This window comes from Mycoplasmopsis fermentans PG18 (assembly GCF_000209735.1).
GTDB classification, from domain to species: Bacteria; Bacillota_I; Bacilli_A; order Mycoplasmatales; family Metamycoplasmataceae; genus Mycoplasmopsis; species Mycoplasmopsis fermentans.
The window spans coordinates 77,159-120,341 of the sequence record NC_021002.1 but is presented as its reverse complement, the minus strand read 5'-3'; the positions used below and the strand labels follow the sequence as shown (position 1 = coordinate 120,341).

The 43,183-nt window shown below is 26.3% G+C and carries 37 protein-coding genes, 3 pseudogenes and 1 other annotated feature; of the genes and pseudogenes, 24 read left to right on the top strand and 16 right to left on the bottom strand.

Features of this window, described 5'->3' with window-relative positions:
* Window positions 1-126: 126 nt before the first annotated feature.
* Window positions 127-402: an MAGa4850 family ICE element protein gene (locus MBIO_RS00620; protein ID WP_258408915.1), complete on the bottom strand. Its 276-nt coding sequence runs from the start codon at window positions 400-402 to the stop codon at window positions 127-129.
* Window positions 403-975: 573 nt separating this feature from the next.
* Here MBIO_RS00620 and MBIO_RS00615 point away from each other — a divergent pair.
* The 5 genes from MBIO_RS00615 to MBIO_RS00595 all read left to right on the top strand — a co-directional run bounded on the left by MBIO_RS00615 (window position 976) and on the right by MBIO_RS00595 (window position 6,790).
* A complete protein-coding gene (locus MBIO_RS00615; protein WP_013527066.1) occupies window positions 976-2,397 on the top strand; it encodes an RNA-binding domain-containing protein in 1,422 nt (473 codons plus the stop codon).
* Between the two features lie 414 nt (window positions 2,398-2,811).
* Window positions 2,812-3,858: a Fic family protein gene (locus tag MBIO_RS00610; RefSeq protein ID WP_013527065.1), complete on the top strand. Its 1,047-nt coding sequence runs from the start codon at window positions 2,812-2,814 to the stop codon at window positions 3,856-3,858.
* A 376-nt stretch (window positions 3,859-4,234) separates the two neighbouring features.
* On the top strand, window positions 4,235-4,645 hold the full coding sequence (locus MBIO_RS00605; protein ID WP_041594174.1) for a hypothetical protein: 411 nt from the start codon (window positions 4,235-4,237) through the stop codon (window positions 4,643-4,645).
* 257 nt (window positions 4,646-4,902) lie between these two features.
* Window positions 4,903-6,162, top strand: a complete 1,260-nt coding sequence (locus MBIO_RS00600) for an ATP-binding protein (RefSeq protein ID WP_041594173.1) — start codon at window positions 4,903-4,905, stop codon at window positions 6,160-6,162.
* Between the two features lie 121 nt (window positions 6,163-6,283).
* The gene (locus MBIO_RS00595; protein WP_013354883.1) at window positions 6,284-6,790 is read left to right on the top strand and encodes a hypothetical protein; all 507 of its coding nucleotides are present in this window, start codon (window positions 6,284-6,286) and stop codon (window positions 6,788-6,790) included.
* Between the two features lie 69 nt (window positions 6,791-6,859).
* Here MBIO_RS00595 and MBIO_RS04860 read toward each other — a convergent pair whose 3' ends face one another.
* From MBIO_RS04860 to MBIO_RS05205, 8 genes and pseudogenes are all read right to left on the bottom strand, one after another.
* The gene (locus MBIO_RS04860) at window positions 6,860-7,027 is read right to left on the bottom strand and encodes a hypothetical protein (RefSeq protein ID WP_013527062.1); all 168 of its coding nucleotides are present in this window, start codon (window positions 7,025-7,027) and stop codon (window positions 6,860-6,862) included.
* Window positions 7,028-7,205: 178 nt separating this feature from the next.
* Window positions 7,206-8,030: pseudogene (locus MBIO_RS00590) on the bottom strand (glycoside hydrolase family 1 protein).
* Between the two features lie 77 nt (window positions 8,031-8,107).
* Window positions 8,108-9,831, bottom strand: a pseudogene (gene uvrC / locus MBIO_RS00585) (excinuclease ABC subunit UvrC).
* A 3-nt stretch (window positions 9,832-9,834) separates the two neighbouring features.
* Window positions 9,835-10,176: a thioredoxin family protein gene (locus tag MBIO_RS00580; RefSeq protein ID WP_013354880.1), complete on the bottom strand. Its 342-nt coding sequence runs from the start codon at window positions 10,174-10,176 to the stop codon at window positions 9,835-9,837.
* Window positions 10,177-10,184: 8 nt separating this feature from the next.
* The gene (locus MBIO_RS00575; RefSeq protein ID WP_013527060.1) at window positions 10,185-12,251 is read right to left on the bottom strand and encodes a hypothetical protein; all 2,067 of its coding nucleotides are present in this window, start codon (window positions 12,249-12,251) and stop codon (window positions 10,185-10,187) included.
* Window positions 12,252-12,816: 565 nt separating this feature from the next.
* Entirely contained in the window at window positions 12,817-13,656 is an 840-nt protein-coding gene (locus MBIO_RS00570; RefSeq protein WP_013527058.1) for a deoxyribonuclease IV, read from the bottom strand.
* Window positions 13,649-14,488: an HAD-IIB family hydrolase gene (locus MBIO_RS00565; RefSeq protein WP_041594172.1), complete on the bottom strand. Its 840-nt coding sequence runs from the start codon at window positions 14,486-14,488 to the stop codon at window positions 13,649-13,651. The genes MBIO_RS00570 and MBIO_RS00565 overlap by 8 nt, the downstream gene beginning before the upstream one ends.
* 190 nt (window positions 14,489-14,678) lie before the next feature.
* Entirely contained in the window at window positions 14,679-14,984 is a 306-nt protein-coding gene (locus MBIO_RS05205) for an AAA family ATPase (protein WP_081451056.1), read from the bottom strand.
* Window positions 14,985-15,082: 98 nt separating this feature from the next.
* On the opposite strand from MBIO_RS05205, the pseudogene MBIO_RS05200 reads away from it, so the two are divergent.
* From MBIO_RS05200 to rplL, 8 genes and pseudogenes are all read left to right on the top strand, one after another.
* Window positions 15,083-16,122, top strand: a pseudogene (locus MBIO_RS05200) (IS3 family transposase); the annotation flags it as partial.
* Between the two features lie 82 nt (window positions 16,123-16,204).
* On the top strand, window positions 16,205-17,104 hold the full coding sequence (locus tag MBIO_RS00550; protein ID WP_013527052.1) for a hypothetical protein: 900 nt from the start codon (window positions 16,205-16,207) through the stop codon (window positions 17,102-17,104).
* A 252-nt stretch (window positions 17,105-17,356) separates the two neighbouring features.
* On the top strand, window positions 17,357-19,327 hold the full coding sequence (locus tag MBIO_RS00545) for a GGDEF domain-containing protein (protein WP_013527050.1): 1,971 nt from the start codon (window positions 17,357-17,359) through the stop codon (window positions 19,325-19,327).
* Entirely contained in the window at window positions 19,308-19,763 is a 456-nt protein-coding gene (rplI, locus tag MBIO_RS00540; protein ID WP_013527049.1) for a 50S ribosomal protein L9, read from the top strand. Before MBIO_RS00545 ends, rplI begins: the two co-directional genes overlap by 20 nt.
* Window positions 19,753-21,177, top strand: a complete 1,425-nt coding sequence (gene dnaB / locus MBIO_RS00535) for a replicative DNA helicase (RefSeq protein WP_013527048.1) — start codon at window positions 19,753-19,755, stop codon at window positions 21,175-21,177. Before rplI ends, dnaB begins: the two co-directional genes overlap by 11 nt.
* A gap of 2 nt (window positions 21,178-21,179) precedes the next feature.
* Window positions 21,180-22,472, top strand: coding sequence for a CNNM domain-containing protein (locus MBIO_RS00530; RefSeq protein ID WP_013354869.1), 1,293 nt, complete (start codon window positions 21,180-21,182; stop codon window positions 22,470-22,472).
* Between the two features lie 223 nt (window positions 22,473-22,695).
* On the top strand, window positions 22,696-23,205 hold the full coding sequence (gene rplJ / locus MBIO_RS00525; protein WP_013527046.1) for a 50S ribosomal protein L10: 510 nt from the start codon (window positions 22,696-22,698) through the stop codon (window positions 23,203-23,205).
* A 21-nt stretch (window positions 23,206-23,226) separates the two neighbouring features.
* Window positions 23,227-23,598 (top strand): 50S ribosomal protein L7/L12, encoded by a 372-nt coding sequence (gene rplL, locus MBIO_RS00520; RefSeq protein ID WP_013354867.1) that lies wholly within the window; start codon window positions 23,227-23,229, stop codon window positions 23,596-23,598.
* 504 nt (window positions 23,599-24,102) lie between these two features.
* Here the strand turns inward: rplL and metK are convergent.
* Window positions 24,103-25,242, bottom strand: coding sequence for a methionine adenosyltransferase (gene metK, locus MBIO_RS00505; RefSeq protein ID WP_013527043.1), 1,140 nt, complete (start codon window positions 25,240-25,242; stop codon window positions 24,103-24,105).
* Between the two features lie 268 nt (window positions 25,243-25,510).
* Between metK and MBIO_RS00500 the strand changes: the two genes are divergently transcribed.
* Window positions 25,511-26,197, top strand: a complete 687-nt coding sequence (locus MBIO_RS00500; RefSeq protein WP_013527042.1) for a hypothetical protein — start codon at window positions 25,511-25,513, stop codon at window positions 26,195-26,197.
* A gap of 45 nt (window positions 26,198-26,242) precedes the next feature.
* On the opposite strand, the gene MBIO_RS00495 is transcribed toward MBIO_RS00500, so the two are convergent.
* The 6 genes from MBIO_RS00495 to rpsL form a co-directional block, all read right to left on the bottom strand.
* Window positions 26,243-26,911 carry a DUF4143 domain-containing protein gene (locus tag MBIO_RS00495; RefSeq protein WP_015510688.1) on the bottom strand — a complete coding sequence of 223 codons (669 nt, stop codon included), beginning with the start codon at window positions 26,909-26,911 and terminating at the stop codon, window positions 26,243-26,245.
* A gap of 18 nt (window positions 26,912-26,929) precedes the next feature.
* Complete coding sequence (locus MBIO_RS00490) at window positions 26,930-27,265, bottom strand: ATP-binding protein (protein ID WP_015510687.1); 336 nt, start codon at window positions 27,263-27,265, stop codon at window positions 26,930-26,932.
* Entirely contained in the window at window positions 27,216-27,506 is a 291-nt protein-coding gene (locus MBIO_RS00485; protein WP_013527040.1) for an ATPase AAA, read from the bottom strand. The genes MBIO_RS00490 and MBIO_RS00485 overlap by 50 nt, the downstream gene beginning before the upstream one ends.
* A gap of 167 nt (window positions 27,507-27,673) precedes the next feature.
* A complete protein-coding gene (gene fusA, locus MBIO_RS00480) occupies window positions 27,674-29,764 on the bottom strand; it encodes an elongation factor G (RefSeq protein WP_013527039.1) in 2,091 nt (696 codons plus the stop codon).
* Window positions 29,765-29,775: 11 nt separating this feature from the next.
* Window positions 29,776-30,246, bottom strand: a complete 471-nt coding sequence (rpsG, locus tag MBIO_RS00475; RefSeq protein ID WP_013354859.1) for a 30S ribosomal protein S7 — start codon at window positions 30,244-30,246, stop codon at window positions 29,776-29,778.
* Between the two features lie 25 nt (window positions 30,247-30,271).
* On the bottom strand, window positions 30,272-30,691 hold the full coding sequence (gene rpsL / locus MBIO_RS00470; protein ID WP_013354858.1) for a 30S ribosomal protein S12: 420 nt from the start codon (window positions 30,689-30,691) through the stop codon (window positions 30,272-30,274).
* Between the two features lie 321 nt (window positions 30,692-31,012).
* Here rpsL and rpsO point away from each other — a divergent pair, with 321 nt between their 5' ends.
* The 10 genes from rpsO (at window position 31,013) to thiI (ending at window position 42,334) form a co-directional block, all read left to right on the top strand.
* Window positions 31,013-31,279 carry a 30S ribosomal protein S15 gene (gene rpsO / locus MBIO_RS00465; RefSeq protein ID WP_013354857.1) on the top strand — a complete coding sequence of 89 codons (267 nt, stop codon included), beginning with the start codon at window positions 31,013-31,015 and terminating at the stop codon, window positions 31,277-31,279.
* A 136-nt stretch (window positions 31,280-31,415) separates the two neighbouring features.
* Window positions 31,416-33,221: an ABC transporter permease gene (locus MBIO_RS00460; RefSeq protein WP_041594171.1), complete on the top strand. Its 1,806-nt coding sequence runs from the start codon at window positions 31,416-31,418 to the stop codon at window positions 33,219-33,221.
* 9 nt (window positions 33,222-33,230) lie between these two features.
* Window positions 33,231-34,151 (top strand): ABC transporter ATP-binding protein, encoded by a 921-nt coding sequence (locus tag MBIO_RS00455; RefSeq protein WP_013527038.1) that lies wholly within the window; start codon window positions 33,231-33,233, stop codon window positions 34,149-34,151.
* Between the two features lie 202 nt (window positions 34,152-34,353).
* Complete coding sequence (locus MBIO_RS00450; protein ID WP_013354854.1) at window positions 34,354-34,623, top strand: HPr family phosphocarrier protein; 270 nt, start codon at window positions 34,354-34,356, stop codon at window positions 34,621-34,623.
* A gap of 53 nt (window positions 34,624-34,676) precedes the next feature.
* Window positions 34,677-35,642, top strand: coding sequence for an ABC transporter permease subunit (locus MBIO_RS00445; RefSeq protein WP_041594170.1), 966 nt, complete (start codon window positions 34,677-34,679; stop codon window positions 35,640-35,642).
* Window positions 35,632-36,780 carry an ABC transporter permease subunit gene (locus MBIO_RS00440; protein ID WP_013527037.1) on the top strand — a complete coding sequence of 383 codons (1,149 nt, stop codon included), beginning with the start codon at window positions 35,632-35,634 and terminating at the stop codon, window positions 36,778-36,780. Before MBIO_RS00445 ends, MBIO_RS00440 begins: the two co-directional genes overlap by 11 nt.
* Before the next feature lie 8 nt (window positions 36,781-36,788).
* On the top strand, window positions 36,789-39,143 hold the full coding sequence (locus tag MBIO_RS00435) for an OppA family ABC transporter substrate-binding lipoprotein (RefSeq protein WP_013527036.1): 2,355 nt from the start codon (window positions 36,789-36,791) through the stop codon (window positions 39,141-39,143).
* Window positions 39,144-39,305: 162 nt separating this feature from the next.
* On the top strand, window positions 39,306-39,506 hold the full coding sequence (gene rpmF / locus MBIO_RS00430) for a 50S ribosomal protein L32 (RefSeq protein WP_013354850.1): 201 nt from the start codon (window positions 39,306-39,308) through the stop codon (window positions 39,504-39,506).
* Window positions 39,507-39,609: 103 nt separating this feature from the next.
* Window positions 39,610-41,211, top strand: coding sequence for a hypothetical protein (locus tag MBIO_RS00425; protein ID WP_015510683.1), 1,602 nt, complete (start codon window positions 39,610-39,612; stop codon window positions 41,209-41,211).
* Entirely contained in the window at window positions 41,201-42,334 is a 1,134-nt protein-coding gene (thiI, locus tag MBIO_RS00420) for a tRNA uracil 4-sulfurtransferase ThiI (RefSeq protein WP_015510682.1), read from the top strand. Before MBIO_RS00425 ends, thiI begins: the two co-directional genes overlap by 11 nt.
* 250 nt (window positions 42,335-42,584) lie before the next feature.
* Window positions 42,585-43,183: a sequence feature (16S ribosomal RNA rRNA prediction is too short), on the top strand.

The following is a 43,183-nucleotide window of genomic DNA, read 5'->3' as shown; positions in this document are numbered from 1 at the left end:
CAGAATTCAGTCTATACATATACATGACTCATGTCATAGTAGCTAACTCTATTCACAGCGTTCTACTTTAAATAGCCTAATCTGTAAAACTTACGCTCTTGCAACTGTTTTCTGAAGCCAAAGCCACTATTCATAAAAATTTACATAGCGTTTTTTAGCCCCAAGAAACCTTAAACAGACATACACTTCAAAAGCAACTTTTTCAGTTCTCAAAATCTTATAGTAGCTTTCACCGAGTACTATCTTTGTTTTTAAAATTTCACTAACTGTATCTTGGCTTAACTTGTCATAAACCTTCTTGCCAAAATAATTTTTTCTCCATTCCAAGTTAGCTTCAAACTTTCTAACTTCGTTTTCGCTTCCTTCATTTGCAATTAACCTTAGTTCGCCGTATACACTCATAATTTCTCCTTTTTTTTGAACATATAACAGCGACTGTGGTATAATATATACAACAGGTCGAACGATTGGTGGTGTTCTAGGCGCTGTTATTTTTTTATACTTTTGATCATTTTTTTGAAAGGTATATTAATTTAGCAGAATACGAAACTAAATAAAAATATGAATTAATGTTTATGAGTACTTTTATAAATAATCAAAAGTGAAATAAAAAAAGTGTTCAACACACTTCTTTCTATCACTTCCAGAAAAAGTTACGATGTTAATGCTGGTGTAATCGAAAACTTGAACTAAAGACAAAAAATAGAAAAATTAGAAATTGATTTTGTAGTGACAAATTCAATAACTAAAGTCTATATTCAATGTTGTTATGACATTAATAATCCTGGTGTATTAGAAAGAAAAATAAGACCATTAGAAAAAAGTTGAAAAAGGTACTTTACAATCACTAATTGTTAAGAACTTTAGAGGAAAATCTTTTATTAAAGATAATATTTTAGTAATAGGTTTATATGATTTTCTTTTAGATGATAGATTTGTATAAATAATATAAAATATTTAATATAAGGAGATATTATGAATAAAGAAGAATTGAAAAAACTTTTAATCCAAGGTGAAGGCGAAGAAATAGAATTCAAAACATGCAAAGATGCCTTATCTAAAAGTGTTTTTGATACCGTTTCAGCTTTTAGCAATAAAAATGGAGGTCATCTAATTTTAGGTATTGGAGACAATGGTGAAGTTTTAGGTGTAGACAAAACTAAAGTTAAAAAAATAGTAAATGACTTCTTGAATTCAATTCATGATTCAACTAAAATTAATCCTCCTTTATTTATTGAACCTGAAGTAATAGATTTTGATGATAAAAAAATAATTTATATTTATGTTCCAGTTGGAGTAAATGTTTGTTGACATAATGGTAGAATCTTTGAAAGATCTTTTGAAGGTGATGTTGATATCACTAATAAAGATGAATTAGTTTGAAAACTATTTCAAAAGAAAAAAAGTATTTGTTTTGTAAACAAAGTTTATCCTAATTTAAGTATTAATGATTTAGACAAAAAAGTTATTAATAAAGCAAGAAAAATGGCAATTATTAGAAATCAAAATCATTTGTGAAAAAACTTAAATGATGAGGAAATGCTTAAAAGCGCAGGTTTAATTCTAAAAGATCCTGAAACCAATAAAGAAGGAATAACTATAGCAGCTATTTTGCTTTTTGGAAAAGATCAAACTATTATGTCTGTTCTTCCTCAATATCGTACAGATGCTATTTTTAGAGTTAAAAATAAAGATAGATATGATGATAGAGAAATAGTAGCAACCAATTTAATCGATAGCTATGAGAAATTAATTAATTTTGGTGAAAAACACTTAAGCGATATTTTTGTTTTAGATGGTATTGTAAGTGTTAGTGCTCGTAATTTGATACTTAGAGAAATCATTTCTAATACACTAGCTCATAGAAAATATGCAAGCAATATGACAGCTACTATTGTCATTGATGAAAACAATATAACTGTTGAAAATGATAATAGTTCAAGCAGTAAAGAGGAATTAGATCCTAAAACCTTTAGACCAAATCCAAAAAATCCACCAATTTCAAAAGTTTTTAGAGAAATTGGTTTAGCTGATGAATTAGGTTCAGGAATTAGAAAAACTTATAAATATACAAAACTTTATTCAAATAATAAACCTACATTTTTGGATAGTAACATATTTAAAACGATTATTCCTATTCCAAAAATTGCTACATTAAAAGTTGGAAAAATGACCTCTAATATAGATACAGATAATAAAAATATTACAAACAAAAAACAATTAAATATTGAAAGAATTTTCAATTTAGTTAAAGAAAATTCTACAATAAAAAGAAGTGAAATTGCAGCAATTTTAAATTTAACTGAAAAAACTATTTCAAGATATATTAGAGAAATAAAAAACATAAAATATGTTGGAAAAGGTAAAAATGGTTATTGGGAAATTATTGATAAATAGGCCCTTATAATACCTAACAAAAGAATGTCCCTCGAAAATGTCCCTCGAAAATATCCCTCGAAAATGTCCCTCGAAAAAGTGACTTTTTTAGGACATTTTTTATTGATAAAATTTGGATTTTTTTAAAAACATAAAATCATTTGTTTAATTAAAATGTAATATATCGTAATATAAAACCACAAATTTGTTTGTTTTTTACATAACATTAATAAAAAAGTGCTTCATTTTGGTATTTAATACCATTTATTTACAAAATTATTTATTGTTTGGCAAGAATTAGAAACACGTTTTTTGAAAAATGCCCCTCGAAAATGTTTTTCAAAGTCATTTTAGACTTCTACGACAACATTATTAACTTTAGCGACAAAATTTAAAAAATGTCGTAAAAAATATTTTAGTTTATAATTAATTATTATGGTTAAAAAAGAAAAAAGGTTTTTTGATTATTCATTTTTAAAGAACATTATTAATAATGAAATTAACAAAAAATTAAAACAAATTTATGAGTTAAATGGACTTATAAATGATTTTTCTAATATTCCAGAACAAACTAAAAATACTTTAATTAAAAATAGTATTTTTCAAAGTGTTACTTCTTCAAACAAAATTGAAAATATTGTTTCAACTACAAACAAAATTGAAAATATTATTTTTAATAATAAAAAATATACAGGCGAAAACGAATTAGAAATTCAAGGTTATAATGATGTATTAAATATTATTTTAAATAATTTTGATAATATAGATATTACTAAATCAAACATCTTAAATTTACATAATCAATTATATAAATATAGTAATAAAACTTATTTAAAAGGAAAGTTTAAAGAAATGAACAATTATATTTTTTCAATTGACCAAAACAACTATAAAACTGTTATATTTGAACCGGTTGATCATTCTTTGGTTGATGATTACATAACAAAAATATGTGATGAATACAATAAAAGAAATGATGAAAAAATAATTGATCCTTTAATACTAATTCCAACATTTATTTTGGATTTTTTATGTATTCACCCTTTTAGTGATGGCAATGGTAGAATTTCAAGATTATTAACTAACTGTTTATTATTTCAAAATGATTTTATGATTAATAAATACATTAGTTTTGAAAAAATCATAGAAGAAAATTTAAATCAATATTATTTCACTTTAAGAAAAAGCTCAACTAATTGACAGTATAGCCAAAACGATTATTTGCCTTTTATTGATTATTTTTTAGATTGCTTAATTATTTCCTACAATAAATTAATAGATGTAAATAAAAAAGATTATTTAGAAAATCAAATAATCGAAATTTTAACTACTAGCTTAATTCCTTTATCAACTAAAGAAATAAGTGAACGACTTGTTTCAATTTCAAGAAGAACATTAGAAAGAAAACTTAAAGTCTTATTAGAACAAAATAAAATCAAAAAAGTTGGTCAATATAAAAATGCTAAATATAAATTAACATAATTCAATATATGTAAAAAATATCATTTTAATTTTATAAGTATAAATTCTAAAATTGATTGTCATACCTTCGATACAAAACAATTTAGCATTTATAATTGTAAAATATGAGCTATTTATCAATTTAGTATTTAGTTTTTGTTCTAATCCAACAAAATCGGAAAAACAAAAAAACTATCAATTAATTGCATCCTGAATGAATTTGAGTAATTAACAAATTGCTAAAAAAGTTGATTTATCAATTAGATCTATTCAAAGATACAAAAACAATATTAGAGATTTTTTAAATAGAAAAACCGATGCTATTCAAATTGTTTCTAAAAATAGATTAAATAAAAATGCAATCAAGAAAAATTTAAATTATGCAGTTAATGATTTTATGGAAGAATACACAGAATATATTAAAAACAAAATTAACGGAATCAAAAATGTTAATGATGCAACAATCAAATCTTTTTGAAAAGAAATAAGAATTGTAGATTATTCTCATGTAGGCTATGAAAAACAAATTAGTTATCAAACTCTAGTTAACAGATTAACAAGCTTAGGATTTTTAACCATTTTTAGTCATAAAAAAACTAGAAGAAAAGTAAGAAAAATGATTAAAATTGCTGAATTGTTAAAAGTTCAAATAGAAGAAGTTAGAAACAATTATCAAAACTTTTTATGTTTGTTTAGCGAAGCGAGACTAAGAGTTAGATTGTGTAGAAAAGAAAACATGCATTTTGGCGATGAATTACAAATAGACGCTTGTATATATGAATCATTTGATAGGACTATGAGTGCATAATATCATTAACTATTATTCTTCTACAATTTTTGTATTTATTTAAAACTGGAATTTTATTTTTTATACTCAAAATTGTAACTAAGGGCTTATAAGCCCCACAATGCGGACATGTCAAATCTTTAAAAATTTATCACTTAGCATTTCCACCTATATGTGAAATAGAATATCACTAATAAACAAGTAAGTAATTTTTTTAAAACATTGGCAATATTGCTAACTTTTTAAGAAAATAGTATAATTTTTATAAGGAGTTAGAAATGAATAAAGTTATTAAAAGAGACAATTATTTAAATATGCTAATTAATAAAATCAATAACAAAAAAATTAAAATAATTACAGGTATAAGAAGAGTAGGCAAAAGTTTTTTACTCTTCAATTTATTCTATAGTTATTTATTAGCTAATAAGGTGGAAGCTGACCAAATAATAACAATAAAACTTGACCGAGTTGAAAATGAAGAACTTTGAGATCGTCAAAAGTTATACAAATACATTAAAGATAGAATTGTTAACGATAAACAATATTTTCTTTTAATTGATGAGATTCAAAATGTCAAAAAGTTTGAATTGGTTTTAAATTCATTTCAAGATCAAGATAATATTGATATTTATGTTACTGGCAGTAATTCTAAATTCTTATNCAAAGATATAGCTACTACTTTTGCAGGTCGAGGTATGGAGATTAATGTTTTGCCTTTATCATTTCAAGAATATTTAAACTTTAGTAATCTTGATATAAATGAAGCTTGAAATTTATATTCTCTTTATGGTGGTATGCCTGAAGTAGTTTTAGTAGATAATGAAAAAGAAAAGAAACAAATATTAAAAGATCTTTTAACAAATGTTTATGTTAATGACATTGTTGAGAGACATAAACTTAATAGTACTCAAGATGTTTTAAACATAGTTGAATATCTTGCTTCAATAGTTTCATCTCAATGTAATTCAAGTAGAATTGCCAACTCTTTTAATTCTTTAAATAATAAAAAGACTTCTACTTATCAAATAGATAAAATATTAGATGCACTAGAAGATTCTTTCTTAATAGATAAAATAAGAAAATATGATATTAAAGGTTTAAAACTTCTTTCGGGTCAATATAAATACTATTTTGTTGACAACGGATTAAGAAATGTAGCTCTCAATTTTAGAAATCTAGGACAAGGTCAATTAATCGAAAACGCCTTTTTTAATGCTCTAAAAATAAATTACTTCGATATTAGTTATGGGGCAATTAATCAAAAAAATAATATTAATAATCAATGAATTAATAATCAATATGAAATAGATTTTATAGCACAAAATTTCAATACAAAAGTATATTTTCAAGTAACAACTTCTTTAAACAATCAAGAAGTTAAAGAAAGAGAATTGAGACCATTCTTTTTAACTAACAACAACTTTAGAAAAGTTATTGTTGATTATAGCGAAAAAAATAACTGAATAGATCAAGATGGAATAACTCATGTTTCTTTATTAAGTTATTTAGAAAATCCTGACATAATTAAAGAATTTTAAAAAAAGTATTTAACATAATTACTTATCTAATTTTTATTAAGCTTTTTAAATATTTAAATAAAGTTTTTATTTCTTTATTTTATAATTTGTTTATTCAAATTATCAAATAGGAGTATTTCATATGGAAGAACAATTATCTATTATTGATAAGATAAAAAAATTATCTTGAATTGCTTTTGCTGCTAATATTGCAACAATCGGTATAGGCGCATTAGCATCATGACTCAATTTACGGAATCGTGATACTACAACCAATGCAAATACATTTGTTAGCACTACCCAAATAGTGATATATGCTGCAATTATTATTATTCCTTTAATTTTTGCTTTAGTGCTTAAAAGCTTTATCTTTAAAGCGACCTTTAATGATGAAAGAGTAATCACTTATTATCATATGGATTGTTTTTATCCTAGATGAAGAGGAAGTAGCATAATAGCTTGAGGAAGTGTTAAATGAGTTATCTTTGTTTATTTTATGAAACTTGTTGTTAACTTTATTTTAGTTTGCTTAATATATTTAATTGGATTGTTTCTATTTCCTCTCACTTATTTCAAATGTAAAAACTATGAAACAGATTTAAAAAACAATGTTAAGTTCAATGTAGACTTATATGGAGAAGCTAAATAAGAATTCAATAAATTAACTAAAATTTGAATGAACTTGTTAAATTATTAACATAATCACATATATAATTTTTTAAAACTTACCACCCTCACTTTTGAAAATAATATGAACTTTATTTCTAAAATAATTGTTAGAAATTCATTCACTATCTGGATCATCTAAAATGATTAAATGAATGTTTTTTGTGTAATCTTTAATGCAATTTATATTATTAAAGGTGTAATATTCTCTGCTTAACATATTATAATTTAAGTGTCCTTTCTTATTTTTTAAGCAATTTATATTATAAAGGACAATTTAAAAAGTGAGATCTCTAAAACCTAGGGGTCTCACTTTTGGAATTAACAGTAACTAAAACCAATATAATCTACTATATTATTTTTAATCACTTCCAGTTCTTCTTTAGTCTTATTAATTTTTATATTATTTTTAAAAAATAATTATCTAAATATTTAGGATAAACTCCGCGAGCTAAAACATCAGTAAAATAAAGATTTTGTCATTCTTTTTCCATTTTCAATATTTGATCTTCTACTTTTGCACTTTTAGTATAAAAAGGCATAGCTAATACCATTGAACCTACTTGAATCTGATTGTAATTATTTTTAATTATTTCTTTGACTTTAGCATAAGCATAAAGCATATTATGAGTTGCTTGATATAAAATATTTAAATCTTCTTGATTTTTGTAAATTCCGCCATTACAAAAAGGAATATGTAAAAGTGAATTAATTTCATTAAAAGCTACTAAATAATCTATGTATTTATTAAAGTATTTTAGAACTACTTTAGCATAATTTAAAAAGTATTTAACAACTTTTTTATTATTAAAACCATTGTATTTAAGTGCTAAATGTAAAGGCATTTCATAATGACAAAGAGTAACTATTGTTTTTATTTTTCTTCTCTTTAATTCTTTGAACAATTTAAGATAAAACTCAAGACCCTTTTGATTAGGTTTACTTTCATCACCTTTTGGAAAAATTCGACTTCAAGCAATTGAAATTCTTAAAACTTTAATTCCCATTTCACTTAAAAGATCTAAATCTTCTTAATATTTATGATAAAAATCAATAGCTTTTCTTTTAATATTAAATTCTTTTAAATTTAAATCAATATGACCTAAAGCACCTTTAGGTAATACATCTTGGACATTTAAACCCTTATTTTCTTCATTATAAGCTCCTTCAATTTGATTAGCTGCAAAAGCAGTACCTCATAAAAACTTTTTACTAAAACTCATAAAATCTCCTTATTATTCTTATTTATATTTTATTGTAAATAAAAAATAGATTAAAAAAACAAGCAAAATAAACTTGCTTATTTCTTACTTTCATAAAGTTTTTTGATTTCTAAAGCTATTTTTTTAGAAACAACTTTTTCTAATTCTTCTAAAGGAGCGTTAAAGATATTAACATATGTTTTAATGTATTTAGTAATTTAGTTTCCGCACATTTACCTAAACCTTTAATTGATTGTAAGCTGCCTTCAAAAGTAGTGATACGATTTCTATTTCTCAAATGGCTTTTAGCAAAGCGATCGACTTCAATTTGCATACTTGCCAAAAAGTTTAGTAAATCTTTATTTTTTATTTTAACTAAATTTTCTTGTAAATCAATTAAAGCTCTTGTTCTATGAAAATCATCTTTAACTAAACCAACAATTGGTATTTTAATATCTAAATCAAACAAAACTTTTTTAGCTTCATGTATTTGAGCTAAACCACCATCAACAATAATTAAATCAAAATCTTTTTTGTTGTCTGCTGAACTAAAGTATTTTTTAATTGATTCTTTCATGTATTCAACATCTGCTTCTCTAGAATAAATATCAATGTGATTAAATTTTCTGTATAAATTTTTGTTTTTTAAACCATTAGAATAAACTATAGCAACACCGACAGGATTAGAATTAGCTAAATTTGAGTTATCAAATAAAATGATATTTTTTAATGAATCAATTTTGATTAGCTTTTTAAATTCTTCAAGCATTAATAATGCATGATCATTTTTATTTTTAATTAGTAAATGTTCTTTACTAAAATACTCTTCAAGGTTTAATTGTGCTATTTCTAAAACACGTTTTTTATCACCTATTTTAGGTGTAACTATATTTAAATTTTCATCTAAATTTAAGTTTAAATTGTTAATTTTTTCTTCAACTAAAATTTCATCTGGCTTTATTTTATTTTCATAATATTTATTAAAGAATTTTTCAAGTGTTTCAATTTCATCAATGTCAATATTTAAAGCTTGATTATCTTTATTAATTAATAGACCTGAACGATAAAAAAGGATTGTCATATAAATTATGTTATCAACTGTTTTATAGGCAAATACGTCTAAATTGTGAATATCTTTTAATTCAATAATTTGTTCTTCATTAAGCTTTTTAAGATATTCTCAGGAAAGTTTTAAATCACGAGCTAATTCAAAATGTTCAGTCTCAGCTTCTTTGAACATTTTTTCTTTAATTTCATTAATATAAGAGTTATCTTTAAAACTTAAAATGGATTTAATTTTGTTGAACTTTTCTTGTCAAAATTTAGGATCATTATTTTTGATTTTTAAACCTTTTTCATAAAATGCTTCACGTTCTAATAATTTCAATATTTGAATAGAACCATAACCTATTGGAAAAGGTCCAAAGTAAAATAATTTATTAGTTTCATTCTTTTTGCCTATTTTTCTTGACAATGAAATATCTAAACCCCTGTCACTTAATTGTACTTTTAAATATGGATAACGACGGTCATCCAAAAGCAAAATATTATATTCAGGATTATATTTATCAATGTAAAGTTTTTCAAGTAATAATGCTTCTTTATTGGTTTTGCAAATAAAAACTTCGTAAGCTCTTATTTCTTCAACAAGCCTACTTGTTTTATATGAGTTAATTGCACCTTCAAAATATTGGTGCATTCTTTTGCGTAAGTTTTTTGCTTTTCCAACATAAATAACTTGATCATTTTTATCTTTTCAGAGATAAATACCAGGTGCTGTTGAAACATTTTTTAATGAAGTAATTATTTCTTCTTTAGTCATTTTTTATTCTAAAACTTTTTCTACTCAATCACAAAGAATTTCTTTTGGATAATAGTTTTCTCCTCTTTGAATGATTTTGTTATTTTTCATTATTAAAAATGTTGGAACATGTAAAATTTTTCAACGGTTATTGATTTCTCTAAATAATTGAGCTTTTTCAGCATCAACTTCTAGAAAAATAATTTCATTGTATTCTTTATATTCTTCTTCAACACTTTCAACAATTGGTTTCATAACTTTACAATCTGGACATCATGAAGTTGTAAAGGTTATAAAGTAAATATTGTTTTCGTTGTTGCTATTAGCAACCATATTTTGTACTTCATTTCATGCAACTTGTTTCATTTTTACTCCTAATTATCACTTAATATTGGACTAACTCAATCATTATCATCTTCGAAGTGATCTACTCTATCTTTTGATTTATTTGAATCATTGTTGATTACAATTGTATTAGTATCAAAAGTGAATTGGAAATTTTGTCTCTTTTCACTTTCTGGTTGTTCAAGTTTAATTTCTTTTGAAGCCAAATTATCTGCTTCAATGCTGTCTAGTTGAGCAATAAATTCTTCTTTAGTTTTTAGATCGTCATCTTTTTCAATTATTGTTTCATTTGAATCTTCAGGAATAATGAAACCTATAGTTTGCTTTTTGTTTTCAACATTTTCTTCTATTTTTTGTTCAATAGTTTGAGCTTTAACTTCTACAGGTTGACTCATTGTTTGAGTTATATTTTGAGTATTCTTTTCAGCACTCATTACAAATGTATTTTCACTTGAATCAATTAAGAATGCTATTTCTTGTTCTAAGGTTTTACTTTCTTCATTTTCGATGGTTTCTTTTACTAATTTTACTGTTTTACTATTGTTTTGGTCAATTATATTGCTTTGAGTTTGGTCTTTTTCAACATCATTTGTATCTGTTAATTCGTTGGTGTCTACTAAGAATTGTTGACTAACTTGTTCTATAGTTGGAGCAAGTTTTTCTTCCTTAGTTACTTCACTAATTACTTGATCTGCTAATAAAATATTTGTGATTTCTTTTGTTTTTTCTTCAGTAGGTTGTACTGCTTCAAATTTAGCAGTCATTTCTTTAGTTTTAGCTTTGATTTCTTCTGTATCTGATTTTTTGTTTTCTAAATCATCAATTAATAATTTTGTTGATTCTTGACTTTGAGCTTCGACCTCAATAGTTTCAACATAATTAGACATATATCTTTCTTCTGTTAAATCAAAATCTTTTGAGTATTCACTTGTTGATTCATTGCTAATGTATGTATTTGTATTATTTTTATTATGTTTATTAACTAAAAGATTTTGAGCATTGATTGCTGGCATTTTAATATCAGCTGCTGCATTTAAAGTTATTGTTGCAGAAGTTGTATTAGTTTGAGTAGTTTCAACTATTTTAAGAAATTCTTCTGCTTCAAGTTGACTAGCTGTCTTTTTAGCTTTAACATTTTCAAAGTATTTAGCTGTGAGGGTATGTTGAGCTAAAAGAGTCAAATTCTTTTTAACTAATTTTTGTAAGTATCTAAAATTAAATTTAAAGTAATCTACTTTTAAGACTTGAGCTGCATCTTTGTAGAATCTGAATAGTTCTCTAACTTGAGGTGTGTAGTAGAATAAACTATTTATTTTTTGCAAGTATTGTTCAACCATAACAATTGTTTTTTTGTGTTCGTTAATGTTTTTAAAATATTTAATTGGATTTAATGTTACAAGGAATAATCAAGCTAAGGTTCAAATTAAAAATGCACTAATTATTGCTAAATAAGGACTAAAAGTTACTACATAAAAAAGATTAAATAATGTATCAAGTAAAAAACCAATATTTAAATAAGCAACTGGATAATCAACACTTTTACCATCTAATAAATCAGCTTGATTTGTAAAAGTATAGTATCAACCTTTTAAGTAAATATTTTTAACATCAGCTGTTGAATAATATCAAATGTTTTCAACACGGAAGCTAACTAAAACCACATGATAAATTAAAACTACAAATAATAATGTTAACCAAACAAAGCTGATGATTCTTTTTCTTAAAATTCAGTAATCAACTCTTGTATAAGATTTAAACCAAGCAAAATAATGATTTTTGAATATTGAACCAAATCAACGCACCATAAGTGTTAAAAATGATCCTATTATTACAAGTGTTATTATGTCACCAAAAGCTAAGCCGAAACTATATAAATAAATTTTGCGAATAATATTTATTACTTTATTATCATTGTGAAAAAAGAGATCTTGATATTGAAACATAATAAAAGCTAAGGCAACAAAAAGCAAAATGAGAAATTTTAAAATTTCTCCTGGAATTGAATAACTAACATCGCCAACTACGTCATTTTCATTCTTTTTTTCACGAGCGAAAATTTTTAATCTTTTCCTAACACTATTAACTTCAATTTTCATAACATTAATTATATACATTTTTATATAAATATTAATATCTAATTTAGTATTTATTATTAATGTGTAACCTTTTTATTAGTAAATAAAACATTTCAATATTTCATTATTTTTAATTTTTTTAGTTTTATTAATATGGTAATTTTTTCAATAAATTGTTGCAAAAACTGTTTCATATTATTATGAAAAGAATTAAATTTTTATACATTTTATATTGTGATAATAGAAAAAAATAGAGGCAAATTATTATAAAAAAATAAACATTTTTTGTTGTAGCTATTTCTATTTCAACAACAATTTTACCAACAATAGCAATATCAACAGGATGCGCTTAGAAACCTGAAATGCCTAATATTGAAAGTGATGAAATTAAAAAAACTAAGGAATGATTGAATGGAGAAATTCAAAAGTTAAATGAATTAATTTAAATTCATCAAACTAGTGATCATGAAAACTATAAATTAATTAATGAAATTGCAAATAGTACATTAAATAATGCAAAAGCTATTCATGGTAAAAATACGGTAAAAAAGCACAAAATTACACTGAGAATTTCTCGGTGTTTTTGTTATTTTTTGTAAGCTAATAAAGCAGCTATTTCTTGATCATAAATAGGTCCATTTTCAGGAATTGGAGTTTCTAAAATTATTGGCACATTATCAAAATCTTTATCATGAACAAACTTAGCTAAAGTATCAATTCCAATAAAACCTTTATCGATATTTTCATGGCGATCTTTATGTGAATTTAAATCATTTTTTGAATCATTTAAATGAATAACTTTTATATGTTTTAGTAAATTATATTTATTAATTTCACTCTTAAATTCTTGATAATTTTTAATATTATAACCTGCATCTCAAACATGACATGTATCCAAGCAAATTTGTAATCTGTCATTTGCTAATTCATCTATTAAATAGCGTAATTGGGCAAAATTAGTACCAACTTCAGTACCCTTTCCAGACATAGTTTCAATACATATAACAACATCTTTAGTTTTAGCTAAAACTTCTTTTAAAGACTTAACTAATTGTGCGAGTGATTCTTGTAATTCATAAGTTGTATAAGCGCCTGGATGAAGTACTAAATATTTAACTCCAATATAATTCATTCTTTGAATTTCTTTAATTAAAAAATCAACTGCAAAAGCATTTTTAACCTTATCTTTACTTGAGGGATTAATAATATAAGGAGCATGAACTACAATGTCTTCTGGTTTAATTAAATTAGAATAATTAGCTTTATATTCTTCATATTTATAAACTTTTGTATCAACTCTTTTAGCATTCTGAGGAGCGCCCAAATAAATCATGGTACAGTTAGCTTTATTTTTAAGTGATTCTTTAATTGAGCCAACTAAATAATCTGGACTTTTAAAAGAAATGTGACTACCTAATTTAATCATTATTGCTTCCTTTCTTGCCCTTACTTGAAACAAAATAACGATACAAACCACCACTTTTGTAGTTAGGAGCTATTTCATCTGCAACAACTTTAAGATCACTAGTGGCATTACCCATTGCCACTAATTTTCCAACATAACCTTTAACTGAAGCATCAGCCATTGAGTCACCAATATGAATAGTATTATTTTGATTAATACCTTTTAATGCACAATAAGCAGATTCAGATAATCCTTTATTAGCATCAATAGTTGTGATTTCAACAACATAATTAGCACTAGCTAAATATGAATTGCAAATATCATCAAAATTAACTTGGAATGTTTTTAATATGTTTTTGGCGCCTGCTATATTTTTTAAAATTAAAGCAATTTTTGTAATGTTCTTGTGATTGTTAAAATTGAAGTTTTTACTTCTTTTAATACCATGCATTTTTTTAGAAAGAAACAATTTATTGATTCAATAATCAAAAGCATTATGGACATAAATTGTTTCGCCTTCTTCATCGAAAATTACATATAAAATCTTATTTTCTTCAGCAAATTTTTGAATTTTATTAGCTGTATCTTTTTTGAATGTTCTTTGTCAAACTAAATTATTATCAATATAAATTTCAGCTCCAGAAGAAGTAATAACATCCTTGATTCCTAATTGATAAATTGCTTGTTGGACTCTTTGATCACTAAAACTTCTCCCTGTTGAAAGTACCACATTAGCAAAATTTTTTAGTAATAAAATTGCACTAATATTTTTAGCACTGATTCTACTTTTTTTCCTTTGGTCGAATAAAGTCCCGTCTAAGTCTATAAAATATGTTTTTTGGTTTTTATCCATAGTTTTTGTATTATACAACAAAAAATAGTGGATATTATTTGCAAATAAAAAAGAGCCTATTTTTTATAAATAAGCTCTGAAAAATTCTTAAAATTAGTAAATTTTGGTTCTGAATACTTTGCCACTACCATCATTTTTAATAGCATAAATTTTAAGCTTCAATTCATCATCATAAAATTTATCTGATTTCTTAATATCGATAAATAAATTTGAAATAGCTTTTTCACAATAAATATTGATTTCGTCTTCTTTGATTTTTTTTGTTAATTAAAGCCTTAACTTGTTTAGCATTAAATTTATCCAAAAATGAGATATCTTTAAAACGTCCAACTAATTCAGGTCTAAATTTTTGAATCATTTTTTCTTGTTCTTTTTGGCTATTTTTATCTTTGTTATTTGAATAATTATCTTGACTAACATTACTTTGAAAAATTAAAATTAATTTACTACAGTCATATCCAACATTTATATAATTGATAAATTTGCATTCATCTAAAATATTTAAAAAATGTTTTTAATTTTGTCATTTTAGAGTGAACCCCAAATTCCAGACTTTTTGGAAAGGGGCTCATTTTTATTCAATTTAAATTTAAAAAAATAACAAATTTTAAAATCAATATTGAAAATAAAATGGAAGATAAAGATTTATTAATTAAACAATTAAAGGAAGAAAATAAAATACTTAAATTGGAAAACGCGATAGCAAAAAAAGTGAGCGTTTTGGTTCAATTGAAAGACTCACTAACAAAGAAAAATTCCAAATAATAATTGAACTAAGGCGAGAATTTAAAAAGTTATTTTTCTATTAAATTAATATTAGAAAAAGTCAATTTTTTATGAGATATTAAAATCACAAAATAAACCTGACAAAGATGAAAATTTGAAAAAGATTATATTTGACTTATTTAACTATAATAAAGGACTATACGGTTATAGACGTATTACTTTTGCATTAAGAAATAAAGGAATAATGATTAATCATAAAAAGGTTCAAAAATTAATAAAATCATTAAATCTTTTTGGCAAAACATTAAGAAAAAAATAAGTATTCTTCATTCATAGGCAATACTCACAAAAAAACATTCCAAACTTGCTTTTAGATAAAGAAAATATCGCAAAATATTTCTTCAGATACAAAAAAATTTTTTTAGTGATAAATATTTGAAAATACTAGGAATAGATGTTACTGAATTTAAATTAAAAAATGATGAAAAAGCATATTTTTTCGTGTGGTTGATTTTAAAAGTTGAGAGATTTTAGGTTATTCGATTTCTAAATCAACTAACTTAAGAATGGCGGGTAAAATGTTGGAAAACGTAGAAGAGAATTGACATAGCTTAAACAATGTATTATTGCATTCTTATCAAGGATGACAATATACTCATGAAGAGTATATAAATTATTTGAAAAAGAAACAAACAATTCAAAGCTTGTTAAGAAAAGGAAATTGTTTAGACAATAGTCCCGCTGAATGTTTATTTAGTGTTGTAAAAAGAGAATTTTGATTTGGGGAAGAAAATAAATTTAAAACCGCTTTAGAAGAATATATTTCATATTATAATAATGACAGAATTGTTAATAAATTAAAAGGACTTAGCCCTGTTCAATACAGGAATAAGTCCAAACATAATTAAAAGTCCAATATTTAAGGTTCATACCAACTTTGTTCTTGCTTTTAATAACTTTGTTTCTAGTTATGAATTGTATTGAAAAAGATTGGAAAAATTTGAAGCAAATCTAGAATTTTATAACAATTTTTCAGATTGTTTAAACTTTATAGATAGCTTAACAAATGTTTTTCCAAAAGATAACACTTTTTACAAAAAAACCTATTTTACAGTTAATAACGACAATTTGTTCTATATGCAAAACTCAAATCTTTATAAAATAATTTTAAATAAAAGACATCTTGAAAATATGAATACTTGACATGAAAATAATAAATTAAATTTCTTAATTAATAGAATGAAAAACATAATGCTTTATCTAGTTAATAATAAATTAACCACTTACAATTCACAGTATATTTTTAGAGAAAAAGACAAACGCTATATCTTTGAAAAAAGCTCCCTAAATGAAATATTAAATAAAAATTTAAATGCAAACACAGGTCAAATTATAACCTGAATCGACTTCAATAACCCATTATTAATTGAAAAAGAAACTGCTAATTCTTTTGACTTTTTAGTATTTGATAATAATGGAAATATCTTAAAAAATAATGATTACTTTTTACAAAATCTTGAATATGATAAATTAATAATTTCTATATCAAAAAATAATTTAATAAATAATAAAAAAATACAAATCATTGTTGAATTTTTAAATAAAGAAAAATACATCAAAGGTGTTTTTCGAACTAATTACAATTTTGATGACTCTGATTATGAATATCATTTTGTTATTTCTAGATCAAAATCTGATTTTCTGCTTTTGGCTAATATTGACCACAATAATAATGATTCTAAAAAACTTATAAATTCCTTTAATGAAATGCTTGATTTAAATATTGAAAACAAACTCCAATTTTTTATAGATGAATTTAGAAAAACAACAGATGATAAAATACTAAAATTTGTAGTTATCAAAAAAATGAGTAAGAAAAAAAATTCTTAAAAATTGACAAAGATGACTATCAATTTATTTTGAATGAATACAAATTTGAAGAAACTCAAGAAACATTTAAAGACAAAATGCAAGACATAAAAAGCTTGCTTTCAAACATTGAAAAGAAATATAATTAAAAGTAAAAGAACTATAAAATAGCATTTTTAGTTTTTTGTTGTTTTTTTCATGATTATTTTTATTTTAAGTCAAAAATTTTATATATTACAAATGAATATTAATACTTAATATATAATTTATATTATGAACTTAAAACAAAAAATAATTTTATATTCTTTAATAGCAGTTGCTGGCGTTTTCCTAGCTGTAGGGTCAGTAATTTTGTATTTTACTCGTTCAGATATTTATAGCAGCATTTTTGGAATTTTTGGCATATGTCTTTCATTAATAATCGTTGGATTATTTGGAATTTTATCTGTTAAAAGTTTTTTATCAACTCAAGCTATAGTAAAAAAATCTTTTAACAGTTTCATTGATGAAATCATTAGTCATAATGCAATTGGAGTGCTTATTTTTGACAGTGAAGGCCAAATTCTTTGAACAAGTAAATTTATTAAAAACCGTTTTGGTAGAAAATGAGTCGGATCAAAATTAACTGATTTTTTCAAGAAATTTAATATTAATTTTGATTCTAATAACATTTCTTTTGATTTTAATTACAAAGATTTTTCATATACAGTAAATATTTGACCACTTGAAAATTGTTTAAGTATTAAGGACAATACTCTTGAACAAAGAACTCTTCAATTATATGAAGATGAATTAACAGTTTTAGGTGAAATTGAAATTGATAACTATCAGCTTTATCAATCAATTCTTTCTGAAGAACAACTTTATAATGTAACTAAAGAAGTTGTTACAGTATTAGATAACTTAGTGTGTGATTACAACTTAGTTTATCGTCAATATAATACAAACGGTAAATTTCTTATTGTAACTAACAAGCAAGCTTTAGATAAAATGAGTCAAGTAAACTTTAAGTTTTTTGATGATTTACATAAAACACTAAAAAGTCAAAACATTATTATTTCAGTTTCTGCAGGTTTTGCATATGGAACAAAAAACTTATGAGAAAAAATGGAACAAGCTAAAAATGCTTTATTACAAGCTCAAAGTCGTGGTGGTGACCAAGTAGCTATTTTCTCAAGAAATAATTTACCTCGTTACTTTGGTTCAACAAGTGAAATCTTGCCAAATATCAACCGTGCAAGAATCAAAGCACTTGCTAATTGAATTGAAAAGAAACTTTTAGATCCAAAAATTAAAAGAGTTATTGCTTATGGTCATGCACATGCAGACTTGGATGCAATCGGTTCAGCTTTAGGAGTTTATGCTATAGCTAAAACATTTGATAAAGAAGCTTACATTTGCACAATGACTCAAGATGTTACAACTAAAAAAGCAATTGCTAAATACTTTGGTGAAGATAATCCAATTTTCATTAAAGCTCATCAAGCTAACACATTGACTGATGAAAATACACTTGTATTTTTAGTTGATAACTCAGCTCCAAATAGGACTGATAATCCAAAATGTGTTGAAAAAGCTAAAAACACAAATATCTTTATTTTAGACCACCATAGATTAAATTCTTCAGTTGACTTTTGTTCAAAAATTAATCGCCACATTGAGCCTTCAGCTTCAAGTGCTAGTGAAATAGTAACTGAATTAATGATGTTTTTAGAAAAGCAAGTTAAAGTTAAAAAGAACATTGCTCAAATGTTATTAAATGGTATTTATCTTGACACCTTACAATTTCAAAAACATGTTACTTCAAGAACATTTGAAGCAGCAAGTTGACTTAAAAATAGAGGCGCAGATTCAACTGAAAGTTCTAATTCATTAAAAATTGATGCAACCACTTATGAAAAAGTTGATCAAGTATTAAAAAACTTAGAAGAAGTAAAACCAGGATTCTATTTAGCTTACAAAGATATTCCACTTTCGAATGATGTTATTTCTATAGCAGCTGAAGAAATTCTTAGAATTAGTGGTCGTAAAGCAAGTTTTGTTGTAGCTAAAAGTGAAGACAAAAAATCATATAAATTAAGTGCCAGAGGTATTGATACAAATGTTCAAATTATTTGCGAAGCTGTTGGTGGAGGTGGACACTTTGGGACAGCAGCTGCAGTTTCAAAAGAAGACTTGTTGACATTTGTAGATAATATTAAACAAGCGATAGTGAGTGTGAAAAATGAAAGTAATATTGATTAAAGATTGTGATAAAGGTAAAGCCAATACAATTATTGAAGTTTCAGCTGGTTATGGTAATAACTTCTTAATTGCAAAAGGTTTTGCAGTTGTCTATAATGACAAGACTAAAAAAGAGCTTGAACAAAGACTTAGTGAGCTTACTAAAAATGAAATGGAAAAACGTTCAGAAGCTCTTGAACTTAAAGATCAAATTGAAAAATTAACTTTAAAATATACTTTAGATGCGCATATTGACAATAATGGAAATTTAATTGCTCATGGTGCTGTATCAACCAAAGATATTGTTAAAGATTTAGTCCAAAATGGCTATAAATTAGATAAATACGCAGTTCAAAAAGTTCATTTAGTATCTAATGGATTGCATGATATAGATGTTATTTTATATAAAGATATCATTGCAAAATTGAAAGTAGAAGTGATAATTAATGCCAAATAATAATCCAAGTAATGCACCAATAAATACATCTCGTCATATTAACTCTAGATATGAGGAGTCTCTTTTAGGCTTAATCTTAACAGACAACAAAAACGCACCTAAAATTGTGCCTTACTTACTTGAAGAAGACTTTGCAATTTTAGAAAATCAAAGACTTTTCTCTGTTTTTAAAGAACTATTTGAAAACAACATTTCGATTAATGAAGAAAACATTTTTACTGTTGCTAAAAAAAGAAACTTTGTTCAAATAACACCTTTATATTTATCTAAACTTTATCATACTGCTGGTTTCTCATCTAATATTCAAACTTACTTAGAAGAATTAGTTAAGTTAACAAAATTACGTTTAATTGAATCACGTTTAGCTTTAGTTCAAAGAAGACTTGATGTTGAAAAAGCAATCAATGAAAAAGATGTTATTTCAGATTTACAAAACCTATTACTTGACATTGATCGTAGTCAAGTTAGTGCAGACTTTTTAACAGCCAAAGAAGTTAGCGATGAATACTTTAAAGATTTAGAAAATCGCCACTCAAGAGATCTAAATGAATTAAATGGACTAGCAACAGGTTACGACAATTTAGACCAAATTACTCAAGGTCTACATGGTGGTGAATTAATTATTATTGCTGCTCGTCCAGCAATGGGTAAAACTGCTTTTGCTCTTAATATTGCTTCAAATGTTGCTAAAAGAAAAAACAGAAGAGCTGTCTTCTTTACGCTTGAAATGTCATCAAACCAACTTATGGGTAGAATTTATAGCTTGAACACAAATGTGCCACTTCAAAAACTAAAACAACCTCAAACAATTACAGATAATGAATTTCTTTTAATCAACAGTTTAAAACAAGATGTAATTGACAAAATGAACTTATTTATAGATGAATCAGTAAATAATGAATTAAATACACTGCTTTGAAAATGTCGTCGTTTACACAAAGTTAGTCCAATTGATTTAATTGTTATTGACTACTTACAATTGATTTCATCAGACTCAAATAGAAGAAATGAAAGTCGGCAAAATGAAATAGCTAAAATTAGCCGTTCATTAAAAACATTAGCCTTAGAATTAAATGTTCCAATTATTGCACTAAGCCAACTTTCCCGTGAAGTTGAAAAACGTGAAGACAAAAGACCTATTATGTCTGACTTACGTGAATCAGGTAACATTGAACAAGATGCCGATATTGTTATGTTCTTATATCGTGAAAATTATTATAAAAAACAAGTCTCACAAGAAACCAAAGATCTCTTTGGAGATATTGGAGAAAAAATAGATATCATTATTGCAAAACACAGAAATGGACCAACAGGAATTTTTCCATTATGATTCAAAATGTCATGTGGTCGTTTCATTAATTTTGAAAATGAACAAATTGCCGTCTCAAGTGATGATGACGAAGAAGAGGAATAATCATGGACCCGAAACTGAAATTAGGATTAAGCATATTCGGACTAGTTATTTTGTTAATAGCTAGCGGAATTTTTAGTGCCAGTGAAACTGCTTATACATCCTTAAATGTTGGCAAAATTGAAACAATGGTTGGCAATAAAGAATTTGGCCACAAAATAATCAAAAAACAACATACATTTTTCAACCAAACTTTAAGTACTATTTTAATATGCAACAATATAGTTAATATTGCTGCTTCGGCCTTAACATCCTGACTCTTATCAACTTACTTAGGTAAAAAATTCGAATCATATAACGTTTTAATTTCAACTGCTGTAATGACTCCAATAATTGTTTTATTTGGAGAAATTACACCTAAATTAATAGCCAAAAGTAAACCTGAAGCGACAGTTAAAGTTTTCTGCTACTTGTTAATTATTTTATATTACTTGTTTTGACCAATTACCTATCCAATAAGCAAGATTGGTAAAAAAATCTATATAACAAATACAGAAAATGATGTTAAAAATATTATTGATATTGCGCAAAACGAAGGCGTTTTAGAGGCTAATGAAAGCATCATGGCTCAAAATGCTTTAGACTTAGATAGTACCAAAGTTAAAAAACACTACATAAGATTAAAAGATGTATCTATAATTGATGCTAATGCTAATATTCAAGAAGCATTTGAAATTTTTAAAGATACAAACTATAGCCGTATTCCTGTTAAAAAAGATGAAAATTTAATTGGCATTTTACACTTAAAAGATGTCTTCTTTTTACAAAAAGGTAAAGTTATAAACTATTTTAAAACTGTGCCTACTATTAGTGCTAATGCTTCTCTTTCTTCGGCTCTAGAAAAAATGAGGTACCAAAGAGCTCAAATGGCTTTTGTTACACCAAATAACAACTCAAGTGAAATAATTGGAATTATTACAATTGAAGACATTATTGAAGAAATTGTTGGCGAAATTTATGATGAATTTGATGATGAAGAATTAAAAGACATTTTTGAAATTAGTCTTGAACACTTCCATGTCTCAGCTTCTTTAACAATGAAAGAATTAATTAAAAAACTAGAAATAGAATTAGATCTTGAAGAAGAAGAAAATGAATTAACACTTCATAAATGATTAGAAAAAAGACTCGGCCACAAACTTTATAAAAATACAAAATATGAATACAATGATGTTTACTTTAAAGTTATAGACTTAGGAACTAACAGATTCAAAAATGTCCGTGTAGATATTGAATTAGGTAATAAAGCAGACATTTTAAATACTGATGAAACCTTAACTGATAATGAAAAAAATTAATAAAGCAGCTTACTTGCTGTTTTTATTTTTTCTATTAAAATCAACTGGCTAAAATTAGTAAAAAAATTGCTTTGATTTTTTAAATTTATTAATATAATAAAAACGCAATACATAAAGACAGTAACAGCGAAAGCTTAATTCGTTACCGAGTGTAGAATTACTTTTTTTCTATCACATTATTATTGTCCCGTGTTGCATATTAAATTATGAAAGGGGGATACTCATGCAAAAAAGACATGAATCTGCTTTTAGATTAGTTAAAAAAGATACAGTTAAAGAAATTCAAAATAAACTTGAATCTTCACAAGCTCTTGTTATAGCTGAATATCGTGGATTAAGTGTTGCTGAATTGACTTCATTACGTCAAGAAGCTAAAAAAGAAGGTATTGACATTAAAGTTTACAAAAACCGTCTTTTCAAAATAGCTGCTAAAAATCATGGCATTAATGATTTAGATCAACACTTAGTAGGACCAAACATTTTTGCTTTTGGTACAACCGATGCTCTAATTGCTGCAAAAGTTTTAGTTAAATTCTCTAAAGAAAACAAACTTTTGGTTCCTAAAGCTGGTATTTTTGAAGGCAAAGTTATCGATGCTAAAGGTGTTCAAGAAGTTGCTTCATTACCAAACTATGAAGAAGCTCTTACAATTCTTGCTCGTTCACTTATGTCACCATTACAACAACTCTCTCTTTCTCTAAAAATGTTTAGTGAAAAAGAAGAAAACAAATAATTTTACGAAAGGAAATTAATCATGGCAAAATTAACAAAAGAATCATTCATTTCATCATTAAAAGAAATGTCAATTAAAGAAGTTATGGAATTAGTTGAAGCAATGAAAGAAGAATTTGGAATTGACCCATCAGCTGTTGCTGTTGCTGCTGCTCCTGCTGCAGCTGCAGCTGCTGAAGGTCCTTCAGTAGTTACAGTTTCAATTACTTCAGACAATGGTAAAAAATTACCTATTGTTAAAGCAGTTAAAGAATTATTAAACTTAGCTTTAATGGATGCAAACAAATTAGTTTCAAACCTTCCAGCTGTTGTTAAAGAAAACATCAAACCAGATGAAGCAGAAGCTATCAAAGCTAAACTTGTTGAAGCTGGTGCTACAGTTGAAGTTAAATAATTTCATACTTAATTAATAATATTTGAGCCTTTTTATAAGGCTCTTTTATTTTTATTTAGCAAACTTTTAAAAAGTAAATTAAATTTTCTTACTTTAGATGTTTCATTAGTTTTAATATCTTGTACCTGAATTTCAATATTCAGATTTCCAAGTAAATCAATAGGTATTATATTTTGAACCACAATTCTAAAAGTTATAAAAGTGAGAACCATCCAAGTTTAAAAAACTTAATTCAAAATTAATAATATCTTCCTAAAAAAGGATAAAAAAACAAAGAACAAAATTGTTCCTTGCTTATTATTATGATTATTATTTTGCTTCAGCTTCTCTTGCTGCTCTTCTTTTATCTCTTGCTTCTTCAAGTTGTAATTTGTGAAGTCTTTTAGCTGCACGTTCTTTGTTTTTTGCTCTAACAATTTTACGCATAAGATGTTCCTCCTTAGTGTATTAAAATCAAAAATATAAGTGTATTTATTTTACATTATTTTTTAATTTTGAAATAATTTATTTCATTAATTTTTTGATAGCTTCAACTTTGTCTAATTTTTCTCAAGGGAGATCTAAATCTTCACGACCAAAGTGTCCAAAGTATGAGGTTTGTTGATAAATAGGTCTTCTTAAATTTAAACTTTCAATAATGTGTTTTGGACGTAAGTCAAAAAGTTTATGAACAATTGAAACAATTTTATCCTTTGCGATTTTTTCTGTACCAAAAGTTTCAACTAAAATTGAAACAGGTTCAGCAACACCAATAGCATAAGAAACTTGTAATTCAATTTTATCTGCACAACCTGCAGCAACTAAATTTTTAGTTACATAACGACATGCGTAAGCTGCTGATCTATCAACCTTAGTCGCATCCTTACCACTAAAAGCTCCGCCACCATGACGAGCTGCTCCACCGTAAGTATCTACTATGATTTTACGACCTGTTAAGCCAGTGTCTCCAATAGGTCCGCCTATAACAAAACGCCCTGTAGGATTGATTAAAATTTTAACAGGCAATTTTAACGAATAGTCCTGTAAAACAGGCTCAAAGATATTCTTTACAATATATTCTTTAAATTCTTTTTCATTAAAGTTTTCTTCATGTTGACATGAAAATAAAATAGTATCAACTTTAATTCTTTTACTATCTGTATAGTCTAAAGTCACTTGACTTTTCATATCACTTTTAGCATATTTAAATAGGCCTCGTTCTCTTAATTTATCAGCACGTTTAACAATTTCATGAGCTAATGTAATAGCTAAAGGCATATAGTTTCTTGTTTCATTTGTTGCATAACCAAACATAATTCCTTGGTCACCTGCACCAATTTCTTCATTGGCTCTAATAACACCTTGACTTATATCTGTACTTTGTTTTTTAACATCAAGATGGAATCTTAAATGATCTGAATATTGACCCGCTTTCTTTAATACATTAACCGCAATCTGCTTATGATCAACATTTGCTTTTGAGCTTGCTTCACCTGCAATAATTAGCATATTACCTGTAGCCATAGTTTCAATAGCACAACGAGAATAAGGATCTTTTCTTAAATATTCATCTAAAATTGCATCGCTAATTTGATCACAAATTTTATCAGGATGCCCTTGTCCAACTGATTCGCTTGTGAATAAAATTTGTTTATTTAAGTTCATAAAAAACCTCCACTTTTGTTGCATAAAAAGTTAGAGGTTATTAGCTCAATAATTAAACATGTTAGTTTAGTTAATAAACCCTCACTGTCCACCTTACAAATGCAGGTTGGCATGCGTCAAAGCCAGCTAGCTCAGCAACTCTTTATGCTTTATATTTATTATTTTGAAGCCTATTTTTGGCTTCTAATTAATATAAGAATACACTAAAATAAATTAAATTCAATTAAAAAAAATTATTTTTTATAAAATTAGTTAAGAGGTATACAAAATGCTTGAAACTTTTAATCAAGAAGCTCAAAAATATCACACAGAAGAAGTTAAATTAAGAAGAGATTTGTCTTGAAGTTCTCTTTTTGCTTTTATTTCTTTATTAGTAGCTTTTACTATTACTGTAACTTTTTTGAGTTTAGCATTAAAGAATTATGATTACTATTTAAGTGGTTTAAATTATTGATATAATTTTTTTGTTTATATTGCAACTAGTTCAATAATTTCATTAATTACGCTTATTTTAGCTTGTTATTTTTGAATTAAATTTGATCGTAAAGGCGTTTCAAAATATAACATTATTGCTTCATGTTTAATGGCTTTTATCTTTTATTTGTGCATCTTTATTATGCCAATTTACAAAGGTTTAGAGTATAAATATGACAATAATATAATGAAGCAAACTAAAGATTTAGCGGCGACTGCAGCAGCATTTTGTATGATAGTTGTAATTGTTTATTTAAGTATTACAGTTGAATCATTTCTAATCTTGAAAAAGTTAATAAAATTCCCTGAAGTAACAGCTGAAATTTATTATATGACTTTTCTTTTTCATAATGATCGTACAATGTTCAAAAATTATTTTGAAAGTGAAAAAATTAATCTAGATCCAAGAATTAAAAAAGAAATTATGGACATAGTTTCTAATGAATCAAAAGCCAAAGGAATAAAGATCATTTTTAGATAATGGTCTTTTTTATTTTTGGCTGTTTTATAGGCTTATAAAGCAAAATTATTCACAAAGCATTTTATATGGAATTACAAAAATTTTATCTTCTCTTTGATATGCCTTTTGAGCTGTCCCACTAATTATTATTAATCATTTAGGTACTTTTTTGTACATTTTTTCCCTATTGATTTTAGCTAATTTTTGTTCTTCTTCCATTTCTTTTTTAAACCTAAGTAAGCCTGTAGCTGTTTGCTCTTCATAACTATTACTTAATTTAATTTTAATGGCTGCAAAGTCTCCATTTTTAAGTTGCAAAATACAGTCTACCTCATTTGACCATTTATCTCTATAATGTAAAATATTTCAATTAAATAATTGACCATAAACGCGCAAGTCTCTAATAACTAATGATTCAAAAAAGACACCTAACATGTTTGGATTATCAACAAGAAATTTGGGTGTTAAGCCTAAAATGTTTATTGGAATAGAAGAATCAATAAATCTTAATTTTGCAGTATTTAAAACTTTTTTACTTGACAAATAATTTGGAATATATGATTCTTGTTTTTCAATAATAAATAATTTTGAAACAATATTCAAATAATCATCAATTGTTCTTGTATCAATTTTAGCAACATTATTTATATAATTTGCAATAGCACTTAATTTGATTGTTTGACCTTCATTTCTTGCTAGTGATTTAAGAAATAAATTGTATTTGTCAAAGTCTATTTTTCTAGCTTTAAAATATTATTCATCAAGATTCATTATATTGTTAATATAGTAATCAAATCAAATTTGAACTAGAGCATTTGAGTTATTGTTAATTAAAGAAGGTCATCCATCTTTTCAAGCAATTTGGGCAATGTCTTGATATGTAAAAGGAGTATTTAAAGTTTTAGTTTCAAGTTTACTTTCATTTAGTAATTTTGAAAGCGAAGCTTCTTTAGTACTTAAATTCATTTTACTTAAAGAAAGAGTATACATATTTAACATTCCGATACGATCAACGTTAGAGTGTTGTATCTTGTCTCAGTTACTTAGTATTGATCCAGTTAAAATATATTCTTCTAACACTAATTTCATTGACTACAGCATTTCAAATTTCTGGTCTAATTTGTCACTCATCTATAAGTCGAGGTGTTTTTCCTTGAAGGGTATTGTTTAAATCAAATACATAGTCTAAATTGTTTTTTAGTATGTTTATTTGACTTTTAGTAAAATTAGTTCCTGTTCATGTTTTGCCACAATATTTAGGGCCAACCAAAAATATTCCTCCAATAACTTCTAAGGAATCTTTTATTTTTTGGTCAACAAGTCTAGGCAAATATTGCTTTTTTCAAAAAGTTTATCTGTCATAACTTACTCCTTTTATTAATCAAATTATTCATAATTCTGGAAAAATATACATTTTAGATTATTCTAATTTGCCTTATATCTATGATATAAAAAAATGAACTCGGTTTTTTGTTTATGAGTTCATTTTTTGTATTATTAATCTTCGTCTTTAACTTGAATGTTACGACGTTTGATAATTTCATCTGCAATATTTTTTGGACATTTTTCATAGTGGTGGAATTGCATTTGGTATGTTCCACGACCAGCTGTCATACTACGTAAGTCAGTAGCATAACCAAACATTTCTTTAAGAGGAACTAATGAACGAATAATGTGAGCTCCATCATTTCTTGTTTCATTGTCTTCAATTTGTCCACGACGACGTGTTAAGTCACCCATAACATCACCAAAGTAATCTTCAGGAATAACTACAGCAACGTCCATAATAGGTTCAAGTAATACTGTACCTAATAAGTCTTTAGCTTTGGTTAAAGCTTTAGATGCAGCAATTTTGTAAGCTAATTCTGATGAGTCGACATCATGGTATGATCCATCAAATAATGTAGCTTTAATATCAATCATAGGATATCCTGCTAAGATACCACCAGCCATTTTGTCTTCAAGGCCTTTTTGAATTGGTTTAATGTATTCTTTAGGAATTTTACCACCAACAATTTTGTCTACGAATTCAAAACCTTTGTCATGGTTTGGTTCAAATTTGATTCATACGTGACCATATTGACCTTTACCACCAGATTGTTTAATGTGTTTACCTTCAACTTCAGCACTTTTTGTAATTGTTTCACGGTATGAAACTTGAGGTGCACCAACTTTAGCTTTAACACCATGTTCACGTTTGAGACGGTCAACGATAATGTCAAGGTGTAATTCACCCATACCAGCAATAATTGTTTGACCTGTTTCTTCATCTGTGTATGTTCTAAATGTAGGGTCTTCAGCAGCTAATTTTTGAAGTCCTAAAGCAAGTTTTTCCATAGCATCTTTACTTTCAGGTTCAAGAGCTTGTGAAATAACCGGTTCAGGGAAAATCATTTTTTCCAAAATGTATTTTGGAGATTTTTCAGCAACTAATGTGTCACCTGTGGTTGTTGATTTAAGACCAACAGCTGCCACAATATCACCTGCATAACATTCATCAATTTCTTGACGGCTGTTTGCATGCATTTGGATTAAACGTCCAATTCTTTCTTTAACATCTTTAGTTGAGTTATATACATATGATCCCTTATTAAGAATACCTGCATATCCACGAACGAATGTTAATGAACCAACATAAGGGTCAGTCATAACTTTGAATGCTAAACCAATAAAGTCATGATCATCTGTAGCTGGAATAGCTACTTCTTTATCATCTAAGTGAGCTTTTGTAGCTGGAATATCTAAAGGTGATGGTAAGTAATCAACAACTGCGTCGATCATTTTCTTAACACCTTTGTTTTTGAAACTTGTTCCACAAACTGCTGGATAGAATTCAGCTGTAAGGGTTGCTTTACGAATAACTTTTTTAAGTGTTGCTAAATCAGGTTCAACACCTTCAAGCACTTGCATCATAAAGTCATCATCATATGAAGCAACAGCTTCAATTAATTCTTGTCTTTTTGTTTTTGCTAATTCAGCTAAGTCTGAAGGAATAACAATTTCTTTTGCATTTTCTTCAGGTTTTCCATCGTATTCATAAGCTTTCATTTCAACAAGGTCAACTAAACCTTTGAAATGAGCTTCTGCTCCAATAGGAATTTGAATTGCAACTGCATTACCGTTTAATCTTTCTTTAACTGATTTAACAGCTGCAAAGAAGTCAGCTCCTGCTTTATCCATTTTGTTTACATAAACTAAACGAGGAACTTTGTAGTTTGTAGCTTGTCTTCAAACTGTTTCTGTTTGAGGTTCAACACCACTTTGAGCATCTAAAACGGTAACAGCACCGTCTAATACACGAAGTGAACGTTCAACTTCAACTGTAAAGTCAACGTGTCCTGGGGTGTCGATAATGTTAATTCTTTTTCCTTTTCAGAATGCTGTTGTAGCAGCTGAAGTAATAGTAATACCACGTTCTTGTTCTTGGGCCATTCAGTCCATTTGGCTAGCACCGTCGTGGGTTTCACCTAATTTGTGAATTTTACCTGTGTGAAGCAAAATTCTTTCTGTTGTTGTTGTTTTACCTGCATCAATGTGGGCCATAATACCGATATTAAGGTAATCTTCTAATTTATATTGTCTTGCCATAATATCTTATATTATCATCTGAAGTGTGCAAATGCGCGGTTAGCTTCAGCCATTTTGTGTGTGTCTTCACGTTTCTTAATTGCGCCACCTGTTTTGTTTGATGCATCAATGATTTCGTTAGCTAATCTAACATCCATTGTTTTTTCATTTCTAAGACGTGCATATTGCACTAATCATCTTAAACTTAATGTTTGTTTACGACGATCTGAAACTTCTGTTGGAACTTGATAGTTTGTTCCACCAATCCTACGTGTTCTAACTTCAAGTTGTGGAGTAACATTTTCCACAGCAGCTAAAAACACTTCCATTGGTTCTTTGTTTGTTTTTTCTTTAATGATATTGAAAGCTGAATAAAGGATATCTTGAGCGATAGATTTTTTACCATCTAGCATAATAGTGTTAATTAATTTTGTAACTAATACTGAGTTAAAAACTGGATCAGCTAAAACTTCTCTTATAGGTGCAGAATGTTTTCTTGACATAATTTTCTCCTTCTATATTAGTAGGCTATTTAGCAGCCTTTTCTTTTTTAGTTCCGTAAAGACTACGTCCTTGTTTACGGTTATTAACACCAGCTAAATCTTGAGTACCACGAACGATGTGGTATCTAACACCAGGTAAATCCTTTACTCTACCACCACGAATAAGAACAACTGAGTGTTCTTGTAAGTTGTGTCCTTCACCACCAATGTAGGCAGTAACTTCCATACCATTTGATAACTTAACACGAGCATATTTACGCATAGCTGAGTTAGGTTTTTTAGGAGTCATAGTTGCAACACGAGTACATACACCACGTTTAAATGGAGCTGGCAACTTACGACCTTCTTTTGTTAGTGTATTGAAACTTAAGTTCAAAGCAGGTGCTTTTTGCTTACGAACTTTAGAAACTCTACCACTTGTAACAAGTTGATTTGTTGTAGGCATTTTTGTTTCCTTTCTCTTATTTAATAAATGTCCTAAATACTATAAATGAAATATAGTGATTTCTATTATATAACAACTTTGCCGTGTGTTTCAAAAATTTTTTAATATTTTTTACTAATTATTGTTAATTCCAAAAGTGAAACATCCAGGTTTTAAAAATCTAACTTTTGAAAATAATACGATTAGGTCACAAAATGTTTTTATTTTGCTTTTATTATTAATGTGCTATTATTTATAGGCATTAAAAAATGCATTCAAATTTTATACTTGGTTAAGATATTAGATTTTAGCTAGGTTAGAACATATATAAGGAGACGATATATGATTACAAAAGAAGAAAAAGCTAAATTAGTTGCTAAGTATGGTGCTAATAAAAAAGACACAGGAAACACATTTGTTCAAATCGCAATTTTAACAGCAGAAATTGAAGATTTGAAAAAACACTTTGCAGCAAATCCTAAAGACAACCACTCACGTCGTGGTTTCTTAGCAAAAATTTCAAAACGTCGTGTTTTATTACAACACCTTAAGTCAAATGACTTAGAAACATACAACAAAGTTTTAGCTGAATTAAACTTAAGAAAATAGTAGTAATTTTCATTCTAATAATTAGTGTAGCAAGAAAGCTACATTTTTTTATTCAAATTTGTGGTTATTTTTTCCAAATTAGACTATTTTATTAATAATTTAGTAAAATAGTAGCATACAAATATGAAAGGAAAAAATGGGAAAATTATTAAAGTTAAACTTTAAAACAGCATACAAAGACAAGTCAATATTAATTATTAACTTTTTCCTAGTACCGTTTTTACTTTTAATAGGTACCCTTATTATTCTTATTGTATCTCACACAAATTCAGCTCGAGATATAGTTATTTATTATGGAAGCATGTCACCTATTTTAATTATATTGGCCGCAATTATTACGGGTTCTTATATTTTTAAGATGCCTCAAAATGAAGGCTTAACTTATGTTTTATATTCCAAACCAGTATCAAGAACTGAACTGTTTTGATCTTCTTTTGTTAGTGCATTTTTAATCAATGTAATTAATGCTACTATTAATGCATTATTCTCAGCAATTATTATATCTTTTGCAGCTTTAGGATTATCCGATGATCTAAAAGGAACCAAATTTATTGGTAATATTTGACTTTTACATATAGCTTTTATTTTTGAAGCTCTTATTATTGGAACTTTTGTAATTTCATTTATTTCAATTATTTTTTCAAAAGTTTCATCTAAAGCATTACTTGGTATAACTTTACCTGTATTTATGGCAACACCTGCACTTTTTAACATTATTAAAATTTTTTCAACGCCAGAAGAATACCACCAAATATCAAAAATAAGTAAAGCAGAAAATTTAAAAGCTAATTTTGATAGTAAAGAAGAAAATGAAATAAACAAAAAATTTGTTATTAATGATTATGTAACTTCAAGCTCAAATTTATTTAAACATAATTTTTCAGTTGTCAATTTATCTAATGGTTTAAATATGAACTTTTGATCAATGAACTTTTATAATGATTTTATTTTAGATGATCCAAAGAGCAACCGCTTTATTCCAATTATGAGTGAAGGAGTTCATAACCAATATTTCTATAAAAGAGATATGGAATCTGTTTTGAATAATTATGATTATGTCACAAATGGAAATCAAAAGATTTATATTATTGATTATGATTTAAGCACAACAGATCGACTTAATCCATATCAAAAACAAGAAACCTTAGAACAAAAAATTACTTATATGGCTCGCAAAAAACACATTATAAAATGAAATGATGAATATACTGATAGAGTTTATCGTTTTGAAAAAGAAGCCCAAATTTTAAAAGCAAATCCAGATGTTTTTAGTCAAAAATTATTTAATGGTCTTGTTAATGTAATTGAAAATTTAAAAACCGATTTCAAAACTGAAATTGTCAATGCTAAAGCAAATTTTGATGGTAAAGACTCAACCAAAACTCTTGAAACATATGAAACATTAATTAATTTTGCAACTCAAAGACTTTACAATGAAATGGTGCCATTAATATATAGAAGTACCATTTTTCTCTCAGCTAATGAAGATCCTTCAAAAGCAAAAAATGAAGAAAGAGAATTCAGAAATTTTGTTGAAGATAATTTAACTTTTGACAAAAAAGAAGAATTATTTAAAAAAACTCGTTACTTAAGCTTTGACTATAACTCTATTGCAAAAAAACTTTTCTTTACAATCTTGGTAAAAAATAATTTATATTCTATAGTTGATGCAATGTCAAAAGTTATTATGAATGATTATCGCGAAACTTTAAAAATAAATCAAAATAAAGAATTCTTTAATTCAAGACTTGAAGAAATTTTTGGCAGCATGCTAATTAATAAAGATTTATTAAAAGAAAACAACATTGATTTGAAATTTTACAAAGTACAAAAAGTTAATATATTTCCATCTTACATGCAAATAATTATTTACTTTTTAATGGCTACACCTTTAGCTATTGGCGGATGATTTATTTACAAAAAAACTAACTTTTTAAAATAGGAGGAAAAAATGTCACAAAACGCAATTGAATTTAAAAATGTTACAATGAGTTTTAAAAATTTTAAAGCTTTAGACAATGTGACATTTTCAATCAAAAAAGGTGAATTTCATGGATTTATTGGAGCAAATGGAGCAGGTAAAACTACAAGTTTCCGTTCATTATTGTATTTTTATCCAGAAGTCCAAGGTGAAATTTTAATAGATGGAATTAACTTTAAAAACAAAAAAAGTAGAATCAAAATTGGTTATGTTCCTGAAGTAGCAACATTTCCTAAAAGTCTGAATATTTATGATTACTTAGTTGCTTTAGCTGAATTAAATGGACTTAAAAATGACGAAGCTAAAAAAAGAATTGAAGAATTATTAATCGAGTTAGATGTTAACAAAAAAATATGAAAAAAGATAGGTAAAAATTTATCTTCAGGTCAACAAAAGAAAGTTATTTTAGTCCAAGCTTTAATTCATAATCCAGAAATATTGATCTTAGATGAGCCTGCAGCAAACTTAGATCCAAAAGTTAGAAATGAACTTTATTTTAACTTAAGCAAACTTCACAAACAAGGCAAAACCATTTTTGTTTCTTCTCATATTTTAAGTGAGCTAGAACAATATATTGATAGTCTAACTGTTTTAGATAAAGGTAAAGTTTTATATTCTGGTGACTTAGAAATTTTAAAAAATTCAAACTTTGAAGTATTTATTAAAACTGAACAAATTAATGAAACTATTAAAGCCTTAGAAAAAGCAAAACTAGTTTCATCAAACAAAGAATATCAATGTCGAGAAACGGGTATTGCTGTTGATTTACCTTTCAATAAAATCACAAACATAACAAAAGCATTAATTAGTAGTAATATCGATTTTGAAAACATTGGAAAAAATATTCAAACCTTAAACGAAAAGTTTTTCAAAGTTGAAAAAGCAGAATAATTTACCAAACAAACTGTTTTAAAGGTTTATAAGTTAAAAACACCACTAAAAAATTCTTTAAAATTTATATTTTAAAAATGACATTTGTAGTAATATTATAAGTATATATAAGAATTAGTATATAATATTAATAATATTTATTGGCAACTTTAGATATTTAAGAAGATATATTTTGAAATATTAAATTAATAAGGAGATAAACATGAAAGAATTTACAGCTTCAATTATAGATCCAATTGGTCTTCACGCAAGACCTGCTAGTGTTGTTTCAACAATTGCTTCAAAATTCAAGAGTGATGTGCAAATTGTTTTAGACAAGACAGGAAAAGTTGGAAATCTTAAATCAATTATGAATGTTATGTCTTTAGGTGTTAAAAAAGGCGACGTAATTACTATTAAAATCAATGGAGCAGATGAAGAAGAAGCATACAAAGCTATTTATGATGCTTTTAAATCAAATGAAATTATTTAATGTAATAAGAAACCGCCATTAAGCGGTTTTTTTATGTAGAAAGATGAATTTTTATGAATTTTAGCAAATACTTTTTCAAAAAAATTCTACTTACATTCTTAGGTATTTTTATAACAGTTACCCTTGGCTATTTTGTTATAGCTTTATTTATTAATAACTCACAAATAAACAGAGAACCAATTATCAAAAATTATTTCACTTTCTTAGGTTCTATTTTTAGTGGTTTTGGTAAACCATTTTCAACTAATAATAGTGGTTTCAATTCATCGTTAGAATTATTCTTCCATTATTATAAATTTAGTTTACTTTTTGTAAGCATTTCTTTTGTATTTAGCTTTTTTATAGGTGTTTTTGTCGGAATATGATTAGGCTATAAAAACAATAAAATGACTGATTTAGTCCTCTCATTTATTGTCTTTATTTTAGCTGCTATTCCTACTTTTATCTTTGCACCAATAATGCTAATTATTTCAGAAGTCAATGACTTACCAGTTAATTTTATAGAGCCATCAGCTTTTGGTTTTGGTTATACATTGCTTTCTTTAATACTTCCTATTTCACTTTTATCTTTAGGAATCATTGCATTCTTTGCAACCATTACCAAAAATAATCTTGTTCAAATTCTAAAAAAAGATTATGTAATCACTTTAAAAGCAAATGGCTTAAGTACTTTACAAATATTTAATAAAGCTGTTATTAAAAATTTATTTATTTCATTAGTTAACCAAATAGTGCCAATTTTAGTTTTAACTATAAGTTTTAGCTTAATTATCGAACGTATTTTTCAAATACCAGGTCAAAGTGTTATTTTAATTAGCATGTTTGATCAAAAAGAAATTAATGTTATTATGGCTTTAGTATTTTTTAAAGCTTTGCTTTTATTCTTATTAGCTTTTATTTGTGAATTAACTTATGATTTATTGCAAGTTGAAAATGGTTATAATTTTAATTTCAATTTTAACTTCAAAGAAAATAGAGAAAAAGATAGATTCAGAAAGGAGGCGCATAATGGCATTTAATCATGAGCACCACCATTCTCACGAAAAAGCAGGCCAAAGTCATATTGAATTTGAAAAAAGTCTTTTCACTTTAACTCACCATAAACACTTCCAAGTAAATATCAGCAATAACAAAAGTGAATTTAAACAATACTTAATTCGTTTCTTTAGCAAAAAGATCAACATTGCTTTAGTTTCAATTATTGGAATCTTCTTACTGTTTTTGACTTTAAGTGCTATTTTTAGCCCTTATTCGCCAAAAACTAGTGTCATCGATTCACAACTTGCTTATAATTTGCCTAACTACTTAAATGCAAGTATTACTAAAAAGTTTGCACAAAGTGACCCCTTATATCAATTTATTTTGCAAACTCAAAAAGATCATCCTAATTTAAAAATAGTCATAAATGAAACACCTGATTTTGACTTAGTTAATTTAACTTACAATCCATATCAATTGCTTTATGCCTTAAAAGGCACTAACTATATCTTTTTATATGGTACCAATTCTCAAGGTATAGACCGCTTTAGTTTCTTTATTCATTCATTTGGCATAAGTATTTTAGTAACATTTGTGGCTGCTTTAATCCAATTATTTTTAGGGACCTTTTTAGGTTCAATAGTGGCTTATTATTCAAATAAAAGCAGTGCTAAATTTAGTTACTATTTAATTAGTACTATTAATATTGTGCCTTTCCTTATTGTAGTTTTCTTGATTTTTAAAATAAGTTCATATAACCATCTTAATGCTATATTAATTTTAGGTTTTATTGGTTCCCTTAGCTTCTTTTATTCAAGTTATTCAATAGGGCTTGAAATCAAAAACAGTGAATTTATTTTAGCTTACAAAGCTAATGGCTTGAGTAATTGAAGAATAATTTACAAAATTATTTTCATTCACTGCTTGTGAAGAAATATTGCTTTAGTTTCTGATTCATTATCACTTAATATGTTAGCTTTAGCTTCATTAGCTTTCTTTAATATTTATAAAATTGATCAAAGCTTAAATATTGGAAACGTTTTTAAAGATATAGTTGACAATCTAAAAAATGTTGAATATACAATTTTTGTTTCAATATTAGCAAGTTTTTATGTAATATTAGTAAAATTCTTAGGTATAAATTTCTTTATTGCGAGTGTACCTAAATTAGAAAAGTAAAGGATAGTATGAAAAGAAAAATTAAAAAATATGGCAGCTTATTTTTAATTAGTGCAACACTTACTTCTAGTGTCGCTACTCTTTCATGCAACAATATTAGACAAGTTAATCCTAAAGATAGTTATATTAAAAAATATAATGAACCAAACAAAATTAAAGACAATTTTATTATTAACAAAGTTAAAAGAATTGATAATGATTTTGAGAGTTTATTAACTGCACCTTTAATTAGATGAAAAAGTTTAGGCAAAAGTAAATTTGATCACTTAAACAAATTCTTTTATAAAACTACAACTAGATTTTTAGAATTCTATTTAGCTAAATCAATAACAGTGACTCTGAAGGATAATAGTCAAAAAATTTTTAATAGTGATGATGTTAAAGAAAAAGTTGATCAAGCTCTTCAAAGTAGTACTAAAGTTAATGAAGATGGAGCATTAAGCGGTATTAAACAAATTTATTCTGATGAAAATAATAATATAAATTCTAAAGAATTTTTTGAAGCTTTAAATAGTGCAACTAAAATTGAATTTGAATTAAAAGACGATGTTTATTATTCAGATTATAAAGGCAAAAAAACAAATCATAAATTACAAGCCCAAGACTATTTAACTAGCTTTAATTTGAAACAAAATCGTGAACAATTTTCAGCTCTTTTAGACAACTATTCTTTGAAAAATTTAGGCCAAAATAGCATCCAAAATAACAAGTTAATTTTTGAATTAAACGATGCTCAAAAAAGCAAAAATAATAACTTTATTAAACTATTTACAACTCAAGAAATTACTAATAATTTGATCTTCAATCCAATATCAACAGACTACTATAAAAATAATAAAAATAGTTATGGCAAAAATTACCAAAACATCTGTTTTATAGGTTATTATGTTTTAAATAAGAACACTGTTGATGAGCAAATTTTTATTAAAAATAATAACTCTGCTTTAGATAGTTTTAACCAAAATGAAAAGCAAAATATTCTTAATAAAGTGACTATAAAATATAATCCAATTCAAAACGATGAGCCTACCTTTAGATTACAAAGTTATAATGCATTTAAACAAAATCTTTTAAGTGAAGCTTCTTATGATATTTTTAACCAATTGCAAAAAGATGAAATAGATAATTTCTCTAATCTTTTTGGTGTTACTTATACATTATTTAAACCAAATAATAGTAATGTTATAAGCTATTTTTACAATGTTAATCCATATGCTAAAAATAACAAAGATTTCAAATTTAATGAAGCTTTTAGCTTACTATTTTATAATCAGAAATTAAATGAATTAAAAGATCAAAATTTAGTAAATAAAAAATATTATGAACCACATCAAATTGTGTTCAGAAATATTTTAAATAACTGTATTAATCAATATTCATTTATTAAAAATTTGAATCATAATACTTACTGAAATTCATTTGCTTCACAAAGTTTAAACTATGACAGCAGCAATAATAGTGGTATTTTAGACAACCAAAATGTTAACTTTTTAGATGACATTAATCGAGTTTATGATTATCATTTTGATTATAAAACTAATAAATTTGATAATAAAATAATTGATTTTAATGGATCTGATGGCTTAATTAAACATTCAATAAATAGCAAAAATATTTTGGATATTAATGAACAACTAAAGAGTGCAAATTATCAAATTTATCAAAATGAAATGAAGCAAATTTTAGATGATTTTTATAGCAAAAATGGAGATTATAAAAATCAAAAAATTCAATTTACATTACCTATTTTTGCTGAAAAGAGTTCATTTATTGACAGTTTATATAAAAGAATAGCCTTCTTGTACAACAACCTAGACAATCGTTTAAATGTTAATTTTGAATATGCTTCAAAAGAAGCAAATAATTACTTTTCTAAATATCAAAACTTTAGTGCAGTTGATAATTCATTTAGTAACTATTTAATTAATTTAATAACAGCAAATAACCAATTCTTTTTAAATTTATTCTTATATTCAAAAGTCAATTTAGAATCAATTAACTATGATAAAAATATCAAAAAAATTATTTCAACAATAGAAGAAACAATTAATAAAGTTGATTACTTTAAAAATTATGAGTTGCAAAAAATTAAAGCAAACAGTTCACTTTTAGATCAAATTTTGCAAAAAAATAATTTGAAATTGAAAGAATTCAAAGCTAGATTTAAAGAAAAAATTCAAGCTTTAAATTTTGATCAACAATTCAATATTTTAAAAAGTATTGACTCATTTTTAGGAATCAGAGTAACTGAAGATAATTTCCTTTTTACTAACGAATACCAAAAATCAATAGTTCAATACTTCTACACAAAACCAATAAATCTAGATGGTTTTACTTATTTTCAAGATATTACTTTTAACTAAAAGTACTGTAAAATAGGCCAAGAAAATAATTGCTTTAAAAAGCAATAAAATGTTAGTTACACTACAAAAAAAATTTTTAATAAATTGCTATACATTTTAATTTTTTAACATATAATTAGAATACATTTATTAGCTAATATAAAAATTGTATAAGGAGGAATCGTGGCTATAGTTCCAAAACGTAAGACATCTAAACAACGTAAACACAAAAGACGTACCCATGATGCTTTACCTGTTCAAAATCTTGTTGCATGCAAAAACTGTTCTCAATTAATTCAACAACACCGTGTATGTGAATCTTGTGGATTTTATAAAGGTAAAAAAGTTGAAGGTTACAAAAGTTTAGATATGCGTAATGCTTAATAATAATTAAATGGGCAATCCCATTTTTTTATTATTCTTTAATGCTACTTTGATAAATAAAAATGATATTAATATAAAATATAATTATTAATTAAGGAGAAAAATGCAAGTAATTAAAATTATTGTACCAATAGTTATTTTGGCCTGTTTAGGTCTTTTGGGCATTTTTATTTTCCTTTATATTAGAAAAACTAATCTTAATAAATACATTAAATTTTTAGATGATTCAACTAAAAATATTAAAAATAATCTAACAGGACGTAACGCAACAATTCAACGTTTTATTACTTTATCAAATACTCAAGAAACATATAAAGCTGCTTTAAATCAATTAAAAAGTTTAGACAACAAATTAAAAAAAATAATTGTTGATTTAAATGATAAATATAATGCATTAAGAAAAGCGGCTAAAGCTTATAAACTTAAAGAAGCTAAAAAACTTTACTTAGAAATTTTGCCTAAATATGAAGAATGCATTTCAATGCATAAACAATTTGATGAAAAAACTAAGAACTTAAATAAACATTGAAATGTTATTGAAATAGTAACCAATGAATCATTTAGAATCTTAAGAAAAATTGAAGAACATTTAGAAAAAAATAAATATTGCTTAAATCATAGTTATGATTATTTAACTAATGAATTAAAACAATTAAGTAACACTACAATTGAATGAGAAGAAAATAAACTTATTCATAAAATTGATAGTATTTCAAATGCTTTAAATCAACATGAAAAAAGAATCAATATTTTTGCTCGCAAAGTGGACCACTTTGTTAATATCGAATGAAGTCTTTTTAACCACTTACCTGAAATCTTAAGCAAGCTCTCTTTTGAAACAAAAGACAAATTAGCTATCAAACAATTAATTGACGAAAGAGAAAACTTAGCAACTGAATGATTAAAATTACCTTATCAAGATGTGCAAGAAAGAATCAAAAAAATCTATGCTGATTATTATACTTTAAACAAGAAAACTGCTCTTAATGCTGAGTTTCAAGATTTCATAAATAATGAATTAGAAAACATAGGCAAAATGATTAATGAGCTTGATCAAAAATTAAGCTATATTTCAATTGATTTAGATGATTTTGACAGCAATTTTGTAACCAAGATTTCACAAGAATTGTTACAACTTAGAAACCAATATGATAGCTTTAATAAAGCTAATAAAGCTAATGGCAATGTTAGTTTAATGGAGATGCAAACACTACTTCATGGCATAATGGAATTAATCAAAAAATGCAATGATAAAATTGAGATTTTTAACCTCGATACTTATCAAAAAAATTACAATGCTTACTACTTAAAAATTTTGGAAACTTGAAGCCTTAAAATTCAATTTGTTCAAAGCACAGTATTAGAACAAAGTTTAGAATTAGAAAACGATATTAAGCTTTTAATTGTTTCTTTATTAAAAGTCAAAAAAGACTTTGAACAAAGTAAAAAAATTAACTTCAAATCTAAAAATTGAAACCACTTTTACAACATCTTTACAAAGCTATTCAAAATGACGTTTAAGGCTTATTTATATAAGAAAATGACAGAAGAGCTCATGTTAAAAAGCATGCATTATCGATTTAATAATCCAGACTTTAATGAACTCTTAATTTCAGTCAATAAACACATGCGAGCTAAGAAATTTGATGAAGCTTTCTCACTACTAGCAACCTGCATGAAAAAAGGAAAAAAATATGTACAATAAGATTTTAATTAGATATGGTGAATTGACTCTAAAAGGCAAAAATAGAGTTAATTTTATTGATACTTTAGCTTCAAATATTCGTCATAAAACTAAAGATAAATTAGAGGTTGAATTTGACCGTATGTTTTTGCCTTATAGTCAAGAAAATTTAGATGCATTGCAATACATTTTTGGTATTACTTCTTTCTCACCTGTTATTATTTGTGCTAATGATATTGAAGAAATTAAAAAGCAAGCTTTAAATTTAGCAAAAAATAAAAATGGAACTTTTAAAGTTGCTGCTCGTAGAAACAATAAAAGTTTTCAATACCAATCAAGTCAAATTAACAATATAGTTGGCGGTTTTTTATTAGAAAACAACCAAAATTTAAAAGTTGATGTTAATAATCCAGACTTTATTGTTTATATTGAAGTTAGAGGCAAATTTACTTATGTTTTTAGTGATTTTGTCCAAGCTTTAGGCGGCCTCCCTGTTGGTGTTAGTGGGCAAGTATTGCACTTAATGAGTGGTGGAATTGATAGTCCTGTTGCTGCTTTTCAACTTATGAAAAGAGGTCTTAAAGTTAATTTCTTATCTTTTATTACACCTCCTCAAACTGATCAAGCAACAGTAAATAAAATGAAAGAATTAATCAAAATATTAACTAAATATCAAAACACAAGCACTTTTTATTTAGCTAACTATTCTACTTTAATGAACTACATAGCTTTAGTTTCAAATCAAGCTTATAAAATTACTCTTATGCGTCGGAGCTTTTATCGTATTGCTGCTAAATTAGCTCAAAGTAAAAAAAATCTAGCCATTTCTAATGGCGAAAACTTAGGTCAAGTAGCTTCACAAACTTTAGAATCACTTTATACAATTAGTCATGATATTAACATGCCAATTTTGCGGCCACTATTAACTAATGACAAAATTGAAACAATCAATTTAGCTAAAAAAATTCAAACCTATGATCTTTCAATTACTAAATGTAATGAAACATGTGAGCTTTTTGCTCCTAAAGAACCAGTAACTAAACCTAATGTTCAAGAAGCTCTTAAATTAGAAGAAGAATTAAACATGATTAATGACTTAGAAAAAGAATGCTTAGAAAAAAATATTGAAATAATCAAATTCTAAAAAATTCCTTTCTTTATTTATATATAAGAGATGTGCTTTAAAAATAAGGCACTTTTTTTATTTTTTCATAATTTAAAAAAGTTAAATTAGCATAAAAAAATAATTTCTAAAATACTTTGTAAAAAAATAAAAAAATTTTCAAAAAAATGTTTTGCAAATATTAATTTATGTGTTATCATATTAAAGCATTTACAAAATAATGCGACAAAATTGTTCTTTGAAAACTAGATATATAAACATGACAGTCAATTTTTTCGAGAGTTTGATCCTGGCTCAGGATGAACGCTGGCTGTGTGCCTAATACATGCATGTCGAGCGAAGGTAGCAATACCTTAGCGGCGAATGGGTGAGTAACACGTGCTCAACGTACCCTTCAGTTTGGCATAGCGACTGGAAACAGTCGATAATTTCAAATACTCGTAGTTTTCGCATGAAGATTACGGAAAAGAAGCGTTTGCTTCGCTGGAGGAGCGGGGTGCGTAACATTAGCTAGTTGGTGAGGTAACGGCCCACCAAGGCGATGATGTTTAGCGGGGTTGAGAGACTGAACCGCCACACTGGGACTGAGATACGGCCCAGACTCCTACGGGAGGCAGCAGTAGGGAATATTCCACAATGGGCGAAAGCCTGATGGAGCGACACAGCGTGAAGGATGAAGGTCCTATGGATTGTAAACTTCTGTGGTAAGGGAAGAAAAGACAGAATAGGAAATGATTTTGTTTTGACGGTACCTTATTAGAAGCAACGGCTAACTATGTGCAGCAGCCGCGGTATACATAGGTTGAAGCGTTATCGGAATATTGGCGTAAGAGTCTGTAGTGTTGNTAGTCGGCGTTAATTTGGGCTCAC